At 45.6% G+C, this 57671-nt stretch carries 53 protein-coding genes, 1 tRNA gene, 2 pseudogenes and 1 other annotated feature (2 of these 57 only partly in view); of the genes and pseudogenes, 13 read left to right on the top strand and 43 right to left on the bottom strand.

What is annotated here, in order from left to right:
- Nucleotides 1-185, top strand: partial view of a glycosyl hydrolase gene (locus tag ACWXW9_RS07870; protein WP_494928937.1) — the 3' end only. It extends 847 nt beyond the left edge of the window; only the last 185 of its 1032 coding nucleotides appear in the window; the start codon falls outside the window, past its left edge; the stop codon is at nucleotides 183-185.
- A gap of 73 nt (nucleotides 186-258) precedes the next feature.
- On the opposite strand, the gene ACWXW9_RS07865 is transcribed toward ACWXW9_RS07870, so the two are convergent.
- The 6 genes from ACWXW9_RS07865 to ACWXW9_RS07840 form a co-directional block, all read right to left on the bottom strand.
- Entirely contained in the window at nucleotides 259-474 is a 216-nt protein-coding gene (locus ACWXW9_RS07865) for a hypothetical protein (RefSeq protein ID WP_025685324.1), read from the bottom strand.
- A 158-nt stretch (nucleotides 475-632) separates the two neighbouring features.
- On the bottom strand, nucleotides 633-1736 hold the full coding sequence (locus tag ACWXW9_RS07860) for a glycerol dehydrogenase (protein WP_134913526.1): 1104 nt from the start codon (nucleotides 1734-1736) through the stop codon (nucleotides 633-635).
- Between the two features lie 133 nt (nucleotides 1737-1869).
- Nucleotides 1870-2418 (bottom strand): GNAT family N-acetyltransferase, encoded by a 549-nt coding sequence (locus tag ACWXW9_RS07855; RefSeq protein WP_494928936.1) that lies wholly within the window; start codon nucleotides 2416-2418, stop codon nucleotides 1870-1872.
- Between the two features lie 232 nt (nucleotides 2419-2650).
- Nucleotides 2651-3637, bottom strand: coding sequence for a ketoacyl-ACP synthase III (locus ACWXW9_RS07850; RefSeq protein ID WP_494928935.1), 987 nt, complete (start codon nucleotides 3635-3637; stop codon nucleotides 2651-2653).
- A 53-nt stretch (nucleotides 3638-3690) separates the two neighbouring features.
- Entirely contained in the window at nucleotides 3691-4041 is a 351-nt protein-coding gene (locus ACWXW9_RS07845; protein ID WP_494928934.1) for a hypothetical protein, read from the bottom strand.
- A gap of 190 nt (nucleotides 4042-4231) precedes the next feature.
- Nucleotides 4232-4885, bottom strand: coding sequence for a cell wall hydrolase (locus ACWXW9_RS07840; protein ID WP_494928933.1), 654 nt, complete (start codon nucleotides 4883-4885; stop codon nucleotides 4232-4234).
- Nucleotides 4886-5466: 581 nt separating this feature from the next.
- Here ACWXW9_RS07840 and ACWXW9_RS07835 point away from each other — a divergent pair.
- Both ACWXW9_RS07835 and ACWXW9_RS07830 read left to right on the top strand, forming a co-directional pair.
- Nucleotides 5467-6138: a cupin domain-containing protein gene (locus ACWXW9_RS07835; protein WP_494928932.1), complete on the top strand. Its 672-nt coding sequence runs from the start codon at nucleotides 5467-5469 to the stop codon at nucleotides 6136-6138.
- A gap of 106 nt (nucleotides 6139-6244) precedes the next feature.
- The gene (locus ACWXW9_RS07830) at nucleotides 6245-6481 is read left to right on the top strand and encodes a hypothetical protein (RefSeq protein WP_494928931.1); all 237 of its coding nucleotides are present in this window, start codon (nucleotides 6245-6247) and stop codon (nucleotides 6479-6481) included.
- A gap of 199 nt (nucleotides 6482-6680) precedes the next feature.
- On the opposite strand, the gene ACWXW9_RS07825 is transcribed toward ACWXW9_RS07830, so the two are convergent.
- Nucleotides 6681-6803 carry a hypothetical protein gene (locus ACWXW9_RS07825; protein WP_014282395.1) on the bottom strand — a complete coding sequence of 41 codons (123 nt, stop codon included), beginning with the start codon at nucleotides 6801-6803 and terminating at the stop codon, nucleotides 6681-6683.
- 169 nt (nucleotides 6804-6972) lie between these two features.
- Between ACWXW9_RS07825 and ACWXW9_RS07820 the strand changes: the two genes are divergently transcribed.
- Entirely contained in the window at nucleotides 6973-7242 is a 270-nt protein-coding gene (locus ACWXW9_RS07820; protein ID WP_014282396.1) for a YuzF family protein, read from the top strand.
- Between the two features lie 73 nt (nucleotides 7243-7315).
- Here ACWXW9_RS07820 and ACWXW9_RS07815 read toward each other — a convergent pair whose 3' ends face one another.
- The gene (locus ACWXW9_RS07815; protein WP_494928930.1) at nucleotides 7316-8902 is read right to left on the bottom strand and encodes a GH25 family lysozyme; all 1587 of its coding nucleotides are present in this window, start codon (nucleotides 8900-8902) and stop codon (nucleotides 7316-7318) included.
- 196 nt (nucleotides 8903-9098) lie between these two features.
- Complete coding sequence (locus tag ACWXW9_RS07810) at nucleotides 9099-10160, bottom strand: YeiH family protein (protein WP_494928929.1); 1062 nt, start codon at nucleotides 10158-10160, stop codon at nucleotides 9099-9101.
- Nucleotides 10161-10278: 118 nt separating this feature from the next.
- Here ACWXW9_RS07810 and ACWXW9_RS07805 point away from each other — a divergent pair, with 118 nt between their 5' ends.
- Nucleotides 10279-11166, top strand: coding sequence for a LysR family transcriptional regulator (locus ACWXW9_RS07805; RefSeq protein WP_494928928.1), 888 nt, complete (start codon nucleotides 10279-10281; stop codon nucleotides 11164-11166).
- A gap of 139 nt (nucleotides 11167-11305) precedes the next feature.
- Nucleotides 11306-11743 (top strand): SpoIIAA family protein, encoded by a 438-nt coding sequence (locus tag ACWXW9_RS07800; protein ID WP_494928988.1) that lies wholly within the window; start codon nucleotides 11306-11308, stop codon nucleotides 11741-11743.
- A 163-nt stretch (nucleotides 11744-11906) separates the two neighbouring features.
- Here ACWXW9_RS07800 and yqeK read toward each other — a convergent pair whose 3' ends face one another.
- From yqeK to ACWXW9_RS07760, 8 genes are all read right to left on the bottom strand, one after another.
- Complete coding sequence (gene yqeK, locus ACWXW9_RS07795; RefSeq protein ID WP_494928927.1) at nucleotides 11907-12527, bottom strand: bis(5'-nucleosyl)-tetraphosphatase (symmetrical) YqeK; 621 nt, start codon at nucleotides 12525-12527, stop codon at nucleotides 11907-11909.
- A gap of 347 nt (nucleotides 12528-12874) precedes the next feature.
- Nucleotides 12875-14452 carry a glycoside hydrolase family 43 protein gene (locus ACWXW9_RS07790; protein ID WP_494928926.1) on the bottom strand — a complete coding sequence of 526 codons (1578 nt, stop codon included), beginning with the start codon at nucleotides 14450-14452 and terminating at the stop codon, nucleotides 12875-12877.
- Nucleotides 14418-15422 (bottom strand): pectinesterase family protein, encoded by a 1005-nt coding sequence (locus ACWXW9_RS07785; protein WP_494928987.1) that lies wholly within the window; start codon nucleotides 15420-15422, stop codon nucleotides 14418-14420. Before ACWXW9_RS07785 ends, ACWXW9_RS07790 begins: the two co-directional genes overlap by 35 nt.
- A gap of 26 nt (nucleotides 15423-15448) precedes the next feature.
- Entirely contained in the window at nucleotides 15449-16333 is an 885-nt protein-coding gene (locus tag ACWXW9_RS07780) for a dienelactone hydrolase family protein (RefSeq protein WP_494928925.1), read from the bottom strand.
- Between the two features lie 48 nt (nucleotides 16334-16381).
- Complete coding sequence (locus tag ACWXW9_RS07775) at nucleotides 16382-17743, bottom strand: glycoside hydrolase family 28 protein (RefSeq protein WP_494928924.1); 1362 nt, start codon at nucleotides 17741-17743, stop codon at nucleotides 16382-16384.
- 346 nt (nucleotides 17744-18089) lie between these two features.
- The gene (locus tag ACWXW9_RS07770; protein WP_494928923.1) at nucleotides 18090-19610 is read right to left on the bottom strand and encodes an extracellular solute-binding protein; all 1521 of its coding nucleotides are present in this window, start codon (nucleotides 19608-19610) and stop codon (nucleotides 18090-18092) included.
- A 28-nt stretch (nucleotides 19611-19638) separates the two neighbouring features.
- Entirely contained in the window at nucleotides 19639-20262 is a 624-nt protein-coding gene (locus ACWXW9_RS07765; RefSeq protein ID WP_494928922.1) for a YesL family protein, read from the bottom strand.
- A 21-nt stretch (nucleotides 20263-20283) separates the two neighbouring features.
- Nucleotides 20284-21255, bottom strand: a complete 972-nt coding sequence (locus ACWXW9_RS07760) for an ABC transporter permease (RefSeq protein ID WP_134913510.1) — start codon at nucleotides 21253-21255, stop codon at nucleotides 20284-20286.
- Between the two features lie 268 nt (nucleotides 21256-21523).
- On the opposite strand from ACWXW9_RS07760, the gene ACWXW9_RS07755 reads away from it, so the two are divergent.
- Complete coding sequence (locus ACWXW9_RS07755) at nucleotides 21524-22408, top strand: carbohydrate ABC transporter permease (RefSeq protein WP_025684616.1); 885 nt, start codon at nucleotides 21524-21526, stop codon at nucleotides 22406-22408.
- 31 nt (nucleotides 22409-22439) lie between these two features.
- Here ACWXW9_RS07755 and ACWXW9_RS07750 read toward each other — a convergent pair whose 3' ends face one another.
- The gene (locus ACWXW9_RS07750; RefSeq protein ID WP_494928921.1) at nucleotides 22440-24701 is read right to left on the bottom strand and encodes a helix-turn-helix domain-containing protein; all 2262 of its coding nucleotides are present in this window, start codon (nucleotides 24699-24701) and stop codon (nucleotides 22440-22442) included.
- A gap of 220 nt (nucleotides 24702-24921) precedes the next feature.
- On the opposite strand from ACWXW9_RS07750, the gene ACWXW9_RS07745 reads away from it, so the two are divergent.
- The 4 genes from ACWXW9_RS07745 to ACWXW9_RS07730 all read left to right on the top strand — a co-directional run bounded on the left by ACWXW9_RS07745 (nucleotide 24922) and on the right by ACWXW9_RS07730 (nucleotide 29298).
- On the top strand, nucleotides 24922-26424 hold the full coding sequence (locus ACWXW9_RS07745) for a GDSL-type esterase/lipase family protein (RefSeq protein WP_494928920.1): 1503 nt from the start codon (nucleotides 24922-24924) through the stop codon (nucleotides 26422-26424).
- A gap of 400 nt (nucleotides 26425-26824) precedes the next feature.
- Nucleotides 26825-27415, top strand: a complete 591-nt coding sequence (locus ACWXW9_RS07740; RefSeq protein WP_494928919.1) for a TetR/AcrR family transcriptional regulator — start codon at nucleotides 26825-26827, stop codon at nucleotides 27413-27415.
- Between the two features lie 111 nt (nucleotides 27416-27526).
- Nucleotides 27527-28645 (top strand): hypothetical protein, encoded by a 1119-nt coding sequence (locus tag ACWXW9_RS07735; RefSeq protein ID WP_494928918.1) that lies wholly within the window; start codon nucleotides 27527-27529, stop codon nucleotides 28643-28645.
- Nucleotides 28646-28914: 269 nt separating this feature from the next.
- On the top strand, nucleotides 28915-29298 hold the full coding sequence (locus ACWXW9_RS07730; protein WP_494928917.1) for a hypothetical protein: 384 nt from the start codon (nucleotides 28915-28917) through the stop codon (nucleotides 29296-29298).
- A gap of 614 nt (nucleotides 29299-29912) precedes the next feature.
- Here ACWXW9_RS07730 and ACWXW9_RS07725 read toward each other — a convergent pair.
- The 4 genes and pseudogenes from ACWXW9_RS07725 to ACWXW9_RS07710 all read right to left on the bottom strand — a co-directional run bounded on the left by ACWXW9_RS07725 (nucleotide 29913) and on the right by ACWXW9_RS07710 (nucleotide 33650).
- A complete protein-coding gene (locus ACWXW9_RS07725; RefSeq protein WP_494928916.1) occupies nucleotides 29913-31700 on the bottom strand; it encodes a GmrSD restriction endonuclease domain-containing protein in 1788 nt (595 codons plus the stop codon).
- Nucleotides 31701-32008: 308 nt separating this feature from the next.
- A complete protein-coding gene (locus ACWXW9_RS07720; RefSeq protein WP_494928915.1) occupies nucleotides 32009-32278 on the bottom strand; it encodes an IS3 family transposase in 270 nt (89 codons plus the stop codon).
- A 187-nt stretch (nucleotides 32279-32465) separates the two neighbouring features.
- Nucleotides 32466-32612 (bottom strand): annotated as a pseudogene (locus tag ACWXW9_RS07715) (YolD-like family protein); the annotation flags it as partial.
- Nucleotides 32613-32697: 85 nt separating this feature from the next.
- A pseudogene (locus ACWXW9_RS07710) lies at nucleotides 32698-33650 on the bottom strand (IS30 family transposase).
- Between the two features lie 856 nt (nucleotides 33651-34506).
- Between ACWXW9_RS07710 and abc-f the strand changes: the two are divergent.
- Entirely contained in the window at nucleotides 34507-35994 is a 1488-nt protein-coding gene (abc-f, locus tag ACWXW9_RS07705; RefSeq protein WP_494928914.1) for a ribosomal protection-like ABC-F family protein, read from the top strand.
- A gap of 573 nt (nucleotides 35995-36567) precedes the next feature.
- On the opposite strand, the gene ACWXW9_RS07700 is transcribed toward abc-f, so the two are convergent.
- From ACWXW9_RS07700 to lspA, 11 genes are all read right to left on the bottom strand, one after another.
- Nucleotides 36568-36641, bottom strand: a tRNA-Ile gene (locus tag ACWXW9_RS07700).
- Nucleotides 36642-36768: 127 nt separating this feature from the next.
- The gene (locus tag ACWXW9_RS07695) at nucleotides 36769-36933 is read right to left on the bottom strand and encodes a hypothetical protein (protein WP_014282411.1); all 165 of its coding nucleotides are present in this window, start codon (nucleotides 36931-36933) and stop codon (nucleotides 36769-36771) included.
- A gap of 139 nt (nucleotides 36934-37072) precedes the next feature.
- Nucleotides 37073-37714, bottom strand: a complete 642-nt coding sequence (pyrE, locus tag ACWXW9_RS07690; RefSeq protein ID WP_044648414.1) for an orotate phosphoribosyltransferase — start codon at nucleotides 37712-37714, stop codon at nucleotides 37073-37075.
- Nucleotides 37711-38448, bottom strand: a complete 738-nt coding sequence (pyrF, locus tag ACWXW9_RS07685) for an orotidine-5'-phosphate decarboxylase (protein WP_494928913.1) — start codon at nucleotides 38446-38448, stop codon at nucleotides 37711-37713. The genes pyrE and pyrF overlap by 4 nt, the downstream gene beginning before the upstream one ends.
- A gap of 122 nt (nucleotides 38449-38570) precedes the next feature.
- Nucleotides 38571-41789, bottom strand: a complete 3219-nt coding sequence (gene carB / locus ACWXW9_RS07680) for a carbamoyl-phosphate synthase large subunit (protein ID WP_494928912.1) — start codon at nucleotides 41787-41789, stop codon at nucleotides 38571-38573.
- A 1-nt stretch (nucleotide 41790) separates the two neighbouring features.
- Entirely contained in the window at nucleotides 41791-42927 is a 1137-nt protein-coding gene (locus ACWXW9_RS07675; protein WP_044648411.1) for a carbamoyl phosphate synthase small subunit, read from the bottom strand.
- Between the two features lie 61 nt (nucleotides 42928-42988).
- Nucleotides 42989-44311, bottom strand: coding sequence for a dihydroorotase (pyrC, locus tag ACWXW9_RS07670; RefSeq protein WP_494928911.1), 1323 nt, complete (start codon nucleotides 44309-44311; stop codon nucleotides 42989-42991).
- Between the two features lie 103 nt (nucleotides 44312-44414).
- Nucleotides 44415-45329, bottom strand: coding sequence for an aspartate carbamoyltransferase catalytic subunit (locus ACWXW9_RS07665; protein WP_025684627.1), 915 nt, complete (start codon nucleotides 45327-45329; stop codon nucleotides 44415-44417).
- Complete coding sequence (pyrR, locus tag ACWXW9_RS07660; protein WP_192511859.1) at nucleotides 45326-45892, bottom strand: bifunctional pyr operon transcriptional regulator/uracil phosphoribosyltransferase PyrR; 567 nt, start codon at nucleotides 45890-45892, stop codon at nucleotides 45326-45328. Before pyrR ends, ACWXW9_RS07665 begins: the two co-directional genes overlap by 4 nt.
- 504 nt (nucleotides 45893-46396) lie before the next feature.
- A complete protein-coding gene (locus tag ACWXW9_RS07655) occupies nucleotides 46397-47368 on the bottom strand; it encodes an RluA family pseudouridine synthase (protein WP_494928910.1) in 972 nt (323 codons plus the stop codon).
- Nucleotide 47369: 1 nt separating this feature from the next.
- On the bottom strand, nucleotides 47370-47861 hold the full coding sequence (gene lspA / locus ACWXW9_RS07650) for a signal peptidase II (RefSeq protein ID WP_149093331.1): 492 nt from the start codon (nucleotides 47859-47861) through the stop codon (nucleotides 47370-47372).
- A 237-nt stretch (nucleotides 47862-48098) separates the two neighbouring features.
- On the opposite strand from lspA, the gene ACWXW9_RS07645 reads away from it, so the two are divergent.
- Nucleotides 48099-48830, top strand: a complete 732-nt coding sequence (locus ACWXW9_RS07645) for a TraR/DksA C4-type zinc finger protein (protein WP_494928909.1) — start codon at nucleotides 48099-48101, stop codon at nucleotides 48828-48830.
- A gap of 32 nt (nucleotides 48831-48862) precedes the next feature.
- On the opposite strand, the gene ACWXW9_RS07640 is transcribed toward ACWXW9_RS07645, so the two are convergent.
- The 10 genes from ACWXW9_RS07640 to sigG all read right to left on the bottom strand — a co-directional run.
- Nucleotides 48863-49258, bottom strand: coding sequence for a DUF5665 domain-containing protein (locus ACWXW9_RS07640; protein ID WP_494928908.1), 396 nt, complete (start codon nucleotides 49256-49258; stop codon nucleotides 48863-48865).
- A 142-nt stretch (nucleotides 49259-49400) separates the two neighbouring features.
- Nucleotides 49401-52490: an isoleucine--tRNA ligase gene (gene ileS, locus ACWXW9_RS07635; protein ID WP_494928907.1), complete on the bottom strand. Its 3090-nt coding sequence runs from the start codon at nucleotides 52488-52490 to the stop codon at nucleotides 49401-49403.
- A gap of 76 nt (nucleotides 52491-52566) precedes the next feature.
- Nucleotides 52567-52853: a binding site (T-box leader), on the bottom strand.
- Nucleotides 52854-53018: 165 nt separating this feature from the next.
- The gene (locus ACWXW9_RS07630) at nucleotides 53019-53528 is read right to left on the bottom strand and encodes a DivIVA domain-containing protein (protein WP_014282424.1); all 510 of its coding nucleotides are present in this window, start codon (nucleotides 53526-53528) and stop codon (nucleotides 53019-53021) included.
- Nucleotides 53529-53699: 171 nt separating this feature from the next.
- Nucleotides 53700-54482: a YlmH family RNA-binding protein gene (locus ACWXW9_RS07625; RefSeq protein WP_494928906.1), complete on the bottom strand. Its 783-nt coding sequence runs from the start codon at nucleotides 54480-54482 to the stop codon at nucleotides 53700-53702.
- A gap of 8 nt (nucleotides 54483-54490) precedes the next feature.
- Nucleotides 54491-54748 (bottom strand): YggT family protein, encoded by a 258-nt coding sequence (locus ACWXW9_RS07620; protein WP_014282426.1) that lies wholly within the window; start codon nucleotides 54746-54748, stop codon nucleotides 54491-54493.
- Between the two features lie 7 nt (nucleotides 54749-54755).
- Nucleotides 54756-55208 (bottom strand): cell division protein SepF, encoded by a 453-nt coding sequence (locus ACWXW9_RS07615; protein WP_025684635.1) that lies wholly within the window; start codon nucleotides 55206-55208, stop codon nucleotides 54756-54758.
- Nucleotides 55199-55900 carry a YggS family pyridoxal phosphate-dependent enzyme gene (locus tag ACWXW9_RS07610; RefSeq protein WP_494928905.1) on the bottom strand — a complete coding sequence of 234 codons (702 nt, stop codon included), beginning with the start codon at nucleotides 55898-55900 and terminating at the stop codon, nucleotides 55199-55201. The genes ACWXW9_RS07615 and ACWXW9_RS07610 overlap by 10 nt, the downstream gene beginning before the upstream one ends.
- A gap of 8 nt (nucleotides 55901-55908) precedes the next feature.
- Nucleotides 55909-56793, bottom strand: a complete 885-nt coding sequence (gene pgeF / locus ACWXW9_RS07605; protein ID WP_494928904.1) for a peptidoglycan editing factor PgeF — start codon at nucleotides 56791-56793, stop codon at nucleotides 55909-55911.
- Between the two features lie 96 nt (nucleotides 56794-56889).
- Nucleotides 56890-57228: a YlmC/YmxH family sporulation protein gene (locus tag ACWXW9_RS07600; RefSeq protein ID WP_025684638.1), complete on the bottom strand. Its 339-nt coding sequence runs from the start codon at nucleotides 57226-57228 to the stop codon at nucleotides 56890-56892.
- A 125-nt stretch (nucleotides 57229-57353) separates the two neighbouring features.
- A protein-coding gene (sigG, locus tag ACWXW9_RS07595) for an RNA polymerase sporulation sigma factor SigG (RefSeq protein WP_007431182.1) crosses the window boundary here: on the bottom strand, nucleotides 57354-57671 show its end. The gene runs 465 nt beyond the window's last position; 318 of the gene's 783 nt are visible here — the last part of the coding sequence; the start codon falls outside the window, past its right edge; its stop codon occupies nucleotides 57354-57356.

Raw genomic sequence — 57671 nt, 5'->3', positions numbered from 1 at the left:
CAATCGGAATTGGGGAAAGTAATATTTTGCCGAACGCCAATGTGTTAAAAAATCAACCCGCCTGGGCCTATGCCATGACATGGGGAAAGGAGCTATCCGCAACCAATTCTCAATCAACGATCAGAACATTTATGAATCAAAATAATATTATCACACGGGACCTTCTCAACGAGGCCCTGCGCTGAAATAACAAAAAAGCTTCAACTTCGCTCTATGAGTGAAATTGAAGCTTTTTTAGGTCTAACCAAGCCAAGCGCTTTAACTATTTCTAATCACTTCTTCCAGATCAATATCGGCGTACGCCTCTTCACCGAGATGCACAGATACAATGGTATAGATCCGCTTGGTCAGTCTCGACATCAGTCGATCTCCCGGCGCTACAGAGTATTCTTCCCGATAATCACCAATTTTGTGAAAACCGCTGGACATATGGATGTACAAGCTGCCTCTTCGTGTTTTACCATGTACCAACATCAAATCTCCTCCTGCTGTAACCATTCCTAATTACATCTGTTACATGTATATCGGTCAGAATAAGATATGATATAAGTCCGCGCTGAAACCAAACGGGCCTGCCCGTAATAGGACAGACCCGTTTGGTAAAAGATATTTTCGTTCTTAAGAGAAAAAAACTATCCCTGATAGGATTCTGCAATCGCATTCGCCGCAATGATGGCGTTGTACACGTCAGCAGGACTGACCGGAAACGGCATATTGACCATCGTATCATTCGATGCACAGGCAGCTTCCGCCACTTGACGCCATTCAGCCTCGACAAATTCCTCAACACCCAGATCACGAAGCGTCAAAGGAAGACCTACGTCCTTAACCAGTTTGATGACAGTATCCAGTTCTTCTTTCGGCGCATTTTCCAGTACAAGCTGAGTTAGCAAGCCGAATGTGACCTTCTCGCCATGCTGTGCTTTATGCAGTGAAGGTACAGCCGTCATACCATTATGAATCGCATGCGCTGCTGCCAACCCACCTGATTCCGCACCAACACCACTCAGATAAATTGTCGCTTCAATGGTATCCTCCACCGCGCGAGTATACACTTTACGATCCACCGCAAGCTTGGCCTTCACGGCATTTTCCAGCAACGTATCATAACAGAGACGGGCCAGTCCCAGCCCTGTGGTGGAAGGCTTGTTCAGTACCAGGTTGTCCCCGTTGGACTGATAACAAGCCCGCGCTTCAAAATAAGTAGCCAGCGCATCGCCGATCCCGGCTGCAAAGAAACGTGCAGGCGCCGCTGCCAAAATGCCCGTATCCGCCAGTACAACGTCGGGATTGGTTGGTAGGAACAAATATTCATCAAAGGAGCCGTCTTTCTTGTAGATAACTGCGAGGGCAGTACAAGGGGCATCCGTAGAAGCAATCGTCGGGAAAATAACGACAGGCAGCTTCTCATAATAAGCCGTTGCCTTAGCAGTATCCAGCGTTTTACCGCCGCCGATCCCTATAATGATGTTAGCGCCATGCTTGCGCACCAATTCCCGGTTACGCTCAATTTCTTCTTTAGTACATTCATATTGGAATTTCTCGAAAATAGCCTGATTGCCAGCCGCTTCAATAGAAGCGCCAGCCTCCTTTTGCGCCTTTTCGAGTATAAACTCATCACAAATAATAAAGGCTTTATCGCCATAATCCTTAATGTAGTCATTTAACGACGAGAGCAGATTCTGGCCAGAAATAAATTTCTTGGGTGAAGTAACGGACCTTACAACGTTTGTCATGTAAATTCCTCCTCAGCTTTGACTCGTACCGAAAACACGATGTATTTCAGTACGTGACAACTTAACTATAAACCTCTTTTGACTCTGTTAAAAGACTGTTTATGGAATATTTTATGAACAAATTGTGTATCCATCAAGCTTTAGCGCTTTCATTCCACTCGGAATATAATATCCCCATCATAATACGGTCGTAGCTGTTACCATCACGAAGAACAGCGGAACGAACCCTGCCCTCATGCAGGAAACCCGCCTTTTCATAGGTCCGAATGGCCTGTTTATTATACTCAATAACATCCAGACCTACCCGATTCAAATTTAATTCGTAAAAGGCATAACGAAGAATGAGGCGCACCGCTTCGGCCCCGTAGCCCTTCCCACGATAGTCTGTATTGCCTATGCCAACCGCCAACTGACCGATCCGATTATTCCACTCAATCCCGTGAATGGCAACAAATCCAATCAAGACATCATCTGCCAACGTTCTCAACCGGAAATAGACCTCGTTTGAACTGGGCGAGCCTTCCGATTCCATTTGCTTCAGCGTATAAGGGAGTGCCAAATCCGTATCCACATTTCGCAGATACTCCGCATCCTCTCCCCATTTGAACATCGTTTCCGCATCTTCTTCCCTGACAGCGGCCAGTTTAATCCGATCCCCGTAAAATAAATTTTCGATTTTCATGACCCTTCATCTCCTGTTTTGTGTTGTCCCATTCTATACTCCAGTGATCATGCTATTAAACGTCCGCAATACAAGCCCTCCTCAGGATTTCAATGTATAAACTCTACAAAACAATCGGACAAAACACAAACAAATAACCTTAAACTCTCTCTTCGAAAAATAATCTTTCATTACATTTGAATTGGCATCATGCGCAAAAAGACCCTGCGGCCGCAAGGTCTTTTCATATTCCTTAATATTTAAACAGCATAGCAACCAGCTGATATCCAGCTCCAATCGTCCAGAACAGCACATAATCACCGCGCCGGATGCGACCGGATTCAATGCCTTCATACAAGGCAATGAACGGGCTACTGGTGCCCGTATAACCGTAACGATCACCCACATAGATCATTTGGGCGTCCTCCAGCTCCAAATGATCCTGTATTTTCAGCACATTCGCCAGTGAAAACTGCGACAGGCAATAAGCCCGTACATCCTGAGGTGCCAGTCCGTTCTTCTTCAAAATTCGCTCAAGCAGATCAAATGTGGGGGACAAGGCCATGTTGGCGTCGAACGGAAGCCATTGAATATATTTTCCGGGGGCATCTGCTCGGAGTGTTGCCGCTAATCCCTGAGCCGGGTACAAAATTTTATCTATATTGACCGGGTCCGTAAAATACATAGAATCAATAAAGCCAGTATCCTCTTCCGTACGCTCCAAAATAACTGCACAAGCGGCATCCCCATAGTTCGCATAAGTAATTTCATCCTCGGGACCAGAAACAAGTGAATTATAGTCTGAACCGATGATAAGTGCTGTACGCACATCAGGATTAGACAGCATAGAGCTGCTGGCTTGATCGACTGCCACCGTCATGCCTGCACAGTTCGCGTTAGAATCCATGACAACCACGTCATGTCTGGCCTCGATGGCTTGATGAACAAACAGGGCATTCATAGGGAACAACGACTCCGGGACTTGGGTGGAAAACACGATCATATCTACATCACGGCCTGTCATTTGAGCTTGATCCAGCGCTTTCTTAGCAGCTGCGATCCCCATCGTCAAACCGTTCTCATGCGGGCTATCAATAATGTAACGCTTTTTCCTGCCCATATGCTCCATGAACCGACGAATATCTTTGCCCTGTTCATCAAAATGACGGATATAATATTCGTTGTCCACCGAATGGGACGGATAATACACACCCAATGCCTTAATTTTAATATGACTCATCAGCAGGTTCCCCCTTACACATTCATCTCGCTGCTTGTCACCGCTTCAGAACATTACTGTACGACGATATCTACGTTGTTTAATCCCGCTTCACGTGCTACACGACCGAGCTGCATTTTAATAATCGTTTGTTGAAGGCTGATCCCAAAAATCACTTTGCCAAATCCGGTTTCTTTATACCGTACAAAAGAACCTTTCAGTTTTTCTACTTCTCCCGGGCCCAGCAGTGCCATTTGGGTACAGTCTACTTTGAGCGTAAAGCTGGATGCCTGAATGGAGGAAGTCTTGGATACATATTCCTTGACAAAGCTATCATATTCAGCCGGGCTGAACACGCCATTCACCGCCATATGTACCGTTTTAATGGTTTGATCCACTTCGATGCTGTAAGGATTTTGACTCATTTCAGTAAGACTCCTTTGATTTCATATTTTTGTCTATTAAGATTATCGGAAAAATATGTAGAAATCTTAATATACAATCAATAAATCGGCCCTAATATATTACAAATTTGTGTATATGCAAAAAAAGCCGCCACTCCTCCTGACTACAGGAAGCAACTGGCGGCTGACAAGTTACGTGTTCTTATGCTGATTAATTTGTAAACGTGTGGCGGCCAAGAGAAATGACAGCCGGGCGACTCTTGCTCCACTTGGCTGTGGCAATGGCCGGATTGTAATAAAACAGGGACCCGTTTGTCGGATCAACACCATTAAGAGCCTGTCTTGCCGCACGATACGCGGTCTTGTTCGGTTTCAGGCGGTATTGACCATCCTGTACAGCGGTGAACTGGCCTGGCTGCAAAATAACGTCCGGAATTGAGCTCGGAAATTCATTGGACTGCACACGGTTTAATACGACCGCGCCCACGGCTACCTGCCCTTGAAAAGATTCCCCGCGTGCCTCGGCATAAATAATCCGGGCAAGCTGCTCCAGGGCGGTTAAACGCACCTTCCCGAAGGAATCCAGCTTGGCTTGCGTTGCTGCTCCGGCTACACCGTCGGGTGTAAGCCCATAGTCCCGTTGGAAACGGGCAACCGCTTTACTGGTCAGAGAGCCGTAATATCCGGTAAAACCGGCTTTGAAATAGCCGAGCGAATGAAGCTGCTGTTGAAGCTTCAGCACCTGCTCACTCTGAGCCCCTTTCGTCAGCACTGACGATTGCGCTTGTACTTGTCCTGGCGTAACCGACAACACAGCGCCCAGCATACATGCGCAGGACAGGACCAACATAGATAATTTTTTCATATTCCAGACAACCTCCTCTTTCTTGTTCTGTCCGGTACAACCATTCCGGCCTGTACAACTCAGGGGCGTTTATCCGATGATGTTTCTTCTGCTATAGCTTATGCCTAGCTGCGGAAATGACGCGTTGCTACATACGGAATCGGACAAAGATGCTCTCACACGTCCGTTGCAGTATACCACAAGCCGCATTTACGTATCATCCGGCTCTGGTCCTATGACTGCGCATACAAATAAACGCCAGCCGTAACGGACTGACGCGCACTAGGAGCAATTGATCATGTTTAGACACCACTTGAAAACGTGACTTTTTTCGCTATTTTTCTTCTTTAGCTCCACTGGGAAAGGACTCTGTCGTCTTCTTATTCAAATTTCGTTTCTCTGCTTGTATAAATTTCTCTATTTGCTTGTATCCTCCTGTACTTGGATTCTGGTTCCTTTTACTCAACTGTCCAAAAACCATCCTTTTATTGTAATAGATTTCCTGTAAGTTGGAAACCATCCCTTGCACATAATATTGGGCTAATGCATAGGGTAGCTGTACGATCATCAAATTTTGAATAGCAGAAAGGCAGGAACGACGCGTGGATTCATATATGGATTACACCTCTCCCTCCGCTCAATTTACTTATGATTTAAAAGACAATGTTTTGTTTCAAAAGGATGCTCAAAACTCTATCAATGAGCTTTCGGTCCAGCAATTGAATACATTAGTAAATACATCGCTGCTGGATATTCGCCTGAGCACCGCCAACGTCATAGAGCCTCACTACCACCAAAATGCCACAGAGCTGGTATACTGCATCTCTGGGGCGGTGACCGTGTCACTGATTAACCCGTTCACACGCGAGTTACGGCATTTTCCGATCACGCCTGGTCAAGTGGTTAATGTTCCCCAGGGATGGTGGCACTACGAGGTCGCCACAATGGATGATACTCATTTGTTAGCGATTTTTAATGCCCCCATCCCCGAATTCATTCTCGGCTCCGATATTTTGCGGTTAACGCCAGGCAACATTCTGGCTCATACCTACTGCCTGAATGAGAATAAGATTCAGGAAGCACTCGCTCCTATCAAAAAACCTGTGATCATCGGTCCACCCAATGACTGCAAGCACCAGCAGACCAAAAAGCCGGGAATACACGTGAGACTTGCCGATACTCCCCCTCACCAGCAGGCTACCCCGGAAAGGACCTATGCCCCTACAGACGCATATCCCGGCTTCGCCTTTAACCCTTATCACGAATGGGCCTAACCCGATAAGATCATAAATCGGTGGGAATGCCTTCTCCCTGTATATTAGCCGTTACCGTTACATCATTCCTCTCATAAAATGCGAATGTACAAGAGGGGGTGATTGAATGGACGCTTATTACAACTGCTTGGGCTGTATGAACAGAAGGGTACGTATTTTGACAAGGGACGGGCAACAGCACGAAGGCACCATCGTGAAGGTGGACCAAAATAATGTGTATTTAAAAACAGAATCAAACGGGCGTGTTCAAACATCTGCTTTCTATCCTGGTTATGGATATGGATATGGTAATCAAATCTTAACCTTGAGCCTGTTCACCCTGTTGGCAATTGCTTTAATTTAAGTCCACTGCACCGTCAATCCCTGTCTACCAAACTAGGACACCTCTGATGACAGCTGCAACCCCTGACACTCATTCGTCAGGAGTTGGCAGCTGCTATTTGGGGTGTTTTACTATACAAGCAAGTCACTTGAATCCCTTAAAACACTTAAATCCCCCACCAGTTATGCACCGGTGAGGGATTTAATACACTCATTTCAATTTAGATCCATAACGACTTGGTGATGATGACCAGCAGAATGAACAGTACCAGGATAGCCCCTGTCGATGTCCAACCTCCGTAGCCTCCAACTTGACCGCCACAACCTCTTTCGCATTCACCCATGGATAGTTCCTCCTTCATTTCAAGGTACATCATAGCTTATGTATAGAGGTTTCCTATGGACCGGGCTTATCGGCAATGAAATGATTCTCTCCGTCGACTAGGCATCCGCCTACACCCTTTCTGGGCAGGAGCATAAGATATCACAATTAATCCTGAAGGAGTGAAGCAATTGAATCCGAATCAAGCGCTCAATTACAGTACGAATCAACCTTTTCCCCATCACCACCATACCCCGCATCATATCATGGTAAGCCCTGTAGACCCGTATGTGGTAGAAACATTAAAATCGGTCATTGGCAAATATGTTGTACTGGAGACCACACGCGGCAGAATTGACGGATGTGTAGTGGACTGTAAACCTGATCATGTCATTTTGGATGTATACGGAAAGAAATTCTTTGTCCGGATCTGCGAAATCGTATGGATCATGCCCAGCTAGACGATTAGACGCCAAAAATCCTCGCCGATCCTATACCGGATTCGCGAGGATTTACGGTCGTCACAAGCTTCTGCTATTCAATATCTCCTGCCAGCGAAGAACGGAGTTCATCTATCGTTCCATTGAATTCATTCAAATCCACATTACCACGGATACCCGGAACACTGCCTGTGCTACTGTACTGCCAGGCCCACCAGTTGTTCCAGGCTGGAACTGCAGTCGGCTTTTGAGTAGTGCTGTATCTGGCTACCCACAGTTTATACATAGAAAATGTAGGATCAAACTTGGAAGCAAAAACATTGCCTGTATACACGATCGGCATACGTCCGGTAAGCTTCTCCGTTTCGTCCAAAAATGCATGAGCCACTTCACTAATTTGCGCAGGAGTAAGACCTTTGGGATTATTTTCATAATCCAACACTGGCGGCAGATCCAGCCTGCCTCCTGCTGATTCTAAAGCCCTGGCAAAATTAGCTGCTTCCTGACGAGCACCATCCGTAGTTGTCGCGTTCAAAAAGTGATAAGCGCCGACCAGTATGCTGGCATCCCTCGCTCCCTGAACATTGGCTAAAAATTGATTGTCTTGATATGTTGTCCCCTCTGTAGCCTTGATGAAAGCAAATGTCTTGCCTGCGGCCGCAACTTGTTGCCAATCTATAGTTCCATTATAGTGGGAGACATCGATTCCTTGAGCATGTCCGTCGGAAGAGATGACAGACTCAGGTACGATCGTATCGGGGGCTATAGTAGATGTAACAGGCGCGGTAGATGTTAGCCCCACTGTTTCATCTGATTTCCGATCCAGCGCTATGACAATCTTGCCGTCACCCGCATTTAGCACATGGAAAGGTTGGCTACTATTCAGGTCAACCACAATACGTACCGCCGCGGGACTTGTGCTAAATAAAGAGTATCTTACTTGTGAAACATCCGGATCATCTGTTACAGGGAAAGCCCCTTGTCTCGTATTGTCCAAAGGTAGAGAGGCTTGGAACTCATCGGAAAACCTAGAACTAGGTATGTCTACAACGATGCGGTCTGCATGGGTCAACGTAGTGACTTTAGGACTTACTTTTCCATTCACCGTAATTGCCAATTGATGATTCATGAAGCTGATTTGGTCTATCGTGGCACGTGTACTCTCTTCTGCATCAGTTACAGTATTAGTTATAGCCTGAGTACCAGAATCAGAGCTTCCCTGGGAAGACTCGCTACTTCCGTTTGAGTCAGGCGGGGAAGTCAGAAACACCGTTTTTACCTTGCTGTTCCATGTCACATTAAGCCCAGTCTGTTCAGATACAAAACGAAGAGGAACATAAGTTGTTCCGTCTGAAAGTAATGGAGCTACCGTCAACCCCATTTGATGACCATCGACAGTGGCTATAGTTTTATTTACCTGAAGACTAAGGTGATGATCTCGATCCTGTATAGTTACGGTGCCCGTCTTGGCCTTCCAATCCACACTATAACCTAATTCCTCCACAATGAGACGAAGAGGAACTAATATGTTGCTTTTGACTTCCTGGGTCTGAATTCCCTTCCCAGCACTTAAATCTTTACCATTCAGTTCAATATGTGAACTTGAAGACGTAGCGTGAGTTTCCCCTGGAAATCCCCATAAAAACAGAAATAAAAAAGCCAAAAAACAAATTTTCTTCATTATGTACCCTACCATTCTATAAATTTTCACTTATGAAAATCTTGCAGCCTAGTATCTCAAAACCCGCTATTTTGATAGACGCAAATTATATGTAAAAGTTACGGATAAGTCATCACATATCTTAATCTTATCATTAGCAGCACTAAAAAGTCTCTGCCGGCTACATAGCGAGCAGAGACTTCTTTGGTATCTTCATTCACACTGTTAAAAATGTTAAGCCTGCAAGAATGACCGAGGTGATGGACAATACCAGTAAAGGAAGCACCGCTTTTTCCCGCAAGGCCTTAAAGCTCACATTCAGCCCCATGCCTACCATTGCCATCGTTAGCATAAATGTGGTGATATGAGAAAGTCCATTCATCAGACCCACTGGAACTACGATATATTTTCCAAAAACATAGCTGCCAATCAAACTTGTGATGACAAACCCAATGAGAAACCAGGGGAACTCCATTTTCGCATCCGAGTGGATCTTCCCGGTTCGCTTCATCCAGTACATGATCATAAAGCTAAGCGGTATTAGCAAAAAGACACGGCCCAATTTGGCTAGCAAGCCAATCGCGAGAGCATCCTGTCCGGCAGGCTCGGCAGCTAAAGCCACATGTGCAATTTCATGCAAACTGATGCCTGACCATATTCCATATTGCATATCCGTCAAAGGAAGCCAAGGCCGAAGCACAGTAAACAAAATGGCAAATACGGTTCCAACCAAAGCAATGAGCCCTACTCCAATAGCCGTATCCTCATCCTTGGATTTTAACAGGGGAGAAACTGCCGCAATTGCTGCCGCACCGCAGACACCTGTTCCGATACCGAGAAGAAGCGAGAGCGAAGCATCTGCTTTAAAGCGCTTGGCCAGCCACATCGTAAACAGGATGGAAAATACGACGGTGCCCACATCACGCAGGAGCAAGCCCATACCATGATGAATGACAACATCCATATTGAGCTTTAGCCCGTACAATACGATAGCCCCTCGCAGCAATTTTTTAGCCGAAAACTCAACCCCTGAGCGTAAAGCTTCGGGATATCCCCACAACTGTCGGTATAAGATAGCGAGAAACATGGCGCAAGCCAAAGGGCCTACATAATGAAAGCCAGGTATTTCGTTCAGACCATACCCCATGAATGCAAATATCATGGTCAGTCCAATGCCTAAGATACGCTGGATAAAGCGATTTCGGTTAGAGTGTGGGGAACGCTTTTGTGGAAAAACGGAACTTAATGAACATTTCATGTGCTTTATGTGACTGCTCATGGTGAATACCTCCAATTCTATCTTCATAAAGCTTAATATGTATTTTGTCATAAGAAAAATAAATCATTATAATGGTATCCATAAGTAAATAGGTATGATAAAAATGGAGGAGTTGGCTTTGGATCAATCTTTAATCGTATTTGTTATGGTCGCGGAGAAACAAAACTTCACACGAGCTGCCGAAGAGTTACACATGACCCAGCCTGCCGTAAGTCAATACATTCAAACGCTGGAGCGTACCGTAGGAGCCCGGCTTCTGGAGCGGAGTAATAAATATGTGCGTTTAACCAAAGCCGGTGAAATTGTATATCACCATGCTCAGGAAATCATCCGTCTCCAAACTCGAATGCAGTATTTGGTGGACGAGCTGATGAATACGGCAAAAGGCAATCTATCCATTGGCGCAAGCTACACATACGGAGAGTATGTACTGCCGCATGTGATTGCGCAAATGAGAAGTCAATATCCGCTCATTCAGCCCTCCATTAGCATCGGCAACACTCAGGAAATCGAAAGATTGGTGATTAGTAATCAGCTGGATGTAGGGATTATTGAAGGACAATTTCAACATGACCATTTGTATATTGAACCGTTTGCAGAAGATGAAATGTATATCGTCGTTCCACATCATCACCGTTTGGCTGGTAAATCTCAAGTGAGTTTAACTGAGCTGCAAGAGGACATATGGATTCTGCGCGAAGAAGGCTCTGGAACCCGGGAAGCGGCGGAAAAGATGTTTGCACGATTTCAGTTTGTCCCTGCTCATATTATGAATTTTGGCAGCACCCAGATTATTAAAGAGTCTGTAGAAGCAGGCTTGGGCATTTCTTTGCTGTCACAGTGGACGATTCAAAAGGAACTCACCTTGGGCACTTTAAAAGTGTTGGATATAAGCGGCTTCCCGGTCGTTCGGAAGTTCTCTTTTCTGACTCCTTCTGAGGTATTTGAAACGAAAGCGTCCTCTGTTTTTTTAGAGGTTTTGCGAGGTTATAATGTGAAAAGGTGAACAGGTACAGCTTTCAAGCCCATAAAAAAAGCACCCCGGAAGGCGCTGGGCTTACTCGAATATATCCTTGGATGCCCCTTCGAGCTCTTTTAATAAGGCTCTTTTCGTAAATAATGTTGCTTTATTACGTAAGAATTTTATCCTTATTGATTTTGTGAGGTTTTTACGCATAATTGTAACTAAGGGAGATGGTTCCAAGTTGAGTAAACCTAATATCAGCACAACAGTTTCAGGAGTTTTAATTGTTACCCATCTAATTGGCAAGATTAAAACAGATGATGTTAATGAATGGTTTAATGGCTTCGAGCAAGCTTGTCAGCAATTCATTTCCGAGGGTCGGAAATACAAATTGTTGGTGGATAGAAAAGGATACACGCCAGATCATTTTTCTGTTCAAAAAGCATGGAAAGATAAGTTCTTCAATGAAACCATTTTGAATCACAGCAAGGCAATTGCGTTTCTCCTTGAAGAAGGGGAGATAATGAATTATTTACAACAATCCAATACAAAAGAATCCGTAAAATTTTTTGATAATTATGAACAAGCATTGATTTGGTTGAATGAATATCCAATATAAAACCTTTATTGAACCAGTTGCTCTTAATCAACTGGTTTTTTGATGCCCGTAATGTTGCTGTTGTCATAAAATTCACTTGTTACAAGCTTCCTACACCATTGTTTTTCTTCGCAGATTCTTGTCTACACAGATTGCCAGTTCATTGTGAGTCAGCAACAATATTTCAGAAAAGAGCCTTTAATAAAGACTGTCTGGCTTCTAATAACCAAGGATGTACAACCTTCATCTTTTCTTTATTGCTCCACACATGGTTTAAATAAATCATAATCGCTTCATCCAACAAATGATCGTTCACATTCTTCCTTATCTCTTGTACAAAAGGCGCAGCGTGTGCCTGATCCCATGACAATTTATCTCCTATAAATAAAATCTTATCCAGCAGACTCATGGACTTCCGCAGCGTGGTATGACATTCAATCGCATCCAGCAGCATCGGATCCGTTCGTCCAAAAATCTGAATAGTCATCTCTCTGGACAGCTTTTGGTGCAGGATATACGGAAATGCTAATTCTTCTTCTAAAATGGGGATATGTAATGCCTGTGCTACAGCTACTTTATCTTCATTGGGAATGATAGTACCTATATCGTGCAGCCACCCCGCTCGTTCAGCTATGACTGGATCAGCATGAAATTGTAGAGCCAGTGCTCTGGCTTCATGGGCTACCTTCGTACAATGCACCCACGTAGCTTCAGCGTTATGTTTGTTGAAGAGCTTCTCTACGTCCAAAAAAAGATCCCCGGAAAATTCAAGCCCTGCAATGTAATGATGTAACACGGAATTCATGTATTATTCTCCCTCTTCGCTTATTCCGTTGATTTTACTATAAAATGTACATAACGCGCCACTGCGCAGGTAAATGGTCTTCCCATCGCTGTTGCTGCTTGTAGAGCACTATTCCGGCTACTCCTTTTTTATGTATATTTTTCGTTCAGCTCATATCATGAAAAAAATCCAAAAGCCCCTTGCTTGAAAGCAAGGGGCAGCAAATCCCGCTCCTTCGATTCCATCGGATGACTTCAGTTGCTTAAACAACATGTGTTGCACTTATATGTTATAGCGGCGGCCCGCCTGCTGCAATCATCAAAAAGCACAAAATGTTGGATAGACAACACAATCGTTATATTGCTATTTTAAGAGGATAGATGGTCTTGCCCATGATACAGAAAGTGGCTAAAATCGGCGTAGCTCCCTTGAAATTGTTGCATGTCGTGGGCGGCAATCCCTACAAAATTCCCTGTAAATCCACCTGATAAAAAGCTGATATTTTGCTTTTCAAAAAGCGGAGTCCAGGCGGGTTCATTCCCGAGATGGTAATAAAACTGTCCTTGGGTTGCATGGACTTCTACAGCCAAATGTACAGGAAAATCCTCCAGAAGCGTAATCGCATGGGGAACTAACGTGAATGTATCTGCTTCACATCGCATTATGCGCAGCACTTTCCCTTGTCCCTCTTCATAACTGACATAGGCATACAGATAATTTTCATCATTTAGATACAGCAGGAGCCCCGCCATTTGCAAATAGCTTACGGGTTGATATTCCAGTGCCGTTTCCACCCGAAAATGATGATCAGTTTGCCGAATGGCGAGCACGTGATGCTGAAACAGGCTTTGAATGGATTCTCCAGCCAGAATTCGGAGATAGCCCGGACGCTGGCTCAGTGAGCACCAACGGTCATCCGCCAATATACGCAATGTGTTCCACGTTTTATTTAAAACGGGTCCCTCGAAAAAGTCTTCGAATACAAAACTGCGCTTCTGCCCTGCCGTGAAAGTGGTTCCGATAGGTGCAGGTACTTCTAATTGCGGTGTATGGCCCCCTGCCGTTAATCGCAACCAGCCTTCATCATTCCAGTACACGTACTGTAAGGCCGTTTCTCGCCCTAAAATAGCATATTTCCCTTCCAACGGACGTGTACATAAATGAGCCATATACCAATCGCCATCTGGCGTCTGCACGAGACTGCCATGTCCTGCACATTGTAACGGGAAATCAAGTTGATCACGTGACGTAAGCATCGGATTATGTGGGTCCACTTCATACGGCCCGGATATCTGCTTCGAGCGAGCTACAGTAACTGCATGTCCTGTACCCGTTCCACCTTCCGCAGTAATAAGGTAATAATATCCGTTTTGCTTGTAGATATGGGGGGCTTCTGTCTTTTTCAAAGGCGTGCAATCAAAAATTTTCACAGGCTCACCAATCAGTCGTTGCTGCCTGCTATCATATTCCTGCATGACAATACCTGAAGATTTATTGCTGTCCAACATACGGTAATCCCACAATGCATTCAATAGCCATTTACGTCCGTCCTCGTCATGAAATAAAGACGGATCGAATCCACTACTGTTAAGATAAACCGGGTCCGACCACGGTCCATGGATCGTAGGCGCCGTCATCACAAAATTATGAACATCCTTGAACGGGCGTCTGGTGCTCTTCACATCCGTATAGAGCAGATAAAAAAGGTTATCCGCGTAGCTCAGCTGTGGCGCCCAAATGCTGCAATTTTTCGGGTTTCCTTTTAAATCAACCTGATCCGTTAAAATATCCGTACAATGCTCCCAATGGGCCAAATCTTTGGACTGATACACCCGTACTCCCGGCAGCCACTCAAACGATGACACGACAATATAGTAAGTATCCTCGACTCGTACAATACACGGATCGGGATTAAAGCCTTTTAATATGGGATTTTGGATCATCATGAGAAATTGCTCCTCCTTGCTTCCAAAAAGTGTCTCCACCAAAAACCTGCTCCTTGCTCCACGCTTCTGCGCCTGCTTCAAAACAACCCGCCCACGGAACACGCTGCCTAAGCAACGAGGCAACATCGGATACACCATACTCCTGATAGCAAACCGTTTTCTCATTTGCAGAATCGTCCCAATTGTCCCAACCCCGTGGATCAATATGTTCGCCCATTTTACAATCCACAAATACGGTCTTGGCATACTCACGCCACGGCCGCCCCAAAAATACCGGAGTAATATCAGGCTCTGCGGTTAAGTAACATTGGTTGAACACATAGCCATGTGCTTGTCCCTGGGGAGTAGAGGCGGCTGTGACATAGCTCGTTTGGTTCTCATGATGGCGCAAACTGCGAATTTCGCAATGTTCAAAATAAGCTGTCGCCCCGCCAAAAATAAAATCGACCGTGCCCTCGATATAGCAATGCTGATAGAGCTGGCGATAGTGCGCATGATGCTCTTTCAAATGAATGCCGCCAAACTTCAGCCGTTCTTTCGGTGCCGGAGGCAGGGGGCCTGTAAATAACGTATCCTGATGCCCGCGAAAGGTACAGTTTCTAAAAACCGTTTCATCACAATGAGCATAAACCGCAACAGCCTGCCCAATGGCTTCTCCCTGTCCAGCCGTGTTGGAAATGATGAGATTTTCCAGGATCAAATGATTGCCGCCTAAAAATAAAGTGGGAGTCGCAAAGGTTCCTATTTCCTCGCCTGCCTCATCCAACTCCCTGGCATACCGATGCATTCGAATGTCTACATGTCCGATGCCTATGATATGAAGATACGAGCGGTAGATCCGCACTTCTTCCTCGTAGGTACCCGATAAAATATACAGCGTTTCCATTTCATTGGAAGGCGACTGCTCCAATGCAGCAATCGCCTCTTGAATCGTATGGAAATCACAAAAGGATTCTTTCCCTACCAGCATGGTTGCCCCAATCCTTTCATTTGGATTTACAAGTATTCGGCTAAAAATGATTGCCACGCCGTTCGCATTTCCAAAGTCTCCATATGCCCACCACCTGCAATCACAGGCTGCCAATGCTCAGAGTGACCTGCTTCCTGGTAAGCTTCCAGCAGTCCTTGCGCCAGATGCTCGACTCCTTCAATAGGACACATTCGATCATTTTGACCTGTTATGCTCATTCGTGGACGGGGAACAATCCGCTTTTGAATATCCAGCGTAGTAAAATGCTTTAACAAGCCAGGGACATAGGAATAGAAGCCATGGTGATCCAGACCCCTTTTGGTGATCAGCGTATGGGCATCTACCTGTCCGCAAATATCAATCGTGACCTGTATCCGCTCATCTAGCGCTGCCAGCCACCACGCCATCAGGCCCCCCATCGACATGCCAACCGTTGCAATGCGAGAAGCATCAATGTCCTCACGCTCACACATATAATCCACCAGACGACGGTTATCGTACAGCATCATGCCCCACAGCACTTGGCCCTGCCAGAGCATTTCCTTTACCAGCTCGCTTTCGGTTTTACCCCCGCGTTCATTAAAGCCCCACATGTCAATACAACAAGCGCAATAGCCCATGTCTGTCAGGGTTTTAGCAAACGAGGGCTGCTGCAAGTAAGGGCTGCTATGGATAAATTCCTTGCGTCCATTGGTATAATTGCCTCCATGCGAATGGTTGAAAATGACCAATGGAAACGGACCGTTTCCTTGTAATGGTGTGGCTATATAAGCTGGCACAGGCTCGATTCCGTTGATGTCCAGCAGGAGAGATTTCAATTGGTATCCCTCTTGCTCCTCTTGCTTTAGCAGGGTGGCCGTAACGAGTCGGTCTGCCGGAAGGTCACCCAATAATGCTTGCAGCTTATCCACGTTTTTCCTCCTTCTATGCCCCTCCTAAATCAGGATTTTGCAAAATCCTCAATTAAAAATATTTTGTTCAGAAGGTTGTATCGTCACTTGTTCAATCAGCTTTTCAGGCTGGTTTGTATTCTTCGAATGACAACGGTTGACTTCAACGCCTTCCCCGTTTTCAATATAAAAAGCGGGACCTTCATGATTCTCAATGGTCACCTGTTGAAAACGGATATCTCTCACATTGCCTAAATAAAAACCACGGTTGTTCATATCCTCGATCCCTGTCATCATGGCAGGACGGCCGGGAATCGCATTTTTCGCCATAGAAATATCAATATTGGAAAATGTAATTTCAGCAATATATTGTTCTGCAAGTCCGTATAAGAACCCCGCTGCCGCATGAACCTGACGTGCCGTGATATCGGAAAAATGAATCCGTCTAAAGCACGGCGTTTCATCGGTAATTGGATAGGGATTTTTGTCCCAGACATATTTGTCTTTGCCCCGGGGTCCGCAGAAATAATAGAGGTTCAGAATAAATGGACAAATCACATCTTCCATCACAATATTGCTAACGCGAATATCCTCGACGATTCCGCCGCGTCCCCGTCTTGATTTCAGACGGATGCCCCGATCCGTTTGCTTGAACACACAATTGCTGATCGTGACATTACGGATATCTCCACTCATCTCGCTGCCCAGTACAACACCGCCATGTCCATGCACCATCGTGCAGTTGGTAATCGTAATATTTTCGCAGGGAATCCGTTCCTGTGTATCCTCGGTTCCCGCTTTGATCGCAATACAATCATCGCCTACATCAATATTGCAGTTGCTAATACGAACATTGGAACAGGATTCGGGATTAATGCCATCCGTATTGGGGGAATCGGCCGGGTTAAGAATGGACACATTGTCAATCGTGACGTTGTAGCAAGCGATGGGATTTACAGTCCAACTTGGGGAATTTTTTAACATGACATCTTTAATGGTGACCCGCTGACAACGATCAAAGCTGATTAATTTCGGTCTGGGGTACTGCAACTGCTCCGGATGATTCCGATGCTTTTCCCACCACGGCTGACCATTTCCATCCAGAGTACCGCTGCCTGTAATTGAAATATTTTCGAGGTTCTGCCCGTAAATGCACGAAGCACGTACTTCTCGCTGAACGCCTTCCCATCTGGACTCCACCACAGGATAATCCTCCGAGTCGGAACTAAAGGAAAGAACTGCACCGGGGCTTACATGCAGTTCAATGTTACTTTTTAAAAAGATAGCCCCTGTCAGATACGTACCCGAGGGAACAAATACCGTTCCTCCCCCGGCATTGCTGGCCGCTTCAATCGCAGCCGCAATCGCTCCCGTTGCTAATGTCTTACCATCCTCAATTGCTCCATAATCTACAATGTTATACACTTGCATCTCGTTCTCTCCTGTCTTCGTATTTGTGAATGCGCAAATAAGGGCCTTACACCCATCATGTTTGATTAACATTGAGTAGTTTGAAACATTCATTTTGGTGTAAAGCCAAAACCATATAAGCCGAACTTAAGAGTTACCTATCGTGCCACTGCGCAGTCGGATGGTGCTTCCCATCGCCCCCGGATTTCTTATTAAAACCTCTGATCAGGGGAGAAATCCGGGGAGGTGATGCTTCCGAAGCGAGCTTTCCTACGGAAAGCTTTTAAAGCGACCGCTTCGCTTGTACAGCACCATCCCGCCTACTCCGTTTTGATGTTCATTTTTCGAGCTCGACTTATACATTTCCTTATTTTTTCGATTTCTTATACGCTTCCTCATACTCAGAGATGATCTGTGATCCACCGGAATTTTTCCAGTTCTCTACGGCTGCTTTGAATCCGGCTTCATCAGTCTCACCCATAATAAATTTGAACGTAGCATCGGTAATAATTTTTTCGAGTTCAGTTCCTTTTTCATTGGCAGTTACAGAATCCAGAGGAACGGTTGGGTCCAAAACGGCAAATTCGTTATTTTCCTTGATTAATTGATTGGCTAGTTCCTTTTCAGGGTTGGCATCTTTTAACGTGTAAGTTACTTCACTCGGTCTGGAGCTTGCAAACGGCTGTACATCTGCTTGCCACAAATCGGTGTTAATAATTCTGAAAGCTCCTTCATTATCAATGTCATAATGAGTTCCCTTGATACCACCTGTCATGTCCATAAATACTTCTTCATCAATCAAATCATTGACGAATTGAAGTAATCTCTTCAATTGAGCTTCCGTCTTCACCTCGGATTTAGGAAATGCCAGCAAACCGCCAACTCCGCTGCCCTCAGACCAAATGTGATATTTACCGTCTCCATTGGAGATTTTGTTTACAGGCACCAATTCAAGACCCTTTTGCAAGCCTTGTGACAGATTTCTCAAGTTGGTGATATCCACCATTCCCGTATAAATCCCGGTTTTCCCTTGAGCAAATTGCTGCTGCTGATCGGTTTTAGCAGTTACGGCGAAATCCTTCGATACATACCCGTTCTTATATAATTTATTAGAATACTTTAATGTCTCCAAATATTGAGGTGTATCAAATTCCGGCGTAAACTTGCCATTCTCATCTACTTTCCAGCCATTAGGTGTGCCAAAATAAGAGCTTAAGGTTTTAAAGCTGCTATAGCGAAGATCAGATCTGTCGCCAAAGCCTGTCGTATCCTTTTTGCCATTACCGTCCGGGTCATCTTCTGTAAACGCTCTCGCAACTTCGTATAGCTCATCCAAGGTCGTAGGTACTTTAAGTCCTAAACGATCCAGCCAATCTTTGCGGATAACCAAGCCTGATCGTGCCAAATTTTTCTGGAATGGAACTCCATACAGAACTCCCTCGATGGAAGCTGCATTTCTAACTTCGGGAGGTATCTTTTTTAAATTGTCATAATCGTCCAAATAGCTCCCTACATCCCAGAATAGACCTGATTTCAATGAACTTCGAACTGAAGAATTTGTCATCATCGTAAGAGTCACGATATCCGCCAATTCACCAGACGCCAGCGCTGTAGTGATTCTCTCTTCTTTCGATGCATCAGGAACCCAGTTGAACGTAATCTTGGAATTGGTGTATTTTTCAATTTTGTTCTTAATCGTGTCTGTAGGTGGAGAGGCTGTATGCAATACATTTAACCAGGTTAATTCCAGCTTTGAATTCGGATCATAGGTTTGGCTGCCTTGATCCTCTGCCCCCTTGTCACCGCAAGCAGCTAAAAAAACACTCATGACCATAAGTACGGCAAGAAGGCCCGATACTCCCTTTTTCATCGTGATTCCCTTTTTCATCGTGTTTGCTCCTTTTCTGATCGTATATTCATGCCATATCTTCCTCTTTCACCAGAACCTCTCGCTCTATTTTGCTAAACACCTGATGCGTCATCCACATCACGAGATAACCGATGATACTGACTCCGGCAAAAGTCAGAATTCCTGGGTACAAGCCTAGAATCAATGTAAAAAGCGCGACAATCGCAACAAAAAGAACAAGTGTATATTGTAAATACGAAAACCCAATCACCACGGACATTCTGATTTTCAGCTTGATCCCTTTCCAATCATAATGAGCCAGTAACGGGAAAATGTACGCCAAGGAGATGAGATACAAAAAGGCTCCAATAAGCGTCACTACACGAACATACCAGGACGAGACATTGACGATATCCACGTAGAGCACGTAGCCCACGAGGCTGTAAATTGCTCCAATGATCGCGGCTTCTTTAAAGCTTTCTCTAAAGTAATGTAAAAACGTGGAGAAAATGGCGACCTCCTCATTACCTCGAATCCATTGCCTTAAAATGCTGAGCATAGCGACAGTTGCAGGTCCCACGCCTATAAATCCCAATCCCAGGATCGTCGCAACCGTCCACAGCAAATTAAGGTAAACCAGCCGGAGCAGGCGCATGCACCATTTGTTCATGTTTTCTACAAACCGTACCATTCCGCATCCTTCCCGTCGTCATTAGTAAACGCCGTCTTCACCAAATTTCTTGGCCAGTCGATTGGAGCCCATGATCAGAATTAATCCCACCACGCCTTTAAAAAGTCCTACCGTCGTACTAAAACTCAATTGTCCATTCTTTAAGCCCGCTGTATAAATGTAGGTATCAAAGATTTCAGCAACCTCGCGGTTTAGTGAGTTCAATAGCAGATACATATGCTCAAAGCCCAAATCCAGCGTGCTACCAATTTTCAAAATTAACAACGTAATAATGACTGGGCGAATTGCAGGCAAGGTAACATGCCATGTTTTTCGGAGACGTCCGGCACCGTCCATTTCTGCTGCCTCATACAGTTGCGTATCCACGACCGTAATCGCCGACAGATAAATGATGGTAGACCAGCCAAGTTCCTTCCAGATCACTTGCCCCATATAAACGGTACGCAACCATTCCGGGGAAGTTAAGAAGCTGATCTTCTCACCGCCTAGCGCAGCAATCATTTCATTCAGTACCCCGCCGTCTACGGTTAAAAATACATAAGAAATCGAAACAATGATGACCCATGACATAAAGTGCGGGATGTAGATAATCGTTTGGATGATATTTTTAAACACACGCTTCCTGACCTCATTCAGCATCAATGCCAAAATGATCGGTAATGGAAAGAAAATCACAATGTTGAGCGCAAACAAAACCAGGGTGTTACGTAATAGCATGAAAAACGTGGGCTCGGTAAATAAACGAATGAAATGCTTCATTCCTACCCACGGGCTGCCCGTGATTCCCAGAAAGGCTTGATAATCCTGAAACGCAATGACCAAGCCGCCCATAGGGAAATATTTAAAAATAATGAAGTACACTAGCCCGGGTAAAACCATTAGGTACAGCAACTTATGTTTTTGCATACGTAAAAGATTTTCCGTCGTTCTGTTGTTCTTTTTCTTTTTCATATTCGGTTTCATGTTCGGTGCGGGGACACTTGAAACTTTCATTAGCTCGACCTCCTTCAAACGTTCCTGTATACGTTTTCAAGAGTACGTGATTTTTAGCGTTACGCATATAATCATCAAATGATAGCGTTTACAAAACCTTATATACCGCCTATTTTCCGGCTTTTCACCTTACCTAATGATTACTACACAATCTAATGATTACCCTCTTTTTTCCATGCTTAGGAGAACACCTCAAGATTTGATTATATACGGAATTCCGCCCTCTTGGTACAGTTTACATGTAAACGATTACGAGGAGGTCAAACACTTGGCGCAAAAATCGCTAAAAAAAGAATCGCTGGGCAGTCGTATTTTTACCATCGTAAATAGTACATTATTAATTCTCATTGCCCTCACTTGTCTCTTGCCTTTCCTGAATATCATCGCCAGCTCTTTTGCCTCAACCCAAGAAGTGGTAGCTAAAAAATTCATTTTGTTCCCTGTCACTTTTTCCCTGGATGCATATCGGTATATCCTGTCGACCCCAACGATATTCAGAGGACTAGGGGTTTCGGTCGGAGTGACTGTCGTCGGTACCGTGGTGAGTATGATCTTTACGGCTTTTATGGCGTACGGATTATCCCGAAGATATCTGCTTGGCCGAAATACAATTAACTTCATTGTCGTGTTTTCCATGTTGTTTAGCGGGGGGATGATTCCGACTTTCCTGGTGGTAAAAAGCATGGGGCTCATCAATTCGTATTGGTCTTTGATCCTTCCCGTGGCCATTAATGCATTTAACCTGATTATTATGCGTAACTTTTTTCAGGCGTTGCCGGATGATCTGGAGGAATCGGCCAAGATGGACGGGTGCAACGATTTTGGCATTTTCTTTAAAATTATGCTTCCGTTAGCGATGCCTTCAATTGCAACCATTTCACTTTTCTACGCGGTAGCCTACTGGAATACGTATATGCATGCCATTCTCTATATTAATGATTCCGCCAAATGGCCTATTCAGGTCTTGCTTCGCCAAATTGTAATCGTTTCCAGTGGTATGCAGGCAGAAGGAACCTCTGTGGATGTCATCCCACCTGCGCAGACGATTAAGATGGCGGTCATTGTGGTTGCAACCGTTCCTATGCTAATCGTGTATCCATTTGTGCAAAAACACTTTGTCAAAGGAGCATTATTAGGGGCGGTAAAAGGATAAGCTGCCCCTTGATTGCTAGTGAAATTTCAGCTCAATTCGCTTGCTTCATCTTACGGTATGCTCCGGGCGTGACCTGTTCTTTTTTCCGAAACGAGCGGATAAAGTTCTGCGGATTATGATATTGCAATCGCTCGGCGATTTCTTTAATCGTCATATCCGTTTCAATGAGCCACTTTTTGCCCATTTGCAGCCGATAGCCCATTAGATACTCACTGAACGTCGTACCGTATTCTTTTTTGAAAATACTGCTTAAATAATTGGGATTGTAATGAAGACGGTCCCCAATGAGTTCCAGTGACAACTCCTGATCATATTCCGCTCGGATAATGGCGGCAATTTTCTCGGAGAGACAGCGAAATTGCTGGTTGGTCTTCTCCTTCATACTTTTTACCATAGGGGAAATGACTTGCTCCACCAGCATACGCTCGATCTCTTCCGGATTACGAATGTCCAGCAGACGATGGTACAACGCATGATTGTTCTGCGTCAGCAACACTTCGATTCCTAGCAGCTGCTCCAATTGGATAAGGTTATTCACAAACCGCACCAACAGCACCTCAAAGTTCATGGAATGATTGTTCTTTGTCATTATTTCAGTCAATAAGGAATGTACGGTAAGTCGTACTTGCTCTTCATCTCCTATTCGAATGGCGTCAAACAGCTGCGATTCCATTTCCGTCGGATAATGAAGCAGCACCGGGCCTGAAATGACCGTGGAAATGTCTTCATAAAATATAATGGATTCTTTGCCTAAATTTAAACGGTGGTGCAAGGCTTGCTTACTCATCTCACAGGCTTCCTTGCTTTCTAACAAATTGTCATACGACTTACTAATGCCGATACTGATGGATACATTCAAATACTCTTTTACAGTTCGAATCAAAAGGGCGGCATCGTCCAGCACTTGCTTGTTTATTTCCTGTTCATTCTTTCCTGTAAACATTAAAATGGTCGCCTGGATGTCATCGTTCAAAATGATGGGAAGCATTCGCTGCTGCTCTGGAATGGTTTCTTCTACGATTTTGTTAATAGCCAGCAGTAAAACGTCCTTATCCGAGGGCTCCCGATCTCCCAGATTATCCAGTTGAATCAACAGGGTAATATACATTTGGTTCTCCAGTTGCGGATAGCCCAAGCGTGGCATTTTTCGTGCCAATTCCTCTGTTGAAATACGCCTGCGAAACAGGTTAAGGATCAATTGGGTTTCAAGCTGTGGCATTTCGGACTGAATGAGGCTTTCCAGGCTTTCCTTTTCCGTTACAATGCTGTCAATGGAATCAATAATCCAATCAATTTCATTTTTGGAAGGCTCATTTTTGAACGAGAAATTAGGATTTTTAGGCAGGCTGCGTTTAATTTGCTGGAATGGCTTTGTAAAATAGACGGCTATGATATACGCCACCACCACAATCAAGAGTGTGAGTACAAGTACCATCGTGATGATCCCGAATTTGGTCGTTTGGAATGCATTCGAAATCTCCTTTTTATCTAATATCGTTAAATACGTCCAGTTGTTATAAGCAGACTTGGCATAAATGACCTGCTGAGCAGGCTGATGCTTCGTTTTTTCCAGTGTCAACATGCCTGAATTGTCGGGTGTAGCCGTAGCCTCTGAAATGTGCTGAAGCTGCTGGGTGGTCAATAATTGGTCGACAGGCTCTGTTTCGTACATTAAATCGCCTTGTTTATTCAGAATAAAAACGGCCGTGTGATCCTCTGCTTGAATTGTACGATTTAACGTTTGCAACGAAATATCCGACAGCGCAATGGCTTGCTTATTTTTGGAGAATACAGGCAAAGTATTAACAAAGCGGATTCCCTTGTCTGTTTTAATCCAGAATAGCCCCTTATCCTGATGGTCGATATAGGTTTTAAATAGCTTCTCCCGTTCTGTTTTCGTCAAATAGGACAGGCTTCCATTGGATATTTTCCAGTTCTGATCCAGACTAATCAGTGAGTATTCCGTTCCTTCTAATCCCATCGTAGCAATATAATTGAGCTGCGAATTCACATTCCGATATGCTACAAAATCTTTTTCTGTAATGGGATGTTTTACGACTTCATCAAATGAACTGGTCGTACTATACGTATTAAAAGCATATTCAATCGTTTGGATTTTCTGCTCCAGACTGTTTTTGATCTGCGTCATGTAGCTTTGTTTACTGTTGGAAACTCTTTCCACAACTGAGCTAATTGTTGTAAAATAGATGTAGCTGCCGAAGCTGGCCACCAACCCTATTCCCAAAACCAGAATCGTAATAAAAATGGTGTAGAACATCCTTCCTTTTTTCATTGCGCTCCCCCTTTGGTTCTTTGCATCACACCAAAATTATAGCGCTTTCATAACAAGGTTTAAATCTTTTTTTCACGTGTGCATTTATTTAAAATACAAACCCGGGACTTCAGCGCACTTTTCAAGCAGAAATGTTAAATACCATTACATCCGCCCCATCCCGTTTTATGTACATCTGGATTAGCTTGCAGAATTCAAAAAAGGAATTTGGAGGTCACTTATGTTACACGTTGTTAGTTATAAAGAACAGATTGTAAAAGAAGAATTTCCAGTAGACACTTCCTTTCTTTCCCTCTATCCAGCAGCGGCCCACGAAGCTCGCCCTTTTATATTGGTACTGCCCGGCGGTGGCTACGAGCACCTGGCACAACATGAAGGAGAACCAATCGCCCGGTGGTTGAATGATCTAGGCATTCATGCAGGGGTGCTACATTACCAAGTTGGGGATTTTGAGGTCGATTCCTTGTTGGAGGATGTAGAATTCGCCTTAAAGTGGATTCGACAAACGCCCAAAGACTGGAAAGTGATTCCGGAGCAAGTCGGTCTGGTTGGATTTTCAGCAGGCGGGCACTTGGCCTCCATCGTAGCCACCAGAGGGGCGGAAAAACCCGATCTTCTGCTGTTGGGCTACCCCGTGATTACGTTTCATGATGCTTATACGCATATTGGAAGCCGCACTCATTTTTTAGGTGAACAGCCGACACAGGAGCAGCTTCACGCCTTTTCATCCGATCAACAAGTGACTTCACAGACCCCTCCAACTTTTATTTGGACAACAGCCAATGACGCCACTGTTCCAGTCGAAAACAGCTTGTTGCTGGCTTCCGCATTATCCAGAGAAGGCATTTCATTTGAGCTGCATGTGTTTGAGGAAGGGCGCCACGGCTTGGGACTGGCTGAGGATAACCGCGAATGCCAGCAATGGCTCGCTCTTGCGGAAAAGTGGCTCCAAAAGCATAGCTATGTTACGGAAGGACAGCGGATAACATCCAGGCTGTTTATCGCTGGCGACTCCACCGCAGCCCAAAAAGGAGCTACCGAAAAACCGATGACAGGCTGGGGCGAACACTTGCAGAGTTATTTTGACTCGTCTGTTCAAGTGAACAATCGTGCGGTTAATGGACGAAGCACCAAATCTTTTATAGCGGAAGGTCGATTGGCTCATATTGAAAAGGATTTTCGAGCCGGCGATTATCTGTTTATTCAATTTGGACACAACGATGAGAAAAAAGAAGATCCCACCCGCTATACCGATCCTGACGGGGACTATCGTCAAAACTTAATTCAATGTATCGAGTCTGCTCGGGAGCGTGGTGGAATTCCAGTGCTGTTGACCTCTGTAAGCCGCCGCCGCTTTACTACAGATGGAGAACCTGATCCGCTTGCTGTGGGAGCCTATCCCGCAGCAATGAAGCGAGTAGCGGAGGAAACCCGAACACCGCTGCTCGATATTTTTAAAGCTTCTCAGCAGCTTTATCGGGCCATGGGAGAAGAAGCGTCCAAGCTGCTATTTATGCATCTGCCTGAAAAAGCACATCCGAATTACCCCGCTGGCGTAACAGATAATACTCATTTTTCTGATGAAGGAGCGCGTCAAATCGCCAAGTTGGTCGCTGAGGCAATTAGCCAATGTGCGGAATTGCATGCCTTAAAGCAGCTCATGCGCATGGAAGGAACGAATCAAGACAGCGGTGAGAGACTCATTCATCACCTTGTCAACTGAACTCAAGAAGCAGCAGATACATGCACGAAAAACGGACTTGGGGCTAATCAGTCCGACGTCCGTTTTTTATTGTTTATTTCCGGCTCATATGATGTAACTATAGTCGCTTAAACAACATATGTTGCATTGCTATGTTATCATGATGTAAAAGCTTTACATGATGCATTCCGATAAAATGCACATAAGCTGAACTTAAAAGTTACTATAGTGCCACTCCGCAGACGGATGGTACTTCCCATCGCCACCGCCCCCGGATTTCTTGAATTAAGCCTATGATCAGGGGAGAAATCCGGGGACAAAAGCGACCGCTTCGCTTGTACAGCACCATTCCGCCTACTCCGTTTTCCTTGTACCTTTTTTAGTTCATTGATATTGTTATTTTCATCAGGAGGTATGGAACATGAAAATACAGAAAAACGAAGATGATCCCCGGGTAAAAAGAACACGCCAATTGCTCAAAGACGCTTTTATTTCTCCCGTTCAAGAAAAAGATTTTGAATCCATCACCATACGCGATATTACAGAGAAAGCCACCGTTAATAGAGCGACCTTTTATGCGCATTTTACTGATAAATATGAAATCCTCGAAGCTACTATTACGGGAACACTAATGACTTCCATAGCAGACAGAATCAGCGGGCGAACCTTGTTAAATGCCGAAACGATACAGTGTATCTTCCTGGCTTTATGTGATTTTCATAAGGACCTGAGCACGCTTTGCCAGAAAAGTTACCAGTCGCTGGGCACTGTATTGGAAGTTCAAATTAAGCAGCAGATTCAAGCTATTTTATTTTCCCTGCCGGTTGAAGATCAGAGACTTGCCAGCCGGAATGAACAGTTAAAAAGCACAGCCGCCATTATGATAAGCTGGGGGATTTATGGGACAGCTTATAGCTGGAACCACAAGGGAATGCATCTGAGCGCAGATGCATTCGTAGAACAAACGATGCCTTTAGTCATGAACGGGGCTAGAGAGTTACTGGAAGGGTAAGGAACTGACAAGGTATTACATAATCCAGCAATTAAACCGATAATATTGTTATACGAGATGAAATAAGCAAATCCCCCAACCGATGGGGCACACAAAGAGGTTACACTACATATGTCCAAAAAATTTTTGCCTATTCTTTTACTTTCATTAGCGTTATCTGCGTGTGGTCAAGGAAATTCAAATTCAGATGTCGCTACCACCAGTACTGCCGAATCAAAGGAAACAAGTACTCCCGTAGTAACTACAGCAGCCGACTCTCTTCAATTTAAAACCTATAACGGGGAGGGGGTTTCATTCGATTATCCTTCAACCTGGAACGAATATGATGTCAGCAATTACAACCAACCTACTATTAAAGCTTCTTTTGTTGATCCAGCCCCCAAGGTTCAGTTTGCCGACAATATCAACATTACTGTTCAGGACGGGGTTACAACGGCCAAAGTAGCAGCGGACTCTGCAGTTGCATATTACAAACAAGATACCACCAACATGAAAGATTTTAAAACCAAGGGATATGAAAGTAGTCCAAATTTTAATAATACCGCAGGAATTTTGGAAGTTGAGTACACTCAGCCCCAATCTGGAGTAGCTGTGGTGCTGACACAATACATTGTTCCACAGAATCAAAAGCTTTACACTGTGTCCTTGTCTCTTTCCAAAGATTCATATTATAGCATTGGTAAAGAAACGGTCGATCAGATGGTAAACTCTCTGAAAATAGATGCTGTTTCTCAAGCAAACGCCCCTGCTTCTTCGGTAACACAAAATACGAAAACAGCGGATGCCATGTCTAATATCATTCCTAATCTGGTTGAAAATGAAAGCCTTGATGAAAAAACTTATCAATACATTGTCGAGCATCATGAGCTGTTCCCGGCTGTAACACCTGCAACAAAAAATGCCGCTAAAGCTGCTGTGGATTCAAAAATTACAACACGCCATCTGTTTAAAAACATTACACCTTATTTGAATAAAATGGTGAAGGTAAGTGGACAGGTAGTTCAGGTACAAGAAGAGGAAACAGACATTGGAACCATTGCTAATGTGCATATTATGGATGACAATGGAAACTCCATCATCGGCATATATATGGGATCTACCGGAGACATTCTTGACGGTGATCGTGTTACTCTAAGAGGAGTACCCTCATTATCTTATTCTTTTCAGAATGTGGGCGGCGGTACAACCCTCGCCATTATGTTGACTGTATCTACAATTCAAAAGAACTAATGATAAAGTTCCTTCGAGTTTTCTCGGAGGAACTTTTTATATAGAGTTAAATCCATAGCAACTACAGAAGAAATCCCCACCTAGCTCTTTCTCTTCCTTTGTGTGAATTCTTCTTAGCATATTTTATATGTTTTAAATTTTTTATAATTTCATAGGTCTTTAGTATGATTTGATTGTATTATTTTGACAAAGTTTGTCGAATGTAATGAAATCGATAAATTAACATGGTATATTTTAGGCGCTCAAATAATGCATTAGGAGGAATTTATATGAATACCAAAAAAATGTTATTAACAACGGCATTGTCATTGGGACTTCTTGGCAGTATTATCGTCCCTAGCGCATCTGCATCAGAAAGTAATACATATAGTCATGTTCAAACCAGCAACTTCCGCCTTCTGGGTGTGGGTCCTTCTCCCGAAATTACACCCATTGTAGAAGTTAACGGCGTATACTACAGAACTGCTAAGCTGCCGAGAAATTACTCCTATGCGTTGTCTAATTACCCAGGAGATACTTATAAAGTGGCAAGTGGAAATGTAACAGTCTCCACTTCTGGCTTGCTACAAACCTATTCTGCAACAAATGGAAGAGTTGAAATCTACGGCGGTACCGGTAAATTAAGAATGGTATACACCATTAAGGTGTCCTAAGTATGTAATAAGAGTGACTTCGGAACGTGAAGTTAACAATTAGCATGAAAATGATGACTTGCTGATGAGTTTCTTAGGCGCTTTAAGCAACTAAATGATCATCAAAAAGGCACCGCCGTTTATTCTGGCAGTGCTTTTTTTGGATATTTAATTCTAAATCAAACTCTCCTACTCTCTTCATATAGGCAGTAATTATCTTGCATTATCCTTGCATCTTTATATAATTCCAGTTTTCTAGATTATATAGTATATTCTAATATATTAATGCACCATGTTGCTTTGTTTTTCATTAGTTCAGCCTAGCCGTGTACACTAAGACAATATTAACTCCATAAAATCATCTTTTAATTCCATGTTAGAAATTCATCTCAGTTGGCGGAACATAAATAGACGTCTCCCGAATTTTACGAAAACATCATAAGTTTAAGATTATCTAGCTTTTGTAAATCAAACAATAAAGAACTAGAGATAGCCATCCCCCTGATCAAAAATCGATCGAGACAATTCTAGTTGAAAAACCAATCTTTCATACCTTATTCTGTTTATCTGAGTAATTAAAATAAGATCGGTGATTTCGTCGATCTGGCTACCAGCGTAAAACTTATATTTTAATCTTATAAGCGATTAAATCTATTAAAAAAACTTGGATAATCAATAGGTTGCACTTCATCAACGTTTGCTCCGTGCCTTGTATAATATTTACTATTATATATCATAGCGGTCTGACCAGATTGTACAGAAAAAATAACAATATCTTTGTTAAAATAATCAATAACCCTAACATTACGCATTATTATATCCTTAGCTTCTTCTGTGATAGGTTGTTTCTTTATTTCCTGAATAATCCATCTATAGAAAGAGTCTAAGTCTTTTTTTAGAACTTTAGCTTCGTGTCCAATTCCCGTTATATTAAATCCTCTATAGTTCACAGGCTCAATACCATATATCTCTTTTACTCTTTGAGAATCAGCACTATTATCAGAGACACCTACGCATATATAACCAACAGCACGAGGTCCGTTATTAGCCATCGACGTGAGGGTTTTTATGATTTTCGAAAAATTAGATTCATCAAAAGCTTTCGAACCATCTAGCTTGGTAAATCCCTGTTTAAAATCATATAGTGTTTGTTCAGTTTTAGATTGCATAAGCAATGATTCAAATTCAGTAATCCATTTATGACTTGTCGGATTAGTTGTAGTACGATCCTTAAAACAAACTTCTAAGATTCCAGAAATTGCATTTATATTATCATTTTTATTTGATGCGCTCCAATTTCCACCTTCTGGTATTTTTATATGCGAAGCAATACCATCTAGTTTTTTTTCCAATTCAGTATAACTAATTATTTGTTTATTTTCTTTTATCAACAATTTATGGAAAGATAAAAAAATCACTTGAAAATATCTTGGCAATCTTTGAGCAGGATCACCGAAGACCAACTCTCTAAAGTTGTTTGCACTTATACTAAGAACGGCTCTTATTTCATCATAAATATTTATAAATTGCCGTTCTAAATTATCAGTACCGTACTTTTTAAGTTGTAATTCTAATTCAAATGATCTATCACTTTCTTTTAATCCATAATATTGATCAGAGATCACAGAACTGGAGGGGGGAATTTCAGAGAAGGCCATAGCAGCCAAAATATCAGAGATAAGTTCCTCGTCCCGAGCCTCTCTTACCATTTCTTTAGTAAGAACATTGTTTTTTACCCAAAAAATATCTTCAACAGGTATTCCATACTCCAAACCAGTACTAGTAATACTTATTTCCTTCATTTTATTCAAGTTAAGGATATTTCCTGATGAAACGTCCGTTCTTATTTCAGCTGCTAATCTTCTTACTAAATCATTAAATATCCCAAGAGTTCCAGCAGATCTCAATTCTTGTCTAGACAAATGTTTACCGTAGCTATTAATTCTAATAAATATCTCATCAACTTTTCTTTCATCGTTAAACGAATATACAGATAACGGTAATACGTAACTTGCAAAGGCCTCACATATTTCTCTTTCAAGAACTGGCTCTTTTTGTTCCAAAATTCCTTTATCTAGCAATGAGTTTGATTCTACCATTGTCTCAAGATCAAAATACTTATTTTCATAAGTAAATTCCCCTTCAATAAAAGACATTGTTGCGTTAAGTCTTTGCATACCATCAATAATTTCAAAAACAGATACATGATCGTGAACTGAGTCTGCAAGAAGTAACAAGGGAACTGGATATCCTTTAATTATCGAATCAATAAACTTTTTCTTTTCATCAACAGTCCATATTAATTTCCTCTGGTATCTTCGATTCACAATAAATAGCTCATTTTGATAAAAATTATAAAGTCTCTGAATAGTTTCACTACGTATTGATAACTCGCGTTGAGTTGAAGGTAATTTTTTTTCCATTTGGTCACCTTTCTTTTCTAATGAGGATTTATTGGTAAAAAAATATTACTACGAGATTGTATAGGAATAATTTTTTAAAAGTAACTTGATCTCAGACGATTTTCGACACACTTTCTCAATCTGAATTTTTAAAACCTAATATACTTTAATTTTTAATATTTGTATTAATATGGTCGACTTGCAAACAGCCATTTCACTGTTTAAAGTCCTTGAGAAATTGCTTTTTAAAAGGTGAATTTTGCAAGTTCTTTTTTGTACTACTATTAATATAATGGACACCAGAAGTAAGAATTCCAAGCGGATTTCCGTTACAAATGTTCGTATTGATTTGGAGATACGTAACCCAGCGATGAGTCGATTCGTTTTCCATTATAAAAGCAGGTAATATATTCGGAAATCTGCTGCTTCGTCTCACGACGGGTTTTCCCATAAAGGCCGAGTGAATCTAGAAAATTCACAAAATGCACTGGAATAGCTTCTTCCTTTGTTTTTGGCGCTCTCCCTGAATCGTTCGGTTTTGTACCCATCTGTAATACAAACTTCGTAAAACAACGAAATAACAACGCCTCTTTGAACACGACACCAGAAGTTGTGATCGTATATTGCCTCTTCTTCTTAAAACTCCTTTTTAGGTATTTAGTTGTAGGATAAATATACCACAGTAGTTTTCCAAATTCTACTTATTTATGACAAAAACCTTTAGAATGTCCCAGGGCCTCCAAAAATATTTTGTTTTTGCTCGTTATATGAAACAATGAACGCCTACTCGATCTGCTCCATCTCCTGTTCGTCCAATATAGGCTTCCCTCGTCTCTGTTGTTCTTTCATTAACCTTAAATACACCTCTTTGTGCTCTGGGGATATTAATTTGGAGCTTTCAAATAGACCGTTGCCCTCTAGCTTTTTCCCCAATGTAAACTCCACTTTGATGGATTATGTACAAATCACAAAGAGGAACATTCATTCCTAACAAGACTCTTTTTTATATGACGGATTGTCAAGCCAAGTGCGACAGTTCCTGTGTGAAAGATTCGTGAGCGGTTTTCCACCCCAGACATTTTGGGGGCGATGGTTGATTAAATCAAGCGAACGCTCCAATGCCACATCGGATACTTGGGCAAAGTCCGTACCTTTGGGAAAGAACTCTCGAAGCAAGCCGTTCGCATTCTCATTCGACCCTCTTTGCCAGGAAGAGTATGGGTCAGCAAAGTAGATCTGCACGTCATGTGTGGTTTCCAGGTTTGCATAACAGGCGAATTCTTTGCCTCGATCTGTAGTTGCGGTTTGAAACGCCCCAGCAGGGTACTGAGAAGCCCCTACGCCAAAGGCAATCTCCATCGACAATGCCGTGCGATCAGGCATTTGAATCGCGGTGTACAGACGAGTTTTCCGTTCAATGAAGGTCGCCACGCAGCCTTTGCTTTTCCCACGACCAGACACCACCGTATCTAGCTCCCAGTGTCCAAAGGTGTCCCGGGAACGCACCTCCTTGGGGCGTTCGGAAATCGACTTACCCACGGCAAACTTCCCTCGTTTTTCAGCGGGCTGCTGCCGTTTTCCTTTGTGCCGTAGCACCTTCACGTCCGCTGGCCAGGCGGCCTGCATAGAGCCAGCGATAGATGGTTTTGCAGCACACCGCGGGCTGGCCTTCTGTTCTAAAACGCTCCACGATTTGCTCAGGTGACCAAGTCGCATGCAACTTCTCTTCGAGCTCTACCGCTTGTTCCTCTGCCCATTTGCCTTGAGTACAGAGGCTCTACGGCGCTGCTCGTAAGCATGTTGGGAGCGCTGTGCATTGTAGGACGCTAGCTCAGCATTCCGACGGATTTCTCGGCAAATGGTCGCATGATGTCGATCCAGCTCCTCAGCGATGTCTCTTGAACTTTTCCCCTGCTGATGCAGGATTTCTAGCTTGCTTCGTTCGATTATGCTAAGATGTGTGTAGCTCATGGTGGATTCTCCTTGTGTGAATGTGGGTGTAGGAACTTTCATTCTACACGAATCCGGCCATGGGTCCTTTTTATTTATTTCCAGCAGGTGTCGCACTTCATATTACAATCCGTCATATATAGGGTTCATATTGATCCATCGAAATAAACATTATGTAATGAAAGCTCAATAACCCAACTTTCCAATATAAGCCAAGTTATTGAATTCCTACGGCCATATCCAAACCTTCAAGTATTTCTTTCCGGCGTTGGCTGTGAAGCAATAGCAGCAGAAATAACCTCAGTCAATTCTTCAACCGGTCTGGTCAGATCCAGTTGTATATCCAATGTGGATTTTATCTTTGCCACGGGTTTCGTCACCTCCTCAAAACGTAAAATAAGCCCCTGATTTATCAGAGGCTTTCATACTTATATCTTAAATTAGTTCTGTTGCTATAACGCTACGGATTTTAAAAACCCATATGTTATTAACCTAATACGAACGAGCAAGATAGTTGAATAACAGTAATCAATCTAAGGAGCATGGTCGACCTACGCGAGGCATCAGCCTAAAACGGGACTACGCAGGTTGTAGTTAAATTACTATTGTGATAAACTGAATGTAATTTGATGACGGGAGTTGAACGGATACATGTAGAACTTTCTTGCTTTGAGATCACGAAAAGAACGGACTCAGCGATCGGCTGTGGTCGTTTTATTTCATCTCTGCAAGAAAGGTCTGCGTTTCGTTTGCGCTCCCTCTCCGGACAGTCATACGGCCCCTTGGAATGGGGCCGTATTTCCTCGTATGGATTAGAGCCGCAAGATAGCACCTTTCTTGCGGCTCTTTTTTATTTCCAAACGAAAGGATGATTGCCATGCCCGCCATTCAGGTGACCAATCTTACTTTTTCCTATCCAGGCAGCTATGACCCCATATTCGAAAATGTTCATTTTCAAATTGATACAGACTGGAAGTTGGGCTTTACGGGGCGAAACGGTCGGGGGAAAACGACGTTCTTAAACCTGCTTCAGGGGAAGTACGAATACAGCGGTACGATCTCCACACCAGTCGCCTTTGATTATTTTCCGTTTCCCGTCGAACACCCGGAGTATTTGACCTTAGACGTCGTCGAAGAGATCGTGCCAAGCTATGAGAGCTGGAAGTTGATGCGCGAACTGAACCTGCTTAAGGTTTCAGAAGACGTGTTGTACCGGCCATTCGAATCGCTGTCCCAAGGAGAACAGACGAAGGTACTGCTGGCCGTGCTATTCATCCAAGACAATCGATTTCTGCTCATCGACGAGCCGACTAATCATCTTGACTTGCACGCACGCAAGCTTGTCGCCGATTATCTGAATACGAAGCGCGGTTTTATTCTTGTTTCACACGACCGGGCTTTTCTCGACCGCTGCGTGGATCATATTCTATCGATCAACAAAACGAATATCGAAATCCAAAAAGGCAACTTCTCCAGCTGGTGGACGAACAAAACTCGCCAAGATACGTTCGAAATGGCACAAAACGAAAAGCTGTACAAAGACATACAGCGTTTATCAGCTTCTGCTAAACGTACTAGCGGCTGGTCTTTCGAGACCGAAAAAACGAAAAACGGCACACGAAATTCCGGCTCCAAGCTTGACAAGGGTTACGTCGGGCATAAGGCAGCAAAAATGATGAAGCGCTCGAAATCCATCGAACAGCGGCAACACTCTGCTTTAGAGGAAAAATCGAAACTGCTCCGAAATATCGAACAGTCAGAAAGCCTTGCGATCTCTCAGCTCGTGTATTCCAAATCGGAACTGGCGATGCTGGATCACGTCACGATTTACTACGGGGAAAGAGCGGTTTGCAAGAACGTTTGTCTGACGATCGAACCAGGAGATCGGATTGCAATTTCAGGTCCAAATGGTTCAGGTAAGTCTAGCTTGCTCCGCCTGCTCAACGATGAGGCGCTACACTATACAGGTACGTTTCAGCGGGAGCCGCAGCTTCGCGTTTCCTATGTATCCCAGAATACTTCTCATCTGCGAGGAACGCTTTCCGATTATGCAGCAGAGCACAGAATTGACGAAAGCTTATTTAAGGCCGTGTTGCGTAAGCTAGATTTCGCCCGCATCCAGTTTGAGAAGGATATATCGGCGTTTAGCGGCGGGCAGAAGAAGAAGGTTCTGATCGCGAGAAGCCTATGTGAGGAGGCTCATCTGCATATTTGGGACGAACCGCTCAACTTTGTCGACGTGATTTCCCGGATGCAAATTGAGGAGCTGCTGCTTGAGTACACGCCGACCATTGCATTCGTGGAGCATGATCGGGAATTTCATGACCGTGTCGCCACGAAAACGATTGAACTCGGTGGGGATTAGAATTTTACAAAGTGACTTGGAGTAAGACATGATTTCAACGACAGAAAGCTTTGCACAACAACTTTTATGAAAAGGGCAGAGTTTGAACTAAAGGGACACGATAGTTCAATACTTATCTTAACTTATAAAAACAAAAGCCCTCCATATTAAGAGGGCTTTTGTTTTTATCAATATATCTCGTGGGATGTGGGAAGATAATTGGATGATTTCAGAAGACATTTATGTAGAAGCTCATAAGCCATTTAAAAAAGCAGATCTCGTTATTAGTGGAACTTTATAAATTTCTTATTTAATTGCATTTTGGGCAACATGGATATCTGGTGAAATTCAATTAGTAGACCATGATCAATTACGTTGGGTCAGCAAAGAAACAATACTCCAATATGATTTCTTACCTGCAGATTTACCATTTGTCACACAACTTAGTAAAGGTGATAAACTACGAAAAAAAATTCACGTTTGCAAATACGTTCGCAAATTATAATCAGCCCCTTTCAAATGCTACTTTCCTCCATTTTCTCAACCTTTATAAACAACAAAAAAACCCTTGCTAGGCAAGGGTTTTTGAGGAAATGGGCCCTGAGGGACTCGAACCCCCGACCAATCGGTTATGAGCCGACCGCTCTAACCAACTGAGCTAAGGGCCCTCAAAAAAATATGTATATTCACGCTACATTTACATAAAACAGCGGCGTTAATTAATATACAACATTTTCTTGTGTTTCGTCAATAGTTTGGCGAAAATTTTTTACTTTTTAATTTGTTTTTATGAATTTAAGGAATAAACCGGACGCCATAACGTCCTTTACGCGAGCGGTACACCTCCACTGCGCGGGGATCGTTGTAGCCGTACATCCAGCCGTCGTGTTCCAGCCTTTTTGCCAGGCACCCTGCCTGAAATTTGGTCGTGTACAGTCTGCCGTAGTAAATCCAATACATCCAAACTCCCTCTTTTCACATGATGGTAGAAGTTAGTGTAACCGGATCGAATTCGAAATACACGGCCTGCATCATAACAATCTGCAGCGAGTATGAGTCACTTTAATAAATGGCCCCGTTACACTTTATATGCTAAGCCTTATTTGCCAAAGGAGGCCGGGTCCTGACGCCACGAACGCAGCAGCTCCAGTTCTTCCTCCTGAATCGTTCCCTCACGCAAGGCAACGTCCATCAGGGCCGTGTAATTGGACAAGCTTTGCAGCTTCACACCTGCTTCTGCAAAGGCTTGAGTCGCTTTATCAAGCTGGTAGCTGAAAATAGCGAGTACAGCTAACGGCTGGGCACCTGCTTGCTCTACAGCCTGCGCTGCTTTGATGGAGCTGCCACCAGTCGAGATGAGATCCTCGATAACAATAACCTTTTGTCCCTCACTAATCCGACCTTCGATTTGGTTCTCTTTGCCGTGTCCTTTGGCTTTGTCTCTTACATATGCCATCGGCAGATTAAGCTTTTGCGCCACCCAGGCAGCATGAGGAATCCCCGCTGTAGCCGTGCCTGCAATGACTTCGGTTTCAGGGTATTGCTCACGGATCACAGCAGCGAACGAATCAGCGATCAGCTCGCGCACCTCCGGGTAGGACATGGTCAGGCGATTGTCACAGTAGATAGGCGATTTAATGCCGGATGTCCATGTAAAAGGCTGCTGCGGACGCAGCGCTACCGCCTGAATACGTAACAGATGTGATGCAATTTGCTCGGGTATATTATTTAATGTAGTCATACTTGGTTCATCTCCTCAATAATGTGCTCCGCTGCGGCACGTGGGTCTGATGCAGCCGTAATGGGCCGTCCAACGACGATGTAGCTACTGCCTTGGGCGATGGCTTGTCCGGGTGTCACTACACGTGACTGGTCGCCTGTAGCGCTTCCTGCCGGACGTATACCGGGGGTAATCGTTTTGAAGTCAGGTCCGCATACAGCACGGATCGCAGGCACTTCCAATGGGGATGCCACTACTCCGTCCAGTCCCGCCTCACGGGTCAGTTGTGCATATCGAACGACCACATCCTGTACTGTACCGGGAATGCCTATCTCCTTATTCATGGTTGTCTGGTCCGTACTGGTCAACTGTGTAACAGCTATAATGAGCGGCATGGTAAGCGAGCTGTCTGCGGAAACTGCGGCTTCGGCTCCGGCCTTGGCGGCTGCCATCATATTTCTGCCTCCGGCAGCGTGTACGTTGAACATATCCACACCCAGGCGGGTGATGCTCTCCGCACCTCCCCGTACGGTGTTGGGAATATCATGCATTTTCAAATCCAGAAATACGGAGTATCCTCTCGACTTTAGCTGCTCTACAAAAGCTGGCCCTGCGCTATAAAACAACTGCATGCCTACTTTTATATAACAGGGAATACCCTCCAGCTGTTGAATGAGCCGCTCCGCCTGCTGCGCATCCGGATAATCTAACGCGACCATCAACCGTCCTGCCATCTGCTGAAATGCTTTGTTCACCGTCCTGCATCCCCTTTTCACGTCAATTCGGGTAATTTGCCCGTGATAAAGGACATCCGTCAGCCAAAGCTGATGAATGTCCCTTCCTGTACTACTTATTTTCATCCTCTATTCGTATCGTGTTAGTGGCTCAGAACCGGCATGGATTCGGATGTAAAGTTAATCGTCTCCAGCATTCTCAGCAAAGCGCGTACGGTATCCAGCGAGGTCATGCAGACGATCCCGTTCTCAACCGCTTCACGGCGGATGCGGAATCCGTCACGCTCTGGCGTTTTCCCCTTGGTCAGCGTATTGAAGACGAAGTTGGCTTCACCTGTGCGGATCATATCCAGGATGTTCGGGGTTCCCTCGCTCAGCTTATTGATCGTCTTCACTGGAATGTTAGCCTGCTCCAGCGCAGCCGCCGTTCCACCTGTTGCAATAATTTTGTAGCCCAGTCTGTAAAAGCCCTGCATCAACTCGACTGCTTCTTCTTTGTCCTTATCCGCCACCGTGATGATGATCGCTCCGGTAGATGGGATTTTCATACCAGCACCCACGAGTCCTTTGTACAGCGCTTTGGCGTACTGAATGTCGCGTCCCATCACTTCACCCGTCGATTTCATTTCCGGCCCCAGGGTCGGCTCTACACGGCGCAGCTTGGCAAAAGAGAATACCGGAACCTTGACCGAGACATAATTACTTTCAGGCCATAGCCCTTCTGTATAGCCCGCATCCTTGAGCTTGCCGCCCAAAATGGCCTGTGTCGCCAGATTCGCCATCGGGATATTCGTGACTTTGCTCAGGAAAGGAACCGTCCGCGAGGAACGCGGGTTGACCTCGATCACATACACCTCATCTTGATGAATGACGAACTGGATGTTCACCAGACCAATCGTTTTCAATTCCTTGGCGATGCTGATCGTGATTTCCACGATTTTTTGCTTCAACAAGTCGGACAAGTGCTGCGGCGGATACACCGCGATAGAGTCACCTGAGTGAACCCCAGCCCGTTCCACATGCTCCATAATGCCCGGCACCAGTACCGTATCGCCGTCACAGATGGCGTCAACCTCAACTTCTTTGCCCAGCATGTAACGGTCGATCAGCACCGGGTGTTCAGGGTTGATTTTAACGGCTTCTTCCATGTAGCGCAGCAATTCCGCATCGGAGTATACAATCTCCATCGCCCGTCCGCCGAGGACGTAGGATGGACGCACCAGCACCGGGTAGCCCAGCGCCTGCGCAGTTCCTACCGCTTCATCTACCGAGATGACCGTGTTGCCTTTAGGCTGTGCAATAGCCAGACGTGACAGCAACCGCTCAAACTTTTTCCGATCTTCCGCTTCGTCGATACTTTCCAGACTCGTACCCAAAATGTTCACGCCTGCCGCACTAAGAGGAGCTGCAAGATTAATGGCCGTTTGACCGCCGAACTGGACGATAACGCCAATCGGTTTTTCCTGCTCGATGACATTCATAACGTCCTCGAAGAAAAGCGGCTCAAAGTAGAGACGGTCGGATGTGTTAAAGTCCGTAGATACCGTTTCTGGGTTGTTATTGATAATTACTGCTTCGTAGCCTGCTTTTTGAATGGCCCATACCGCATGTACGGTGGAGTAATCAAATTCAATCCCTTGCCCGATCCGAATCGGCCCGGAGCCGAGTACGATGACTTTCTCTTTATTGGATGGAATCACTTCGTTTTCCACCTCATAAGAGGAGTAGTAGTACGGCGTTGTAGCTTCAAACTCGGCTGCGCATGTATCTACCATTTTATAGACAGGGCGCAGGTTGTGACTCAGACGGAACTCACGTACCTCGCGCTCGGTTGTCATGCTGCCACCCGGTTGGCCCAGACTGCGAACCTCGGCGATGGAGCGGTCCGTAAAGCCATTACGTTTGGCCTGATAAAGTGTTTCGTAGGTCAGTTCAGACTCTTTAGCCATTTTAGCTTCAAACTTGACGATTCCCTCTACCTTGTCAAGGAACCACCAGTCAATTTTCGTTAAATCCTGAATTCCCTGCTGCTCCCAGCCACGACGGAATGCCTCAGCTACCAGGAACAAGCGCTCATCATCTGCTTTAATCAGGCGCTCCGTGAGCACCTCATCCGACAGTTGATCGGCTCCCTTAAGATGCAGACGATGTACACCGATTTCCAGCGACCGGACCGCTTTGTGGATGGACTCTTCGAACGTGCGTCCGATAGCCATCACTTCGCCAGTTGCTTTCATTTGCGTGCCCAGCTTGCGGTTGGCAGAGATGAATTTATCGAACGGCCAGCGCGGTATTTTGCTCACGATGTAATCCAGAGTAGGCTCAAAGCAAGCATACGTTTGTCCCGTTACCGGGTTCACGATTTCATCCAGCGTGTAGCCCAGCGCGATTTTGGCAGCCATTTTGGCAATTGGATATCCAGTCGCCTTGGAAGCCAGCGCCGAGGAACGACTCACCCGCGGATTTACTTCAATGACATAGTATTGATAGCTGTGTGGATCAAGTGCAAACTGCACATTACATCCGCCTTCAATGTTGAGGGCGCGGATAATTTTCAGGGAAGCAGAGCGCAGCATCTGGTACTCGCGATCTGACAGCGTCTGACTCGGCGCTACAACGATACTGTCGCCAGTATGTACGCCGACTGGATCAAAGTTTTCCATGTTGCAGACAACGATACAGTTATCATTGCCGTCACGCATGACCTCATACTCGACTTCCTTCATGCCTGCGATGCTTTTTTCCACCAGACATTGTCCAATGGGACTGTAACGCAAGCCAGAGCTTACCGTCTCACGCAGTTCCTCTTCGTTCGCACAGATCCCGCCGCCTGTTCCACCCAGCGTATAAGCCGGACGGACGATAATCGGATAACCGATTTCGTTAGCAAAATCCAGTGATTCCTCCAACGTTGTGACAATGACGCTCTCAGGTACAGGCTGTTCCAGCTCACGCATCAAATCGCGGAACAAGTCACGGTCTTCGGCTTTTTCTATCGAAGTCAGTTGTGTTCCCAGCAGCTTGACGTTTTCACGCTCCAGTACTCCGGCACGAGCCAGCTCCACCGCCATATTCAGTCCTGTTTGTCCTCCCAGTGTAGGAAGCAGGCCATCCGGACGCTCTTGACGGATAATTTGTGTTACAAAATCAAGTGTAATCGGCTCGATGTATACTTTGTCCGCCATGTTCGTGTCCGTCATGATGGTTGCCGGGTTACTGTTGATCAGCACTACCTCGACGCCTTCTTCTTTGAGCGCTTGACAAGCTTGTGTACCAGCATAGTCGAATTCAGCAGCCTGACCAATCACGATAGGGCCGGAACCAATTACGAGTATTTTTTTAAGTTCTGTATTTTTCGGCATATTAGCGCTCTCCTCTCACTGCGGCGGCGATAGCAGCCTGACGCGGTTGCTTTGGATGATTTCTTTTGTGCTCACGGATCATGTCCAGAAAGCGGTCAAACAAGTAGCCGTTATCGTAAGGTCCAGGCGCAGCCTCCGGATGATATTGCACCGAAAACGCGGGATACTTGGTATGCTTAAGACCTTCAATCGTTTTATCGTTGTTATTAATATGCGTCACTTCAAGCTCGGTTCCTTCGATCGAACCCTCATTCACGGTGTAGCCGTGATTTTGTGAAGTGATGAAGCAGCGTCCGCTCTCCAGTTCCTTCACAGGATGGTTACCGCCACGATGACCGAATTTCAGTTTCTCCGTATCCGCTCCCGAAGCTAAGGCAAACAGCTGGTGTCCCAGGCAAATTCCGAAGATCGGATATTCCCCTAGCAGTTCAGCCACCGTGCGTACGGCATGCGGTACGTCTTTGGGATCTCCAGGGCCGTTGGACAACTGAATTCCGTCCGGGTCCAAGCGGCGAATTTCCTCTGCCGTTGTATCATGTGGAACAACAACCACATCACAATCCCGTTTATTCAGCTCGCGCAAGATACCGCTCTTAGCGCCATAGTCAATCAGTACGATCCGCTCCCCGTTGCCAGGGCTACTATACGGATGAGGTGTAGAGGTCAATGGAACCTGATTACGCAGTTCTTCAATCGTCAGGTCAGCCATCATTTCTTTCAGTTCTTCCACAGGCTGAGTGCCTGTCGTCAAAATGCCCTTCATCGTGCCGTGATGGCGAATAATCCGGGTAAGCATGCGGGTGTCGATGTCGCTAATGCCAATGATGCCATATTCCTTCAGCAAATCGTCCACGCTGTATTGGGCACGCCAGTTGCTTGGCACCGGCTCGTAACGTCGAACAGCAAAGCCATGCACATAAGGCCGTACCGACTCGAAGTCATCCCGAGTAATTCCGTAATTGCCAATCAGCGGGTAAGTCATCGTTACGATTTGTCCGCAATAAGAGGGATCGGTCAGTACCTCTTGGTAGCCTGTAATCCCTGTGTTGAAAACGACCTCGCCTGTTTTTTCACCGTCCGCACCAAACGCTGTGCCTGTAAACAGCGTGCCGTCCTGAAGCAACAATCTTGCCTGCATCCCGTCTCACTCCTCTGTATGATTTCCTGCTATAAGGTTCTATTATTTTAGTGTTTTGTATTTATTTCACTTCGTCAGCAGACCATACCAGTCTGCCGTCTACCCAAGTTTTCACTGGCCAGCCTTTAAGTTTCCAGCCTGTAAAAGGAGTGTTCCGTCCTTTGCTGACAAATGTTTGCGGATCAACGGCCTGCTCCTGCTCCAGATCAATCATGGTCAGGTCGGCGGGGGCTCCTTCTTCCAAGCGCCCTGTGTCGAGGCGGAAGACACGCGCCGGGTCAGTCGTCATGCGCCGTACCAGAAAGTCCAGCGTCCATTGTCCGGTAGCTACAAATTTCGTGTACAGCAGCGGAAAAGCTGTTTCAAAGCCAACGATACCGAAAGGTGCCAGTTCCAAGCCTTTTGCCTTCTCTTCTTCGCTGTGTGCCGCATGGTCGGTTACGATGATGTCGATCGTACCGTCCTCCAGTCCCTCGATGCAGGCCTGCACATCACGCGGGGAGCGCAGCGGAGGATTCATTTTCCAATTCGCATCCAGCCCCGGAATGTCTTCATCCGACAATACCAGATGGTGTGGACATACCTCAGCCGTTACCTTGATGCCAAAAGATTTCGCGTGGCGGATCAACCGCACAGACTGCTCTGTGCTGACATGGCATACATGATAGTGTGCCCCGGTTGCCTCGGATAGTAAAATGTCCCGTCCGACGTGAATCGCTTCGGATTCGTTCGGAATGCCTTTAAGTCCGTGACGCTTGGCAAATTCGCCTTCTGTCACCGCTGCTCCTTCAACAAGCGTGTTATCTTCGCAGTGAGCAATAACCGGCATATCCAGCGCTTTGGCCCGCGTCATGGCGTCCTTCATCATTTGGGCGCTTTGCACTCCGACACCGTCGTCAGTAAAACCAATTGCGCCTGCTGCTTTGAGCGCTTCAAAGTCCGTCAGCTCCCGTCCCAGCTCGTTTTTCGTAATGGCTGCGTAAGGAAGTACCTTGGCAAGCCCGGCGTCCTGCCCCTTTTTCAGTACCAGCTGAACCGTATCCGCATTGTCTGTCACCGGGCGTGTGTTCGGCATGCAGGCAATCGTCGTAAATCCACCTTTCACCGCCGCACGGCTGCCCGTTTCAATCGTTTCTTTATATTCAAAGCCAGGTTCTCTCAGATGCACATGCATGTCGATCAAACCGGGAATCACCAGCTTGCCTTGGGCGTCGATTTTTTCGACTTGGCTCTCCTGCTCAGATGTCCCTTCTTCCACGATTAGACTAACTCCAGCGTCCGCATTTACGATTGCTAGGATTTTTCCGTCCGCGATCAGAATAGATTTCAGTTCAGCTTCGCCCTGTTCGTTCAATACGCTTGCGTTCATAATTAATTGGTTCATGTAAAAAGTTCCTCCGCTCAGGTTTTCTGCAACTTTTGCCGCTGCTTGTTATGCTTTGCTTTAACCGTTACCAATGCTAATGCCGCGACCCTGCTGACAGCTTCTACAGCTTCATTGCCCGTTCCATAACCGCCATGCGGATTGGAACCCCGTTTGCCATCTGCGGAAAAATCCGTGATTGTTCGCTTTCCACGACTGCACTGTCGATTTCCACATTCCGGTTCACTGGAGCCGGATGCATAATGATCGTTCCGGGTTTAAGGTTGGCTGCTCTTTGCTCTGTCAAGCCGTACTGCTCGCGATACTCATCCGCTGAGCGCAGCATTCCTTCGGCGTGCCGTTCCAACTGTACCCGAAGCATCATAACTACGTCTGCCTGCAATGCCTCTTGCATCGGTACATAAGGCGCGTGCGCCGCAAGATCAGATGCCTGCATATTGTCCGGCGCACAGAAGCTAACCTGGGCTCCAAATTTTTGCAAGGCCCACAGATTCGATCGAGCCACACGGCTGTGCAGAATGTCTCCAATGATGGATACTCGCAAGCCTTTTAGCTCGCCGAAAGTCTTGCGCATCGTGTACAGATCCAGCAACGCCTGCGTTGGATGCTCGTTGTTGCCATCACCAGCATTTACCAGTGGGACACTGACCTTCTCAGCAAGCTCTTGCAGCACTCCGGCTGGCTTCAGCCGAATGACTCCTGCGTCGATGCCCATCGATTCAAGCGTGCGTACCGTGTCGTAGATGGATTCCCCTTTTTCTACACTGGAGGCCGCAGCGGAAAAGTTCAAAACCTGAGCGCCTAAGCGTTTTTCCGCCATTTCAAAAGAAAAGCGGGTGCGGGTGCTGTTTTCAAAAAACATGTTAGCCGCAAAGCGTGATTGTAGCACTGGAACCAGCTTTTCCGGCTGTGATTCCCAATAATGGGCGCGATCCAGAATGGATTCGATTTCATTTCGGCTAAGTTCTTTTAATCCGAGCAGGCTACGTTCTCTAAGTTGACTGGTTGTTGTAATCATGCCTGTTCCCCCCGGTTCTGATTGATCGTCACTTCGTCCTTACCGTCCGTCTCCTGAAGCGCAACTACGATTTCCTCGGATTTGGAGGTCGGGATGTTCTTGCCGATGTAATCCGGACGAATCGGAAGCTCACGGTGTCCGCGATCTGCCAGCACCGCCAGCTGGATCATTTGCGGTCGTCCGCAGTGCATCAATGCGTCCATCGCCGCGCGAATGGTACGGCCTGTGTACAGCACATCGTCGAAGAGAATGACTTTCTTATCATGAACCGATACGTCAGTAGGATTCATCAAAAGCTCTTTTCCATTTCCCTTGGCTTCGGCATTGTTCCCCCGGTCATCGCGGTAAGCTGTGACATCCAGCTCCCCCCATGGAATCGGAGCGCCCTCAATTTCAGCAATTTTTGCAGCGAGACGCTGCGCCAGATGAACCCCTCGCGTTCGAATGCCTACCAGCACACAATTGTCAATGCCTTTGTTTTTTTCCAAAATTTCATGTGCAATCCGTGTCAAAGCCCGGCGAATCGCAATTTCATCCATCAGTACATGTGTTTCATTACTCATGCTTCCAGCCTCCTCAGGTTATGTTCCCTTCAGACCTGGTCCCGTGTTCGGATACAAAAAAGACTCCTTGCCCAAGTTTGGCAAGGAGTCTCGTATGAACAGTCTTCCACCGTTCTCCGATCTCTCGGATACACTGAAGACATACCGCCGCAGCGGATGCACTGATCAGTGATCCATTCACGTTACCTTGCCAGCCTCACGGGACTGATTTAAAGGTGCTATTCAGGATTTCCTTTATCCAGCTTCTCATAGTGCAAGATGGCACGCCATCTTTTGGACAAAGTTCATCGCAACTACAAGAAGTATGACAGATTGAAAATCACGTGTCAACACCTGTTCAACCGGAGCCACCGGAAGCACTTAAATAATTATACATCTTTATTGTATAATTATCCATAGTTGTTTTTACATACACCTTGCCCAATAACAAAAAAATAACCGCCCATAGGCGGTTATGCTTAATCATTATTCAGGTTTGTGAATACGAATGCAATTTGTGATGGTTTACCTACTGCGTAAGGATGTCAATACATCCTCCATATCGGGAGGAATCGGTCTACTGAACTCCATGTACTCTCCAGTGGTGGGATGCTTAAAGCCCAATACTGCGGCATGTAAAGCCTGGCCATCCATATGGATCCCTTTGCTACGTCCATACATCGGATCACCGACCAACGGGTGCCCAATAAATTTCATGTGCACACGGATTTGATGCGTACGCCCTGTTTCCAGTTGAAGTTCCAGCAAGGTGTAATCTCCCAAACGCTCAATCACGAGAAAATGGGTAACTGCATGCTTGCTGTTGCGCTCTGTCACAGTGAACAATTTGCGGTCCCCCGAATCACGCCCGATGGGAGCATCTACCGTTCCCTGATCATGACTTAGATGGCCATGAACCAGCGCTATATATTTGCGAGTGACACTGTGGTCCTTGAGCTGCGCTGCGAGCGAGGCGTGAGCCTGATCATTTTTGGCCGCCATCAGCAGTCCTGATGTATCCTTATCAATACGATGGACGATACCAGGACGCAATTCTCCGTTAATGCCGGAAAGATCATGACAGTGGTACATGAGCGCGTTGACCAGTGTTCCCGAAGAGTGTCCTGGTGCAGGATGTACAACCAGACCACGTTGCTTGTTAATGACAATGACGTCCGAATCCTCATAAACAACATCCAGCGGAATATTTTCCGGTACAATATCTACACTCTCCGGCTCAGGTACGGACAATGATATTCGATCACCTTCAGCCAGCTTGTAATTCGCCTTGATCGCTGTCCCGTTCACCAGCACCCGACCGTTCCCGATCCACAGCTGAATCTGGGAACGGGACACATCCTTCATTTCTTCGGCGATATATTTGTCTATACGCGTTTTGGCATCCCCGGATTCCGCTATCCATTCCAGGGATTCACCCTCAAGTTCGTCCTCATAAGACAGACCTGTGGCTTCGCCGTTTTCGTTTACTTCTTTCATGCTATGACTTCCCTTCAATGCTATCACTGCCATTATCTTTGTTCCGACGCGATTCCAGCAATGTATCCAAAATAATCAGTGCTACACCGATGACAATCGCCGAGTCTGCCACATTAAAAATCGGAAACGTATAGCTTCCAAAATTGAATTGAGCAAAATCAACCACTTCCCCTGAAATAGCCCGATCCAAAAAGTTACCGACCGCGCCTCCAAGTACCAAACTTAATGCAACTGGAAGCAATTTCTGCCCGGCCTTAACCGTCTTCCGCAAATACCATATGATACCGATCACCACCACAATCGTAATCACGATAAACAGCCAACGCTGGCCTTCCAAAATCCCAAAAGCGGCTCCCCGGTTACGATGGGACGTGATTAGAAAGAAATTGCCGATGACGGGTATTTGCTCGTACAATTCCATGCGCGTAGCCACCAAATATTTGACTCCCTGATCAATCAAAAAAATAATTAGCGCAATACCAAAATAAATCACAGTCCTTCGTCACTCCAATCTACATATATCCGTTGTCGAACCCATTTATTGTAGCATAAGCCTTCTCAGATCGTCCACGAATCCCGTGAGCTATCGGTCCTGGATTACGAAAGAAATCAACTCCAGCGCATTTGATCAGAATTTCCTATGTAAAAGAGGTCTTCCCGGTGCAAACTACAAGGAGCATAACCGACATAGCGCACGCGCAGGTTAAACCTAGAATAAGGAGAGGATTCCATGTCCCCATTGACGGAGCAACAATTGCAGGGATTGCGTAACGAACTGCTGGAACGTAAAAAGGAGATTGAGCATCGTTTGCAGGACAACGATCATTATGGACTCGGTGATTCCCAACGCGATCAGACCGGCGAGCTTTCCCCTATTGATAATCATCCGGGCGATTTGGCTACCGAAACGTATGAGCGAGCCAAGGACATTTCCCTGTTGGAGCATGACGAATTTCAATTAGAACGTATCGAATCAGCCTTGCTGGCAATGGATAAAGGAACCTATGGCATTTGTGCAGCTAGCGGCAAACCGATTCCTTATGAGCGTCTGCTAGCTGTTCCCTATACCATTTACTGTAAAGAATACAGCCCTGAAACAGAAGTCTCCAACCGACGCCCGGTGGAAGAAGAATTCCTTGCTCCCGCATTCGGCAGAACAAGTCTGGATGAGCGTGAAGATCAAAACGGCTTTGACGGTGAGGACGCCTGGCAAATCGTTGAAAGTTGGGGTACATCAAATACACCAGCCATGGCTGAAAGTGGAGAAATTCATAGCTACGACGATATGGAAATTGAGGCCAACGATGATAATATGGGCTTCGTAGAGCCTTACGAAAGTTTTGTAGCCACAGACATATATGGAAAAAATGTATCGGTTGTCCGCAGTTCCATTTATCAGCGTTATCTGGATGATGGTGAGGGCGAAGGCCTGCTGGAGCCAGATACGCACGAAGACGAATAGTTAAACCAAATCCTAAACAGGTAAACAAGTAACTAGTAGGTGTTTAGCTGCAGTTGTCGTTGCACAATCCGTACAATATCAGCAATATAATCACCGATGATCGGCAAATTCAGCGCTCCCAACACTTGCAACACATAGATAATGGTCGCCGCGAAAAAAGTAAATCCAAGCGCGATGCCAAGCCCCCGGGACAGACCTGATATTAAGTTTAGCCATAGCAATCGCCAAGGCTTGTTGAGCAACAGGGCATAATCAGCAATGCGGCTGCGTTCCAGCTGCTGCGACACGGAACGCACCAGCTTTTCTACACGGCTTAGCTGGTCAGCCTGATCACCTGCTGTACCCAGATCTGTGACTACAGCCCCTGTACTTCCTCCGTTTATGCCTTGGCGGCTTCTGCCCTGTCTGCGCCTTGATCGTGCGGTCATGCACCATCCCCCTTTTCCCATGCTGCCCTGAACGCAGCAAACGAGCCGAAGCATGTAACGGAGATCATCCATCCGTTCCAATGCTTAGGCTCGTTTTTTTATATGCTGCCTGTTATTGTATTATGGGACAAGGGTCTTGTAATTATTCCCCAATATGCACGCCGATGGTTTTGCCGTTTACTTCTACGCGTTCCATAGGCTCGGCTTGACCAAATGTCACCGTCGTTACCAGTACGTTCTCACGCAACACCGAATCGAAGTTTTCGATCGCCTGACGTAGCTCACTATCTACATCCAGCGTCAAAGCGACATACTTTTCAATCGGCAGATCCAGCTTCTTACGGTAATCCTGCACCGCACGAACAACCTCACGTACCCAGCCCTCTTGCTCCAGCTCAGGCGTAATGTCTGTGTTCAACGCTACCGTTAAACCGTAGCCGGAAGCGGAAGCAAAGCCTTCCTTCGCTTTTTTCTCTACCAGCAATTCCTCGGCTGTAACCTGTAACTCTTCCCCTTCTGGAGAAGCCAAGTTCAGCACTCCTTTTTCTACAACCGAACGAGTGTCCTCCACAGACATTCCTTTGAAAAAGTTTTGCAGGAAGCCGACATTTTTGCCGTATTTCTTGCCCGCTACCTTCAAATTCAGCTTCAGTGTGAAGTCTACAAAGCCACTGTCGTCCGTTTCAACATGAATATGTTTCACATTGATCTCATCCTTGATGATTTCCTCATAACCACTCAGCTCAAAATCCTGATCCATGGACAAAATCAATTCAGACAACGGCTGGCGCGTTTTCAGTCCCGTTTCGTTACGGACATTGCGCGCCAGTTCTACTACGCGGCGAGCCGTCTCCATGTCACGTTCCAGCTCCAGATCAATCAGGCCTTCATTGGCAGTCGGATAATCATCCAGATGAACGCTTTCCCCGTTGCTCAGGTTTAGGTAAATATCCTCAGCCAGCATCGGTGTGAACGGCGCAAGCAGCTTCGCTGTCGTCAACAACACCTCAGTCAGTGTGCGGTACGCATCCAATTTATCTTCTGTAAGGCCATTGCCCCAGAATCGGTCGCGCGAACGGCGGATATACCAGTTGCTCAGTTCATCCACGAACGACTCAATCGCTTTGGACGAATTCAGGAAGTCGTTCACTGCCAGCGCTTTGTCCACCACCAGAACCAAGCTGTTGAGGCGGGACAAAATCCAGCGATCCAGCTTGTGTGCTGATGGCTTGAACGGATGCTGTGCCGGATCAAACCCGTCGATATCTGCATACAAGGTCAGGAAAGCATGTGTATTTACGAGCGTATCTACCAGCTTGGATTTGGCTTCCCCTACAATGCCTTTGGAAAAACGTTTGCTATTCCACGGTGCACTATCGGACAACAAAGCCCAACGGAAAGCATCTGTACCGTACTCGTCAATCACTTCCCACGGATCAATAACATTTCCCTTGGATTTAGACATTTTCTGTCCCTGCTCATCCAGTACGTGGCCTGTCGCCATAACTGCTTTATAAGGGGCTTTGCCTGTCAGCATGGTGGAAACAGCAAGCAAGCTGTAGAACCAGCCACGAGTCTGGTCAATACCTTCACAAATCATGTCTGCCGGGAATTGCTGCTCGAATGTTTCATTATTTTCAAACGGATAATGATGTTGGGCAAAAGGCATGGAGCCGCTGTCGAACCATACGTCGATCACTTCCGGTGTACGGGTCATTTCGTATTTACCGCATGTACTGCGAACCTTGATTTCATCTACATATGGCTTGTGCAGCTCAATGTCGGCTGGTACGTCACCAATCGCACGTTCCCGTAGTTCAGCAATACTATGCGGAGCGAACTGCTCTCCGGTTTCTTCACAAACCCAGATATTCAGCGGTGTGCCCCAATAGCGATCACGGCTGATGTTCCAGTCCACCAATTCCTCCAAAAACTTGCCGAAGCGTCCTTCGCGTATATGACCCGGATACCATTCAACTTCGTTATTGTTGGCAATCAGTTGATCCTTGATGGCAGTTGTTTTGATAAACCAGCTATCCATGGCATAGTACAATAGCGGAGTATCACAGCGCCAGCAGAACGGATAACTATGCTCGTATTTTTCCTTGCTGTACAGCAAGCCTTTTTCCGACAGCATTTTAACAATATCCACATCACAGTCCTTTACAAAACGGCCTGCAAAATCAGTGATTTCCTCTACGTAGTTACCTTGGAGATCCACCACATTGATGAATCCAACGCCATTTTCACGACATACCCGATAATCATCCTCACCATGCGCCGGAGCCATATGAACGATACCTGTACCGCTGGAGTCCGTTACGAACTTCGCACCCAGAATCTGATTGCCCTTCTCGACTTGGAAATAAGTAAATGGCGGAGTATACGTTTGACCTACCAGTTCCGAACCCGGCAGCGTGCCAATCACTTCATGATCACCTTTAATCACATCTTCGACGAGATTTTTGGCAACGATGTATACACCGTCTTCCTGTTTTACACGAGCGTATTCCAGATCAGGATTGACGGCAAGTGCCACGTGACTCGGCAAGGTCCAAGGTGTTGTCGTCCAGGCCAGCACATATTCACCACTGTTATGGAGCTTGAATTTGGCCGTGGCACTCAGGTCTTTTACGTCTTTGTAGCCCTGTGCCACTTCATGAGAACTCAATGTTGTTTGACAATCTGGACAATACGGACTTACGCGATGACCGCGATACAGCAGACCCTTTTCGTGAATCGTCGCCAGAATGTTCCACACACTCTCGATATAGTTATTATCCAGCGTAATGTATGGATTATCTAGGTCTGTCCAGTAGCCGATAGCTTCGGTCAGATCACGCCATTGCTGCTCATACTCAAACACGCTGGCTTTACATTTTTTGATAAACTTTTCAACGCCGTATTCCTCAATTTCAGGCTTATGGGAAATGCCCAGTTGCTTCTGTACACCCAATTCTACTGGTAGCCCATGGGTATCCCAACCCGCCTTACGTACGACACGATACCCCTTCATCGTCTGGTAACGGCCGACAAAATCCTTAATTACACGGCCCAGCATGTGACCAATATGCGGTTTACCATTAGCTGTTGGCGGACCTTCATAAAATACAAAGTTTGGCTTACCCTCACGATGCGTGATGGTTTTGCGGAACGTGTCCTCCTGCTTCCATTTGCTCAGGATGCGCAGGTCGCGGGACCGTGCCTTTTCTTTGACATCTACTCTGTTCATAATGTCATTCTTCCTCTCTGTTCATCAGTTTCTGTAGCATTCTCTGAAAAAAAGCAACAAAAAAGCCCCGTCCCTGTAAAGGGACGAGACTGTGCTCGCGTTACCACCCTGATTCCGTAAACAGACCATTTTCAAAAAAACTGATCCGTCACGGCTCTCCGAGCCCTACTCAACTACAGCAGGGCGCCATTGTAACGTATGGCACACGGTGATAGCTTACACACGCCGGATAAAACTCAAGCGCTTCAGCTCACTTCTCAGGGAGGATCTTCGGTCATGTTCTGAACGTTGGCTTGCACCAGAAAAAGGCCAACTCTCTGAGGGACAAAAACATGACGTACTCGTTCCCATCAACGAATTACAAATGTTAAATTCATTGGGATATTAAATCAGCAGCTTCGCTGCCCTGAATAACAACCCATTACCCAACGGATAACGTGATATTCAGTATAGTATTTACAGTTATAGCCTCTTTGGAGATAAAAGTCAACCCTGACAAGGCCCAGAAATCGCTGTTCGGGATGACGATTAATAAATCTCTTTCATTTCACGCTCGCGCTCCAGCACTTCTCGCTCACGATTTTCAAGCGCTTCCCATCCGTCCTGACTTAACAAGTCAAGCTGCGCCTCCACCAATGTACGAAAACGTGCCCGGTAAATCGAAGCCTGCTTCTTCAGTTCCTCGACCTCCAACGCAATTTTGCGGGATTTGGACAACGCTTCATTCACAATACGGTCCGCATTTTTTTCCGCTTCCTTCACGATGAGCTGCGATTCTTTCTTGGCGTTGTTACGGACTTCATCAGCCGCTTCTTGCGCTACGATAATCGTCTTGCTCAGCGTATCCTCAATGGTCGAAAAATGATCGAGCTTTTCCTGAACATTCAACAGCTGTGTACTCAGTTCTTTATTTTCACGGATAACGCCCTCGTAATCCTTGATCACCTGATCCAAAAATTCATTGACCTGATCTTCGTCATAACCGCGAAGCCGGCGGGCAAATTCCTTGTTATGTATATCCAATGGCGTTAATGGCATGCCGTCCACCTCCTATAAGATTGACAAAAAAACATTTTCCGCGTCACGACGCTCACTATCATCTATCGGTCATCATACCCCGTTTTGTGAATGCTGTACAGAGCAAAATCGTTCCAGTTCTCCGCTATAGCTTAATTCTTTCGACAGAAAGCTCATGATTCCTGCCTCCAGCTATATAAACTTGCCAATTTTGACACGGAATCTTCCCTTTTTTGTCATCCCATCTGTTTCCAGCACTTTGAAACGCCCAAATCCCTGCATGGAAATAACGTCCCCTGCCTTGAGTAAAGTGGATGGATTCTCCTCCACCTTCCAATTCACCCGACAACGTCCGGCCCGGATCGGAGTTAAAATCTTGCTCCGGCTGAGCTTGTACACATCACTGGAAATGCCATCCAGACGCAAAGAAGCCACCGTCAGGTCCAGCGGCTCCAATGTAACGTCCTTCGTCCGCAGATTTTCTGGAGGCAACAGTTCTGTCCATACGTGAACACGATGAACCTGCTGTAAATGCATCGTAATAAAATCGCTGATCTCTGAAGCCACCAATACATGGCACCCGTTGTCCAGCACATGAATATCCCCTATTTTTCCACGCTTGATTCCAAGTCCTAATATTGCACCCAGATAATCCCCGTGCTCCAACGTGTTAATTTTATGATCATCGGACGTGACGGAAAGAACCTGAATACCCATATTCTCTCCGTCCACATACGAATAATCGGGCGCTATTAGCGCCCGCTTTCGTTCCGATGCCTCATAACCGCCATCTACCCTAATCGTGACCTTGTCTTCCTTCGAAGCAAGCGTCTCCAATATGTACAGTTGACGCGGGTCCAAAAAATCAGTCAGCTTCTGCTCATGGTAAGCCCCCGCATGACTGATCCATTCGGAAGCGCGATCTACATAATCCCGTTCATCCGGGTGAAAATGCTCATAAATCTCAGTTCGCATAAGTCCTCCTAGACGAAATTGCTAATTAAAGACATCAAACCGTACGACGCAAAACGCAGAGCAATCAGCGCAACGATGGGTGAAATATCAATCATCCCGAAAATTGGCGGTATAAATCTGCGAAAAGGAGACAAATACGGCTCCACAAACTTGGCAAGTAAATCACCGATCACACTCTCTCTTGCATTAGGAAGCCACGACATCAGGACATATGCAATGATCATGTAAGAATAAATCTGAAATAGCCAACCGATTACCTCGATCAAGAAAAGCTCACCTCATTCTGTTAAGTTCTTGTTCAGTGTCAGCTAGTATTTCCGTAATGGAGCCTTGAATTTCAACCGTATCCGGTGTACACAGGAAAATATTATTGCCCACCTTGGAAATGCCTCCGCCCAACGCATATACAGTACCACTTAAAAAATCAATGATTCGCAGCGCCTGATCCTTGCGGATGCGTTGCAAATTGACCACGACAGTACGATGGGAACGAATATGGTCGGCAATTTCCTGTGCTTCATCATAAGAACGCGGCTCATACAGGACAACTTTCACATTTTTCTGTGAATGGATGCTGACAACATTATTGCCCTTCTGGTTCTTACGTTTATCAAAGCTTGGGGTTTCAATTTCTTGATCTTCTGGCGTATTCATAACCTCTCGCTCTACAACTTCCTCTTCTTCCTGAAGTCCCAGGAAGTTCATGAACTTATTCATTACGCCCAATGGAAATCCTCCTCTCGTCCGACCAGTACAGAACCAAGCCGTAACCAGGTCGCTCCTTCTTCAACCGCAACCTCAAAATCATTAGACATGCCCATCGATAAGTGAACAATAGGTTCTCTTGTTAAAGCTTGTCCATTTATCGCATCACGCAATTCACGTAGACCCCGAAATACAGGCCGGGTATTCTCCGGGTCTTCCTCATGGGGAGCCATCGTCATCAAGCCAATCACGTCCACATGCTCAAGCTCACGAATTTGTTTCAAAAAAGGGGCCACCGCCTCAGGAGAAAGACCATATTTAGAAGTTTCTCCAGAAATGTTAACTTGCACAAAAGCTTTGACCCTCAGTCCAAGAGCAGCCGACTTCTTGTCCAATTCCTGAGCCAGTGACAGCCGATCAAGCGAATGTATAAATTCAAATTTTCCAATGACATCTTTAACCTTATTCGTTTGCAGATGACCGATAAAATGCCATGTTCCCCGGTCACCCAGCTTGCTCCATTTATCCGCAGCATCCTGCCAGCGATTTTCGCCAACATGCTCCAAGCCACTGTCCAATACAGAAGCCATCGCCGCTGCCGAAACATATTTCGTGACAGCGATCACATTTACTTCTTCACGCGAACGTCCGCTGCGGGCACATGCTGCTTCCATACGGGCGTTCAACTCTTTAATTCGTTCCTCCAAAGACACGGGAGGACTCACCTCTCTTCCAGACCAATCCAGCTCGCCATTCTCCCTGTGACGCCGCCTTCCTTGCGATACGAAAAAAACAAATCGCTGCGGCTACTCGTGCATAAGGTAGTACATTCGATACGGCTCGGCAATATTCCTGCTTTCATCATAATGTGTCGATTGCATTGTTTCAAGTCAAGGAGCGTTTTTCCGCCGCCTAACGGGAAATAGACAGTGCCTTCCCATTTATCATTACCCGGGCAATCATGCTCCAAAACCCGAATTTGGCTCATCACATGCTCATCCACCTCGTATGACTTTGCACCAATGGAAGGGCCAATGGCTGCAAGCAAATCAGACGGCTGCGATCCATATTCAGTCTGCATCGTTTGCACCATTTTCAGCGCAATCTCGGCAACTGTTCCTTTCCAGCCCGCATGTGCTAGCCCAATCACACGCCTCACCGGATCACAAAAATATAACGGCACGCAATCCGCATAAAAGGATGTCAATAAAATGCCTGGTACATCGGTCAACAGTCCGTCTGTATCCTGAAAAGCGGATGCACGATCCACAAAGCCGCGCCCGCAGTCAGCAGCCTTTACAACAGCAACGTGATTACCGTGTATCTGCTCTCCACAGGTCCAGGCTTCAGGCACAAATCCGAGCTGTTCCGCAATAAGCTGACGATTGCGAATAACTTTCTTCGGGTCATCCCCTACATGAAACGCACAATTCAGACTTTCGTAAGGCACTTCACTGACACCGCCATGGCGTCCGGTAAAACCTGCTGTCAATCCACGAACCTGTTTCTCCCAGGATTGAATATATAATAACTCTGGCAAGGGATGCGCGCCATCTGTCGTTGACGCGACACCCGTTGCTCCGGTATTCACTACAAACGGTTCCATTCGTTTTCACCTCTACTGCCCAGTGTACCAAAAAGCCGCCGCCATGTCTTCACATAGCTGTCAAATGCACATATTCCTACAGCTCAAAATCACTGCTCAAAATCCCCGTCGATCATTTCGTTCCTGACGCTCAATATATAATTTTTCCTCACCATCACCCTGCGACTCATGCAATCCCTCCAATCGGACAAGTACCACATCCGAGCCAATTTTAACAATATTGCGCCAGGGAATGACCAGTTCGCTTCCCCCTCCAAACCAGCCCATAAAACGGCTGCTGCCAGGGACAACAATGGCCTCGATTTTGCCCTGTCGTACATCAATCTCCAAATCACTGATTTGTCCCAATCGTCGCCCATCTACAATGTTAATGACATCCTTTGTTTGAAACTCGGAAATTTTCATGGCCCTTACCGACGTTTCCGGTGCACTCACACGTATCACATCCTTTATTTCACTATATGAGAGGGAGAACCCAAAAAATGTCCTGTAAACGCAAAAACGATCCACACAGGATCGTTTTTATCGGTATGCCTTTCAAGCTTCTCTTCCCTTAAGAACTACGACTTCACATGCTTTTGCATTTGCTGTATGGCCGACTTCTCTAATCTTGAAACCTGGGCTTGAGAGATACCGATTTCGTCGGCAACCTCCATCTGCGTCTTTCCTTCATAAAAACGCATGGACAATATCATCTTTTCACGCTGGCCCAGGCGATGCATCGCTTCCCGCAGAGCGATTTCCTCAATCCATGAGACGTCCTTATTTCTGTCATCACTGATCTGATCCATCACATAGATTGGGTCGCCCCCGTCGTGATATATCGGCTCGAACAGCGAAACCGGGTCCTGAATCGCATCTAATGCGAACACAACATC

Source organism: Paenibacillus sp. LT-B23, from assembly GCF_059417685.1.
Note: the sequence above shows the minus strand (reverse complement) of the source record. Positions and strands in the feature narration are given on the sequence as shown.

Bases quoted from the DNA above. Each gene is read 5' to 3' on its own strand.
- ACWXW9_RS07630 (WP_014282424.1), bottom strand. From the start codon at position 53,528: ATGCCATTAACGCCATTGGATATACATAACAAGGAATTTGCCCGCCGG.
- ACWXW9_RS07845 (WP_494928934.1), bottom strand. From the start codon at position 4,041: ATGAGTCAAAATCCTTACAGCATCGAAGTGGATCAAACCATTAAAACG.
- ACWXW9_RS07825 (WP_014282395.1), bottom strand. From the start codon at position 6,803: ATGGGTGAATGCGAAAGAGGTTGTGGCGGTCAAGTTGGAGGCTACGGA.
- ACWXW9_RS07765 (WP_494928922.1), bottom strand. From the start codon at position 20,262: ATGGTACGGTTTGTAGAAAACATGAACAAATGGTGCATGCGCCTGCTC.
- ACWXW9_RS07760 (WP_134913510.1), bottom strand. From the start codon at position 21,255: ATGAAAGTTTCAAGTGTCCCCGCACCGAACATGAAACCGAATATGAAA.
- ACWXW9_RS07645 (WP_494928909.1), top strand. From the start codon at position 48,099: ATGTCCCCATTGACGGAGCAACAATTGCAGGGATTGCGTAACGAACTG.
- ACWXW9_RS07775 (WP_494928924.1), bottom strand. From the start codon at position 17,743: ATGCAAGTGTATAACATTGTAGATTATGGAGCAATTGAGGATGGTAAG.
- ACWXW9_RS07840 (WP_494928933.1), bottom strand. From the start codon at position 4,885: ATGAAAAAATTATCTATGTTGGTCCTGTCCTGCGCATGTATGCTGGGC.
- pyrR (WP_192511859.1), bottom strand. From the start codon at position 45,892: ATGAGTAATGAAACACATGTACTGATGGATGAAATTGCGATTCGCCGG.
- ACWXW9_RS07655 (WP_494928910.1), bottom strand. From the start codon at position 47,368: ATGAAAGAAGTAAACGAAAACGGCGAAGCCACAGGTCTGTCTTATGAG.
- ACWXW9_RS07735 (WP_494928918.1), top strand. From the start codon at position 27,527: ATGTCCAAAAAATTTTTGCCTATTCTTTTACTTTCATTAGCGTTATCT.
- ileS (WP_494928907.1), bottom strand. From the start codon at position 52,490: ATGAACAGAGTAGATGTCAAAGAAAAGGCACGGTCCCGCGACCTGCGC.
- ACWXW9_RS07850 (WP_494928935.1), bottom strand. From the start codon at position 3,637: ATGAGTCATATTAAAATTAAGGCATTGGGTGTGTATTATCCGTCCCAT.
- ACWXW9_RS07830 (WP_494928931.1), top strand. From the start codon at position 6,245: ATGGACGCTTATTACAACTGCTTGGGCTGTATGAACAGAAGGGTACGT.
- ACWXW9_RS07770 (WP_494928923.1), bottom strand. From the start codon at position 19,610: ATGAAAAAGGGAATCACGATGAAAAAGGGAGTATCGGGCCTTCTTGCC.
- pgeF (WP_494928904.1), bottom strand. From the start codon at position 56,793: ATGGAACCGTTTGTAGTGAATACCGGAGCAACGGGTGTCGCGTCAACG.
- ACWXW9_RS07665 (WP_025684627.1), bottom strand. From the start codon at position 45,329: ATGATTACAACAACCAGTCAACTTAGAGAACGTAGCCTGCTCGGATTA.
- pyrE (WP_044648414.1), bottom strand. From the start codon at position 37,714: ATGACTACATTAAATAATATACCCGAGCAAATTGCATCACATCTGTTA.
- ACWXW9_RS07640 (WP_494928908.1), bottom strand. From the start codon at position 49,258: ATGACCGCACGATCAAGGCGCAGACAGGGCAGAAGCCGCCAAGGCATA.
- ACWXW9_RS07695 (WP_014282411.1), bottom strand. From the start codon at position 36,933: ATGTATTGGATTTACTACGGCAGACTGTACACGACCAAATTTCAGGCA.
- ACWXW9_RS07810 (WP_494928929.1), bottom strand. From the start codon at position 10,160: ATGAGCAGTCACATAAAGCACATGAAATGTTCATTAAGTTCCGTTTTT.
- ACWXW9_RS07855 (WP_494928936.1), bottom strand. From the start codon at position 2,418: ATGAAAATCGAAAATTTATTTTACGGGGATCGGATTAAACTGGCCGCT.
- ACWXW9_RS07860 (WP_134913526.1), bottom strand. From the start codon at position 1,736: ATGACAAACGTTGTAAGGTCCGTTACTTCACCCAAGAAATTTATTTCT.
- ACWXW9_RS07865 (WP_025685324.1), bottom strand. From the start codon at position 474: ATGTTGGTACATGGTAAAACACGAAGAGGCAGCTTGTACATCCATATG.
- ACWXW9_RS07725 (WP_494928916.1), bottom strand. From the start codon at position 31,700: ATGGAAAAAAAATTACCTTCAACTCAACGCGAGTTATCAATACGTAGT.
- abc-f (WP_494928914.1), top strand. From the start codon at position 34,507: ATGCCCGCCATTCAGGTGACCAATCTTACTTTTTCCTATCCAGGCAGC.
- ACWXW9_RS07675 (WP_044648411.1), bottom strand. From the start codon at position 42,927: ATGCAGGCAAGATTGTTGCTTCAGGACGGCACGCTGTTTACAGGCACA.
- yqeK (WP_494928927.1), bottom strand. From the start codon at position 12,527: ATGAATTCCGTGTTACATCATTACATTGCAGGGCTTGAATTTTCCGGG.
- ACWXW9_RS07790 (WP_494928926.1), bottom strand. From the start codon at position 14,452: ATGATGATCCAAAATCCCATATTAAAAGGCTTTAATCCCGATCCGTGT.
- ACWXW9_RS07785 (WP_494928987.1), bottom strand. From the start codon at position 15,422: ATGCTGGTAGGGAAAGAATCCTTTTGTGATTTCCATACGATTCAAGAG.
- pyrC (WP_494928911.1), bottom strand. From the start codon at position 44,311: ATGAACCAATTAATTATGAACGCAAGCGTATTGAACGAACAGGGCGAA.
- ACWXW9_RS07740 (WP_494928919.1), top strand. From the start codon at position 26,825: ATGAAAATACAGAAAAACGAAGATGATCCCCGGGTAAAAAGAACACGC.
- ACWXW9_RS07730 (WP_494928917.1), top strand. From the start codon at position 28,915: ATGAATACCAAAAAAATGTTATTAACAACGGCATTGTCATTGGGACTT.
- carB (WP_494928912.1), bottom strand. From the start codon at position 41,789: ATGCCGAAAAATACAGAACTTAAAAAAATACTCGTAATTGGTTCCGGC.
- ACWXW9_RS07815 (WP_494928930.1), bottom strand. From the start codon at position 8,902: ATGAAGAAAATTTGTTTTTTGGCTTTTTTATTTCTGTTTTTATGGGGA.
- ACWXW9_RS07625 (WP_494928906.1), bottom strand. From the start codon at position 54,482: ATGCGAACTGAGATTTATGAGCATTTTCACCCGGATGAACGGGATTAT.
- ACWXW9_RS07745 (WP_494928920.1), top strand. From the start codon at position 24,922: ATGTTACACGTTGTTAGTTATAAAGAACAGATTGTAAAAGAAGAATTT.
- ACWXW9_RS07750 (WP_494928921.1), bottom strand. From the start codon at position 24,701: ATGAAAAAAGGAAGGATGTTCTACACCATTTTTATTACGATTCTGGTT.